Source organism: Uliginosibacterium aquaticum (assembly GCF_012972705.2).
Classification (GTDB): Bacteria; Pseudomonadota; Gammaproteobacteria; order Burkholderiales; family Rhodocyclaceae; genus Uliginosibacterium; species Uliginosibacterium aquaticum.
In genome coordinates, this window is sequence record NZ_JABCSC020000001.1 from 1,304,913 (window position 1) to 1,362,583 (window position 57,671).

Below are 57,671 nucleotides of genomic sequence, written 5' to 3' on the forward strand. Positions count from 1 at the left end.
CCCACGCTGGCAACTGGAGTTGCTCGGTGCGGTGCGCGAGATGGCGCGCAGCCATGGCTTGATCGCTGTGCTGGCCCTGCATGATCTGAATCTAGCGTTGCGCTTCTGCGATCGCGTGCTGGTGCTGGGGGAGGGCCGCGTGTTGGCAGAGGGCCGGCCGGCCGAGTTCATGACCCCGGGGGTATTGCGCGCGGCCTATGGCGTGGAGGGGCGTGTCGAAACCTGTTCCCAAGGCGCGACGGTGGTCTACATCGATCGTGCCTGTCCAAACCCTTCCTTCGGAGCTATCGCGTGATCTACCTGCAAGCGAGCTATCCCTGTTCTCAGCCCGGCCGGTTGATCCTCAAACTGTGCAAGCACTTTCGCCACAAGGTGCCGGCCGAGTTCAGTGCTGAGCGTGGCGAAGTGGACTTTCAGCCCGGCCGCTGCTCGATGCGGGCGGGGGCGGAGAGCCTGCTGATTCTGATTGAGGGTGAGGATGAGCAGGCGATTGGACGCATGCAGTACATCTTGCTCGATCACGTGCGGCGCATGGAGCGTCGGCCGGATCTGGAACTGGCGTGGGCTGCCGGTGCGGTGCCTGTAGCGGCGGGATGAGTGACCGGCAAATAGGCGCGCTCCGGCCGCGCGCATGGAATCAATGGTGTTCTTGTGGTGTGGAGGTGTTGTGGCTTTCCTTTTTCGTCTTGCGGTAATCATGTGTGGCCTCATTGTGTTGAACCCGGTGTCGGCTGCGCTGGAGCCTGTGCCGGTCAGCTGGCAAGCAGCGCAGTTGCCACGCAGCCTGAGCTTTGAACTCGATTCGAAATATACCGGCCAGCGTTACCGCATCGTGCTGGGGCTGCCTCACGCGGCTGCTCCGGCGGAAGGCTATCCGGTGCTGTGGGCACTTGATGGTCTTGCCAGCGTGCCGATCATGGAGTTCGTACGCCCGCGTCCGCTGTTGCCGAGCGATAACGCGGCCTGGCGCGAGAAAATAGGTCATGAGCCGGCCGGCCTCATCGTCGGTGTCGGCTATGCCAGTGGCGACGCCATGGATGTGAATGGTCGTGCGCTCGATTACACGCCGGCCTTGCCGGCGGGTACCCGCACCGGCGATCTGTTGTCGGCACGGCATGGTGGTGAAGCGGCTTTCCTCCAGTTTCTCGTTCTGGAGCTGCGTCCGCTGTTGGCACGTCATTTTCCCCTCGATGCGCAGCGCCATACTCTGTTCGGCTTTTCCTATGGCGGCTTGTTTGCCCTGCAGACACTCAGCACCCAGCCGCAACACTTTCAGCGTTACTGGGCCGCCAGCCCTTCGGTGTGGTTCGGCGAAGGTCATCTGTTGAAGCATTTTCCGGCACGCCTGAAGACCCTGAGTCTGACGCAGCCCACGCGTCTGATGCTGACGGTGGGGCGCGATGAGCAATATCCAGCGAGCTTTGCTTCCGAGGAGACGAAGAAGCGCTTGCAGGTGCGTGCCATGGTCGATAACGCCGAGGCCGTCGCCGCGTTGCTGCGCGCAGCTGAACTGCCTGCGCTGCAGTTCGACGCGATGATCGTGCCCGGTCATGATCACCATGACATGCTCATGCATGGTGCGAGGCGCGTCGTCGAGTTTGCCTTTGCGCCCTGAATGGATCACGCCATGACTGCCACCGCCCAGCGCCTTCCCACCACATCCGCCCAGTACGGCATCTGGGTGGCACAGCAGATGTCGCCCGAAAGCCCGGCCTATCTCACGGCGGAGGTTATCGAATTGCGCGGCCTGCTGGATCAGTCAGCGCTGTCCGCCACGGTGGTCGAGGTGCTGAACCACTGCGCAAGCCTGCATATGCGATTTGAGGCTGATGAGCAGGGCCTGTGGCAATGGCCACGGGTAGCAGCTTGCCCACCGCTCGCTGTGCATGACTTCGGCGCGGAAGCCGACCCGCAGGCTGCTGCACAGGCCTGGATGAAGCAATCCCTGGCCGTGCTGTGCGATCCATCGCGCGATGTGTTGTATCGCACGGTGCTGTTGCGCCTGGGTGAGGCCCAGCACCTGTGGTATCTCCAGGTGCATCACATTGCGCTGGACGGATTCGGCTATAGCCTGCTGTGCCAGAGCGTGGCCGAGCGCTACAGCGCTCGTGTCCGGGGGGAGGTACTCGCCGCGTTGCCGGATTGGTCACTGGGTAAGGTCTTGCAGGCCGAACAAGTCTATCGCGAAACGGGTCAGTTCCTTCGCGACCAGGCTTTCTGGAGCACCCATCTGATGGATGTACCGCCACCGGCGCGCATCGATCCGGCGCAGAATTTCTGTGATGAGGTTCGCCGCTGCGCCACGCGCCTTAGCGGAGCCGAACTCGACGCCTTGCGTGCTGCCGCGCAAGCCTGCGGGCAGGATTGGGGGAGCTGGATGCTAGCTGCCATCGGCTTGTGGCTGGCGCGCCACTCTGGCCAGCGCTCACTTACTTTCGGCATGCCGGTGATGAACCGCCTTGGCACCCCAGCCCTCGGTGTGCCCTGCATGGCCATGAATATCCTGCCGATGAGTCTGGTGCTGGGTGATGCACCCAGCATGTTGGTACTGAGCCGGCAGATCGCACAGCGCATGCGCAGCATCCGGCCGCATCTCTACTACCGCTATGGCTGGATCCGGATGGACCTGGGCCTCATGGCGCAGGGCAAGCACCTGTTCAATCAGGCCGTGAACCTGCTGCCGTTTGACCGTAGTGCGCCCTTCACGGGGCTGCAGGCCACGATCCATCCGGTCACTGCCGGGCCGGTAAAGGATCTCAATATCAGTGTCTTTGTGCTGAATGCCGAATGGCAGTTGCGTACCGAGGCCAACCCGGCCGCCTACGACGAAGGGCGTCTGCAGGCCCTGCATGAGGATTTGCTCGGCTGGCTGCGACAGCTTGCTGTGCTACCGGCGCAGCAGGGGCTGGATGCTTTGTTACCACAAGGGATGGGCGCCAGCGCGGAGGCGCTGCCATGAGGCTGATTTCTCATGGCAGCTTTCTTCAGGACTGGTGTGATGCCGATGCCGCCAGCGGGGCTCTGGCTGCTTCCACGCTACGGTGCCGCTGCAGGCGCCCAAGCAGGATGGGCACCAGCAGGGCACCGAAGAGTGTCAGCGAGGCGAGTTCGGCGGTGTGCTTGAGTGGGCCGCCGGTGTTGCCAAGGACTAGTGCGGCGAAACCGGAGGCCAGCGCCACGCCGAGATCCTGCACGAGTTTCAGCAAGGCCATGAAGCCGGCTCGTTCCGGTGGGGCGGGGATCAGGCTCAATGTGGCAGCGAGGCTTACATTGCGCGCCGCATTGCCGGCCATGAACAGAATGAAACATAGCGTGGCGGGCAGTGCCATCACGTCAAAGAAGGGCAGCAGACCAAGGCTGAAGGCCAGGCTGGCCAGGATGATCGGCAGGCGTGGGCCACGCCGGTCGCAAGCGTGCCCGGCCAGTTGCATGGTGATCAGGGCCACCACGCCCCCGCCAAGGTAGAGCAGGCCGAGGCGCCCACGCGGGAAGTTGAGATTGAGCAGGTAGAAGGCTGCGAAGTTCGGAATCACGAGGAAGGCTGTGAACTGGTTGATCCCCTGCAGCAGGCTGGCTGCGCGTACTGCAGGGCGCATGAGTAAGCGCAGCGGAGCGGGGCGGGCAGGGCCGGCAAGGTGGGCGCGCTGCGCGGGCAGCAGGCCTGCTGCACTCAAGCATAGCGCCAGTGCCAAGCCGGCGATACACAGGAAAGGGGCTTGCCAGCCGAGGCGCGCGGACAGCTCTAGTGATAGCGGAATGCCGGCAATGGTGGCCAGCGCGAAACCGCCCATGACCCGGGCGATGGCGCTGCCGCGCTGCGGTGGTGGTGTGTTATCGATCAGGATGGTCATGCCGCTGGCAATGGCCGGAGCGGCGAAGAGGCCGGCGGCGGTGCGCGCGATCAGTAGGGTGACGAAACTCTGTGAGGCAGCGCAGGCCAGCAGGGCGGTAGTCAGTCCGGTCAGGCTCGCAAGCAGGGCGTGGCGACGATCGAAGCGATCGAGGCGGGTCATGGCTGCGAGGCCGGCGAGCAGCGAAGCCGTGGTGTAGGCCGCTGTCAGCCAGGCTACCTGATTGGCCTGGAAGCCGAGTGCGGCAGCTAGATCCGGACCGAGTGGCAGGACCAGCATGAAGTCGAGGACGTATATGCATTGCAGGGCGCCGATGAGCAGCAGCAGGCGGTGAGGGGGCAGTGCTTGGTGTGTATTTGTCATGGTCTCTGTCGGGAGTGGGCGGGGCGTTCTTGCTGGGATGTTGTTAATGCTTTGGGGGCTCCATTGGGTTGATCTAAGTCTTGATGCTAATGGCCTTAAATACGATTGCGAATAGTTATCAGTTAACGTTAGCATAACCTTGCTGGTTGAACGGGGTATGCATTTATGACGTATGCCCTTTGAGTGAGTGGTGGGGTGCGAAGCGCCCGTGATTCTCAGGAGGGTGTATGAACTATCCGTACCGGGAGCTGGACGCGCAGGAGTTTCCCGCTCCTACCGGGCCACAGGCCTTGTTCAATCACTACGGCAGCGAGGCTTGCATGTTTGCCTCGCCGGGCCAGACCCTGCTGGCCCACGGTGTGGCTGCGTGCCTTCCGATTGGTGAAGCGGGGGATCTTGCCATCCGTGCCATGGGCTTCCTGCGGGAAGCCAGTCAGGCGGGGCATGCTGGCCTTCTGGTCGGTGCCATTCCGTTTCTGCCCGAGGCTCCGCCCTATCTTTTCGTGCCGCAGCATTTCGAGCTGGCGGGTGGGGGACGTCAGATGCTTGCCGCTGAACTGAGCCCGCGCAGCAGCGTCGAGGTCTGGGCCGAGAGCCTGCCGAGCGAGGCACGTTACGAGCAGAACGTAACGGATGCGCTGACGCAGATCGCTGCTGGGAAACTTCAGAAGGTTGTTCTCTCTCGCGCCTTGCGCGTCCAGGCAGAGTTGCAACTGCCGAGCCTGCTGCGTGCGCTGGCCAGTCGGAATCCGCGTGGCTACACCTATGCTGTGCCCTTGCCGGAAGCAACTGAGGGCGGGGCGCGTAGTCTGGTGGGCGCCAGTCCGGAACTGCTGCTGGCACGCAGGGGAGGCCATGTGATCTCGAATCCGCTGGCGGGCTCGATTCCGCGCAGCAATGATGCGGAGGAGGACGAACGTCGTGCTCAGGGCTTGTTGCGTTCGGCCAAGGATCTGCATGAGCATGCGCTGGTTGTTGATGCGGTTGCCGCTGCTTTGAGACCCTACTGTCATGAACTGGTGGTGCCAGCCTCGCCTTCATTGGTGGCGACGCCGACCATGTGGCATCTCTCCAGCGAAGTGTGCGGTGAGCTGCGCGATCTCTCCACCAGCTCGCTGGAATTGGCGCTGGCATTGCATCCGACACCCGCAGTGTGCGGATATCCGCGTGACGTAGCGCGCGATTTCATCTGCGAGAGCGAGGGCTTTGAACGTGGTTTTTTCACCGGCCTAGTCGGCTGGTGCAACGTGCTTGGTGATGGTGAATGGGCTGTGACGATACGTTGCGCCGAAGTCAGCGCGCATGCCGCCACCCTGTATGCCGGGGCAGGCATTGTGGAGGGTTCCGATCCGGCTCTCGAGCTTGCCGAAACGGCGGCCAAGCTGCGCACCATGCTGGGTGCTATGGGGCTGACGCTCGGGACAACACTGGAGGCACGGGCATGAGTGGCTCATCCGCAGCGGAAGGCGCTGATTTCACCCCCTGGCCAGCCGAGTTCGCGGCGCGCTATCGGGAAGCTGGCTACTGGCGTGGGGAGCCGCTGGACCAATTGTTGCGCGATAGCGCACGGCGCCATGGCCCGCGCACGGCGCTGGTCTGCGGTGCACGGCGGTGGACTCATGCCGAGCTTGATGCGCAGGTGGATCGCGTTGCGGCCGGCCTAGTGCGCCTGGGGCTTGCTGCTGGAGACAAAGTGGTGCTGCAACTGCCCAATGTCGCCGAATTCGTACTGGCAGTGTTCGCACTGTTCCGCCTCGGTGCGCTGCCAGTCTTCGCCTTGCCCGCGCATCGACGCAGTGAGATCGCCTATTTCTGCAGCTTCACTGAGGCCAGAGCACTGATCGTGGCAGACCGCCATGGTGGCTTCGACTATCGTTCGCTGGCGCGCGAAGTGTGCGCCGAACTGGGTGACAAGGCAGCGCTGACACACATCATCGTGGTCGGTGAGGCGGAAGAATTTACGTCCTTCGTGGCGCTGGATGCCGAGCCGGTTGCGCTGCCCGCACCGGCGGCCGACGGGCTGGCCTTCCTTCAGCTCTCCGGCGGCAGCACAGGACGGCCCAAGCTGATCCCGCGCACCCATGACGACTATTACTACAGCGTGCGGGCCAGTGCAGAAATCTGCGCGCTCGATGCTGAAAGCACCTATCTGTGCGCGCTGCCGGTGGCGCACAATTTTCCGATGAGTTCCCCTGGCATTCTGGGAGTGCTGCATGCCGGCGGTTGTGTCGTGCTGGCGCCGGACGCCAGCCCGGACACGGCATTCCCGCTGATTGAACGTGAAGGCGTCACGATTACTTCACTGGTGCCGCCGCTGGCGCTGGTGTGGATGGAGGCTGCCGCCACACGGCGTGGCGAGCTGAGCAGTCTGCGCCTGCTGCAGGTTGGGGGCTCGCGGCTCAGCGATGAGGCGGCGCGGCGGGTTCTGCCCGTCCTGGGCTGTCACCTGCAACAGGTGTTCGGCATGGCCGAAGGCCTGGTCAATTACACCCGCGACGATGACGAAGATGCTCTGGTGATCGGCACGCAGGGCCGCGCCATCTCACCTGACGACGAAGTGCGCGTGGTCGACGACGATGACCGGGATTTGCCTGACGGCGAGGCGGGTCATCTTCTTACGCGCGGGCCCTACACCATCCGCGGTTACTTCCGTGCCGATGTTCACAATGCCCGTGCCTTCACCGCCGACGGTTTCTATCGCACCGGGGATATCGTGCGCCGCCTGCCCGGCGGTTATCTGGTCGTTGAGGGACGCGGCAAGGATCAGATCAACCGGGGTGGGGACAAGGTGGCGGCCGAGGAGGTGGAGAACCACTTGCTGGCTCATCCGGCCGTGCTCGATGCCGCCGTGGTGGCGATGCCTGATGCCTATCTTGGCGAGCGCAGCTGCGCCTTCATCGTGCCGCGTGGCGAGATTCCCCGCGCCATGGAGATAGCGCGCTTCATGCGCGAGCGCGGCTTGGCGCAATTCAAGTTGCCGGATCGCATCGAATTCGTGACGCATTTTCCCAAGACCGGCGTTGGCAAGATCGACAAACGCGCCCTGCGCGAACAGGTGGCGCAGAAGCTGTCTGCTGCCCGGGCTGGCTGAAGTCTTTCATCCATTTCTATTCACACACACGAGAGCGCCCGATGGCCATTCCCCGTATTGCGACCTACGCCATGCCAGCTGTGGCTGATTTCCCTGCCAATCGCGTCCAGTGGCATGCCGAGCCCAAGCGCGCAGCGCTGCTGATCCATGACATGCAGCAGTATTTTCTCGATTTCTACGACACGACGGCCGCGCCGATTCCGCAACTGGTCGCCAACGCCCTGCGCTTGCGCGAGAGCTGTGATGCAGCCGGCATTCCTGTCTTCTACACCGCGCAGCCAGCCGTACAGCCCGCTGCGGATCGGGCCCTGCTCAACGAGTTCTGGGGGCCTGGCCTGCCGGCCAGGCCGGAGGGGGCGCCGATCATTGCCGAGCTAGCACCGCACGCGCATCACACGGTGCTCGACAAGTGGCGCTACAGTGCCTTCGTGCGCAGCGACCTGCTCGAGCGCCTGCGCGCGCAAGGTCGCGATCAGCTGATCGTGTGTGGCGTGTATGCCCATATCGGCTGCCAGGTCACGTGCGTAGATGCTTTCATGCGTGACATCCAGCCCATCCTGGTTGGCGATGCGCTGGCCGATTTCGGACCCGAGCGCCATGCGCAGGCGCTGGACTATGTCGCTCAACGCGCTGGCAGCGTGTGGAGCACCGAGCAGGTGCTTGCTGCGCTCGGTACGAGCCTGCCAGCCAGCATTGATGCACTGCACGCCGAAGTGGCGAAGCTGCTGGAGATGCCCCAAGCCGAGCTGGCACCGGAAGACAATCTGCTCGATGCAGGTCTTGATTCGATCCGCCTGATGACTTTGCTGGAGCGCTGGAAGCGTGCTGGGGCGCAGCTCAGCTTCGTGCAGCTGGCTGAGCAGCCAAGCATTGCGCATTGGTGGACCCTGCTGCCCGGGAGCCGCTGAGGTGGGCGTCAGTGAGGCGATCGATGCGCGTTTGCCGCTCAGCCCTGCGCAGCTGGGGATCTGGCTGGGGCAGCAGCTTGATCCACTGAGCCCTGCATACTGGACAGCAGAGGCCGTTGAACTGCAGGGCGCGCTGGATCTTGCGGCCTTCGGACAGGCGCTGACACAGGCCATTTCCGATTGCGAGGCATTGCACATGCGCTATGTGGCCGAGGCTGGCGAGGTGTGGCAGATCCGCACGCCGGCGCATTGGGCTTTGCGACATGTGCTGCTCGATAGCGGCGGGGCCGCCTCTCCGGAGGCGGCCTGGGAGGCGGCCTGGAGCTGGCTGCAGGATGATCTGCAAACTGTGCCGGGTCTGGAGCAGGGGCCTCTGTTCGCAACGGCATTGCTGCGCCTTGGCCCGACGCGCCACCTGTGGGTGCTGCGCGTGCATCACGTAGCGCTGGATGGCTACGGCTATGCCTTGCTGCTGCGCCGAGTTGCAGCCTTGTATTCAATATGGGTCGGTGGCGCTGCTTCGCCTGAGGCAGACCCACCCCGCGCGCGTCTGGCGGCGGTGCTGCAAGAAACGCAGGTCTATCAGCAAGCAGTTGCGGGGGTTGATCGCGCGTTCTGGCTGGAGCGTCTCCGGGATGCCGCGCCACCGGTCACCTTGGCACCGGCTGCGCCGCTGGCGCGCGGTGTGCGTCGCCTGCGCGGTGAGCTGTCGTCAGCACAGCTGGCACAGTGGCAGGCTGCCGCCCGGGTCTGCGGTGTGGACTGGGCTGCCTGGCTGCTGGCCGCGATAGCCGCTTGGCTGGCGCGCAATACCCAGGCAAGCGAGGTGACATTGGGGGTACCAGTCATGACGCGCCTGGGTTCTCAGGCGCTGAGCGTGCCCTGCATGGCCATGAATATCGTGGCCTTGCGCCTGCAGATCGATCACCAGCAAGGCATGGCGGCGCTGGCTGCGCGCGTGGCAGGCGAACTACGCGCCGTGCGTCCGCATCAGCGCTATCGCTATGAATGCTTGCGCCAGGATCTTGCTGCGCAGCGCGATGGCGTCGCACGTACGCAAGCCTTGTTCGGCCCGGTAGTGAATCTGATGCCTTTCGAGCGTCCGGTAGCTTTCGGCCCGCTGCGGGCGCGCCAGCTTCCGGTGTCCGCCGGGCCGGTGGAGGATCTGTCGATCAGCATCGTGCCGCATGAGAGTGGTGTGCGCGTCGATTGCGAGGCCAACCCAATGGCCTATGACGATACGCTGCTGTCGAGCTTGCGAACAGGGCTTGTCGAAGCGCTTGATGTGCTGAGCGCGGCTGCGCAGGGGGCACCGCTGCACGCCCTGCTGGCCGGGCCTCCACTCTCCATTGTCGATGGCACGCCACTTCCGCAGCAGGAGGATGTGCTGGCTGCGCTGCGTGCTCACGCTGCGCAGATGCCTGATGCAGCGGCCATCGAGCATTGCGGCCAGCGCCTTGACTATGGCGAGTTGCTGACCCAAGTGCAACAACTCGCCGCCGAACTTGCATGGCGTGGCGTGGGCCCGGAGAGCCGGGTTGCGGTGTTGTTGCCGCGTGCGCCGCAGACTGTGGTGGCCTTGCTGGCGATCCTATGGGCTGGCGGTGCTTATGTGCCGCTGGACCCGGACAGCCCGACTGAACGCATCGCCATGGTGCTGGAAGATGCCGAGCCAGCCATGCTCCTGACTCATCGAGCGTATGCCGAAACGATCAATGCGAGCATGCCTGTCTTGTTCCTCGATACCTGGCAACCCGCCCCTGACGCACCGGGCCTGCTCGAGCCACAGGGGCTGGCTGCCGATGCGCTGGCTTACATGATCTATACCTCGGGCACGACCGGGCGTCCCAACGGCGTGATGATCCCGCGTGAAGCTCTGGCGCATTTCGTGGCGGGTGCACGCGAGCGCTATGCCATGCGTGCAGCCGATCGTATGCTTCAATTCGCGCCGCTGCATTTCGATGCCAGCGTGGAAGAGATATTCGTGACTCTTTCCAGTGGCGCCTGTCTTGTGCTGCGCACTGAGGCCATGCTGGAGTCCGTGCCCGCCTTCCTGGCGGCCTGTGAGGCGCAGCGCATCAGCGTGCTGGATTTGCCGACCGCCTTCTGGCATGAGCTCGCCTACAGCCTGGGCCCGCAGACCACGCTGCCTGCCAGCTTGCGCCTGACCATCATTGGCGGTGAAGCCGCTCTGGCTGAGCGGGTGTTGCGCTGGAGAGCACAAGCGCCGGCCGCCAGCGTGCTGCTCAATACCTATGGCCCGACCGAGACCACGGTGATCTGTACCACGGCTGAACTGGCCGGCCCGGCTGCCTTGCACTGGGAAGGCGAGTCGGTGCCCATCGGCACCCCCTTGCCGGGCCTGCGCGCGGTAGTGGTGGATGCGGCGCTGCAGCCGGTGCGGCATGGCGAAAGCGGCGAGCTGTGTCTCATCGGCGGCGCACTGGCGCGTGGTTACTACGGTCGCGAAGCCGTGACGGCGGCGCGATTCGTGCGCCTGGAAAGCCTGCCCGGAGCGCCGCGTGCCTACCGCACGGGAGACCGCGTGCGTCTGCGCGAGGACGGCGCGCTGGTCTATCTCGGACGGCTCGACGAAGAGTTCAAGATCAGCGGCTATCGCATTGATCCCAGCGAGATCGAAACGGCGCTGCTAGCGTGTGCAGGGGTGCGCGAAGCGGCTGTGCTCGGACAGGTGCTGGCCGGGGGCAGCAAGCGCCTGGTGGCCTTCATCGTCATGGAAGATGGCGGAGGACTGCGGCCTACCGATCTGCAGGCGCAGCTTGCGCGTACGCTTCCTGCGCCGGCCGTGCCAGGGTGCTACCTCGGTCTTTCCTGTCTGCCGCGCAATGCCAACAACAAGATTGATCGGGCCGCGCTGCGTGTGCTGGCTGAGCAGGATGCGGCAGCCTCTGTCCGGCTGATGGAGGATACAGCCGGGGCTGGCAACGCACTGGAGCAATGCGTGATGGCCGTGTGGCGCGAGGTGCTGGGTGTAAGCGAAATCACTCTTGAGAGTGATTTCTTCGCTCTGGGCGGTAAATCCTTGCAGGCTATCCAGGTTGCCAACCGGCTTGGCATTGCCTTGCAGCGTGAGGTACCTGTCTCCAGTCTGTTCCGTCATCCCGGTGTGGCAGCGCTGGCGGCAGCGCTGGATTTTCCGGTGGGGCATGAACCACCGGCGCGACAGGATCCCTTCGCTCCACTGTTGTGTTTGCAGCCCGGCGAGGGGCCTGCGTTGTTCTGCATCCATCCGGCCGAGGGGCTCTCCTGGTGTTACATGGGCCTGGCTGCCCATCTGCGTCGGATGCCGATCTATGGTCTGCAGGCGGCCAGCCTCAGCGGCCCACAGGCGCCAGACATCTCTCAGGCGCTGACGGCTTATCTGGCCTGCGTACGCAGTGTTCAGCCGCATGGCCCGTATCACTTTCTAGGCTGGTCTTCGGGTGGTGGCATTGCGCATGCGCTGGCCGCCAGGCTGCAGGCAGCGGGCGAACAGGTCAGCTTGCTGGCGATGATGGATGCCTATCCCAGCGACATCTGGGCGGGCAAGCCGCCACCCAGCGAACGCGATGCACTCATTACGCTGCTTGACGTGATTGGGGATGCCGCCGTGGCGCCAGATGGCCGCCCGCTGGAGGTCGATGAAATGCGTGCTCGCCTTGCCAGGCCCGGCAGCAGCCTGGCCGTGGCAGGGGAGGGCAGGCTGGCGCATCTGGCGCAGATGAGCATTGAATCGATGCTGTTGTATCGCCAGCTTCGCCACCCTGTTTTTGTTGGTGAAGTGTTGTTCTTCCTCGCAGCCCAGCGGGCGCTCGATGCGCCGGACTGGCGACTATGGCAGGCCTATGTACAAGGGGAAATCGACAAGGTGGATATCGCCTCCACCCATAACGGCATGAGCCGGCCTTTGCCGCTGGCGCATATCGGCCGCGTGCTGGCGGCCAGACTGGAGCAGGCATGAGTCATCAGGATTTCAGTGGGCAGGTGGCACTGGTCACCGGTGCCGCACAGGGGATTGGCGCTGCGGTGGCAGAGGCGTTGGCGCAGCGCGGTGCGCATCTGGTGTTGCTGGATCGCGATGAGGAGGGGCTGCAGAGGCAGGCAAGCGCTTTGCGGCAACTCGGCGCCGATGTACTGATACGCGCGCTGGACCTGCATGACGCAGGGGCGATTGAGGCGGCGGTGGCGACGGTTCAGGCGCACTTTGGTCGTATCGACCTGCTGGTCAACGTGGCCGGCGTGCTACATGCTGGGGATACCACGGAGCTCAGCGATGAGGCATGGGAGGATAGCTTCGCCATCAATACCACAGCGGTGTTCCGCCTGTGCCGCGCAGTGAGTCGCCACATGCTCGCACGAAGCAGCGGCACCATCGTGACGGTGGGCTCCAATGCTGCGCATGTTCCGCGTCTGGGGATGGCGGCGTATGCCGCCTCGAAGGCTGCTACCGCCCACCTCATGCGTTGCCTGGCACTGGAGCTTGCACCGCACGGCATCCGCTGCAACACAGTGTCGCCGGGCTCTACCGATACCCCCATGCAACGCGCCTTTGCGCCCACATCGGAGCATGTCGAAACGGTCTTGCGCGGCGCCCCGGAGCGCTACCGTGTGGGGATCCCTCTGGGGCGCATCGCGACGCCGCAGGATATTGCTGAGGGGGTGTGCTTCCTTGCATCGCCACAGGCGCGCCATATCACCATGCATGATCTGCTCATCGACGGCGGAGCGACGCTGGGAGCTTAGAGCGCAGGGGCGGGCAGCAAGGGGCCGCGCCACAGGCATAGCGCGGCGGCGTAGCCTGCGGGCACCGCCAGCGGCCACAGACCGCAAGCCTCCAGCGGCTGACCGAGATGGCTCACATGAATGCGTGCTGAAGCGGTTGGGGCAGGGGTGATGCTGAAGTGCACGAGATGCTCCCCGATTCCCCAGCCGAGCGCCTTGCAGATGGCCTCCTTGGCGGTCCAGTAGCGATAGAAATCCGGTGCGCTCAACGATGGTGTGTGGCGGGCGCGTTCGCCTGGCGAAAGCAACTGCAGGGCCAGTGCATCAAGCGGGCGGTTAGGGTCCTGCTGCTCGATGTCTATGCCTAGCGGGCCTTGCTCGGAGATCGCTAGGAGCGCGTAGCGCGAGGCATGCGAGACATTGAAATGTACTTTACCGGCCCCGCTTCCTGGCGCCAGCTCGGGCTTGCCGTGCGAAGCACTCTGCAGGCGTATGGCTTCTGGCGTGATATCCAGGTGGGCCCCCAGCAGTTGTTTCAGACAGGCCCGGCTAAGAGCGAAACGTTGTTGGTCCGCACTGTGCCTGAATCGTTCCAGATACTGATGCTCCTGTAGGGTCAGAAACGGCAGTGCTTGCTCGAGATGGCGAGATGCAATATCCAGATCAAGCAGAAAAATCTGTACGAGGTCAGAGACATCCTGCGGCACGTCGAGGCGGGATAGTCCTGGCGTTGATTCTGAGGGGGGCTGCGTGCCAAACATGCGGAGGGCGCAGCGGTAGCTCGCTGCATGACGAAGTTGAAACTGTCTTGATGCTATCTGGTTTAGTGGTGCACGAACAATCATAGCCCGTGGCTGTAGGCCTAGTTTCCTGCATGGCTTCGCGCTTAATTCGTCCCTTGTTTGAGCACTATGACGTTGTTGGTAACGACTTTCTCGCAGTAGTCTGCCCAATCGACCATCAGATGAATGCGTTTAGGCCAAAGCTTGCGGTTTTGATCCCCCTTTAAGAGCCAACGGAAGCATGCTCTGCCAGAACTATGGCAGAACATCCAAGAGAGAATCCTTGCTATTGCGCTTGCCGATGCGCGTAGTACAACACCTGCTTTTCGGCCAGAACGGTCATTCGACTAGTAGGCCGGCTCGGTCTGCAATGTGTCCCTTAGCAGCCTCCCGCGACCAACATGAATTTTGCGCGAGCTCCTGATGCACGGAGGGTGAGCTGCTGTTGTGCGGAGCTACCTAGATAAACGGGGATCTGCATTTCGGATGAGCTGAAGCGCTCGTTATTTATCTCAATGCAGCCAAATACCGGGATGACAAATGCTGTCGCACCCGCCGAAATCGGCATAGTGAACTCTTCGTCCGGATCAAGAGTTACATCGAGCACGCTTGAGGCCGTCGGTGGGGCGAGCGGAGAGCGAAGCTTCCCGTGTTTCCCCAGTACGAGCCGGATGCGTTTGCCCGGTAGTTCCAACACCGGCACCTCATGTGCCTCAAGATCAAGTGCAATAGAGTGGCACGTGACGGTCTGCTCCAGGTATATGTGCAGCACATGAACCGTCCTGCCTGCCTGGGCGGGTGAACTCTCACGCATGTAAGTGCGGTCTGCCGCCAGCCAGCGCGCGCCACCGGGCTGAATAACAGTCGAATTTCCGCTGGCGTCACGGCTGCGCAGCCCGGTTTCCGAGTCCAGGAACAGGTAGCTCAGAAGGGCAATGCCGGCAGGTGGCTGCGGCTGAGCCGTCGGCGCGCTCAGCCAGCAGTGATCCATACCTATGAATGGCCTCATCAAGGAGGCACAGCCGTGCAGACGGCAGGCCCGCATATGACTTCCGTGGTTTTCGCGCCGCATCGGCAGGAGGCTGTACTGCATTGGCGCGACTACCTGTGTTTCAACTGCGCCCGAACCACACCCGAGTCATCAATCGATCCCGGCGGATAAACTGGTGATAGAGCGCTGCCAGCAGGTGACCCGCGATCAGCATGATCAGCAGCGTGCCAGCCAAACCATGGACTGTGTGCGCATTCAGCTCACTGAAGCTGGCCGGCAAGGCGCCCACGCCATCGAACACGATGCTCGGCAGATTGGTCTGGGCCGCCAGAACGATGCCGCTGACGCACATCAGCCCGGTCAGCAGGTAGAGGCCGTAGTGCGCAGCCGTCGTCAGCAGGCTCATGGCTCCTTGCCCAGCGTAGGCGTGCGTGGGATGCCTGGTTTTCAGGCGGACGATCAGCCGGATGACACTCAGAATCAGGATCAGGTTGCCCGCCATCATGTGGTGACGCAGCAAGTCCAGCTTGGCAGGAGCGTCGTTGGGTGTATTCGCCAGCGCGGTGCTGCCCATGCCGAGCGCCAGCACCATCAGCACGGCGAGCAGCCAGTGTAGGCCCACGAGTGCCTTGTGGTAACGAGCGGGCCTCATGATGCAGTTGCAGCACCGAGCGTGGGGTAATCGGTGTAGCCCGTGGCATCGCCTCCAAAGTAGTGCATGCGCTGAGCTTCGATGAAGGGCGCCTCTGCCTTGAGGCGGGTCACGAAATCGGGGTTGGCGAGCACCATCTGGCCGTAGGCTTCGAGTTCGGCCACGCCACTAGCGATGTCGCTGCCGATCTGCTCGCGCGGTCGCCCCGGGCGATTTAGAACCAGCGTCCCGTGCCAGAGTTGGCGAATATCAGCCAGCAGAGTCTCATCGCCCTGATGCATGACGTGCAGGTAGGCTAGACCCAGCTTATCCAGTTCGGCGACCAGATGGCGATACAGTGCCGGGCCTTCCGCGCCCTCATCAATGCCCCACAGCGTGGTGCCGGGCGAGAGACGGATGGCGGTGCGCTCGGCGCCGATCTCGGCGGCAATCGCGTGGGCGACTTCGATGGCAAAGCGAGCACGGTTCTCAATCGAGCCACCGTATTCATCGCTGCGAGTATTCGAACTGGGCGCGAAGAACTGCTGGATCAGATAGGCGTTTGCACCGTGGATTTCGACGCCGTCCGCGCCCGCTTCAATGGCCTGCCGAGCGGCAAAACGGAAGTCCTTGACGGTTTGGCGCACCTCCGCGGTACTCAGCGCGCGCGGTTCCGGCACTTCCTGCAGGCCGGTAGGCGTGAAGCTCTGCGCCCCCGGAGCGATGGCTGAGGGGGCCACGCCCTGGCGATGGTGTGGGGTGTTATCTGGATGAGACATGCGTCCGGCATGCATGAGCTGAATGAACAGGTGACCACCCTGCGCATGCACGGCGTCGCTGACCTTACGCCAACCCGCAACATGCGCTGCGGTATAAATGCCGGGTGTGGCCATGTAACCTTGGCCATCGTCCGAAGGCTGCGTACCCTCTGTGATGATCAGGCCGATGCTGGCACGCTGAGCGTAGTACTCGGCCGCCAGTTCGCCCGGCGTGCCATCGTACTGAGCGCGGGAGCGGGTCATGGGCGCCATGACCAGTCGGTTGGACAAAGTATTGCTTCCCACGCGGACGGGCTCAAAGAGTTTGCTCATGATGTCTGTCTCCTGAAAGGGTAATCAAGCTTCGTTGTGACGCAGGCCCTTGCGTGCGAGCAAGCTGTCGCAAGCAGAGAGGAAACGTCCGATGTATTCCGGCGTGAGGCCGACGGAGGGGAGAATGGCCTGTCCTTTGCTGTTGAACATTGCGCCGCTATGGGTGTCGATTTCCGGTGCGAGCAACAGGGGAGTGATCCGAGTGGCATAGGCTTCGGCCGTCGGGGTGAACAGGCCGATCAAGCCTTCCATCAGGCGAGACTTGAGCGAGTTCTTGCCGAACAGGTTGTCGCGGATATTGGTCTTGATCAGCCCCGGGTTCAGTCCAAAGAAGGCGGCTTGCGGGTAGCGCCGGGCGGCGTCCAGCACAAGCATTTCGTTACCCACCACGGTATTCATGTGGGCCGCCATGACCTTGTATGAGCGTTCGGCATTCAGGTCCTCCGGTGAGCCGATCTCGCCCGTTCCCGGATAGCCCATGACAAAGACGCGGGGCTTGCGGTCGCCCGACTTGCGCTGGCTGCCAAGGCGCGGCGCCATGGCTTGCAGCATCACGAACCGGTTCAGGAAGCTGACGGCCAGATCGCGCTCGATGCCCTCCGGGGTTTCCTGACGCTGGGGAGCGGCAAAGATGCCCGCCGTGAAGATCAGCAGATCCAGCGTTTCGGCGGGCAAGAGACTGGCGACGCGCTCTGCCTCGCTCATCAGGCTCAGATCGGCCTTGATGAATTGAATGCCGGATACGTCAGCGTCGCGGAAGGTTTGTCCCACCACCGTCACACCAGCACCGCGACGGGCCAGGTGGCGGCTCAGCGCACGACCAATGCCGCCGGTGCCGCCCACGATCACCACCTGCTTGCCAGCCAGGCTGCTATTGGAATCTACCGGGTGAAATCCATTCAGACGCTTGTCTCGCTTCATTTTGCTTACTTCCTTTTGAAACCGTCCATTGCCATTCAATGGTGCCTTGGAAAACATCATCCACTACTGCGCCGATGAGATAAATCCGTCAAAATGGGAATAACTGATCCACCAGTGGAGCACTCATGGAATGGCTGAACGACATGGCTTTGTTCGTCGAGGTAGTGAAAGCCAAGGGTTTCCGGCGAGCGGCTGAAGCGACAGGCGTGCCGAATTCGTCGGTCTCGCGTCGCATCAGCGACCTCGAAAAGAGTGTCGGCTTGCGTCTGCTCCACCGCACCACACGCAAGATTGAGCTGACGGAAGCTGGGCAGATCTACTACGAGCGCTGCCGCCGGATTGTCGACGAGGCGAGGTTGGCGCATGAGCAATTGGGCGAAATGCTGGCGCAACCCAGCGGCGTCTTGCGCGCCTCATTGCCCGTTGATTTTGCGTCGATCTTTCTGGCTCCACTGATTGTGGAATTCGCACGTCTCTACCCGGGCATTAGCTTCGAGTTTGACCTCACGCCCAGAAAGGTGGATCTGGTCACCGAGCCCTACGACGTGGCAATCCGCATGGGAGAGCCAGAGGACTCCGCGCTGATCGCGCGCCGTCTGGCGAGCCTACCCGGTCAGTTATATGCCTCACCACGCTATCTGGCGCAATTCGGTACGCCACAGGACCCCACCGAGCTGAGCCAGCACGAGTGCATCGGCTTTCCGAAGAGTGGCTTGTGGACTCTGCACAAAGATGACGAGACCCGCCAAGTACAGGTGGGAGGACGTTTTGTGCTCAACAGTGTGGGCATGATTCGCCGCCTCGCACTGCTGGACGTGGGCATCATCCTGATGCCACGCGAGGTTGTTGCCGAAGATATTGGCCGGGGGCTGCTTCAGCCTGTCCTGTCAGACTGGCAAGGGTCCGCCGTGCCGGTCTATGCCCTGACCGAAACCCGACTGCTACCTGCCAAGACGCAGAAATTTATCGACTTCCTGCGGGAGCGTTTCGAAGCCCGAGTGAAGGCGTAGCCTGCGTAGGCCAGTGGTCATCGGCCGCGTTGAAACAGTTTTCCGATGCTGGCGAGGCCAGGGCCGATTGTCCGAAATGGCCGACGTGCCGACACCGGGCTGTAGTTCCGGACGACAGCTTCAATGAGGAAGCTGCCGCTTGAGGTACGGAATAGCGAATGTCCGAAGTGGGTTAAGTAGCCAAAACGCCTAGACTACATTCGCTCACACGGCATCTAGTAGTTCTTCATGGCACTTCTGCCAATAGATGCGCCCGCGACCAAGCGCAAACATAGCGCACCAGCCGGACGACTCTTTTACAAAGCTGCCATCTGACCGAGCCCTTCGCAGTTGAACGCCGTCGCATAGTCTATGCGTGCAGATCGGCCACAGAAGCACCGATGGCGTCCGCCCTAGCTGATCGCTCCCACTTAAAGCAGCCATCACGTATCTGGCATTGGGGGGCAAACGGCGTCACAGCGAAACAGTGGCTTGCCATAGTCGCTTGAGCAGTACGGCTCTCCGGGAAGAAGAGGATTGACCTACCGTGCACCATAGCCTTCGCATCGTGGCCAGATCGGGGCAGCCTGTCGGAGTTCGATGGTGTTGTATCCACAACAGCGTTTGATTTGATGCGAAGCGCATTTCCGATCGTCGGATTTTTATGCCGTTTGTCGGCTTGTTCGGTGTGTTGTCCTGCTACTACGATGTGCGTAAGGGATAACCCGGGTTCGCGTTTGGCAGGCTGAGTCCCTTAGCGTGCCTAGTTTGCACGCAAAGCCCCACTACACAAGGGACCTACATCCCATTGGGTGCTGCACAAAAAACACCTCATTGTTGGCTTGGTTTTATATGGAAGCTTGTAAAAAATACCTTTAGCATCATAAGTTGTTAAAAAAAACCAAAAGAAGTCTCTTGTGATGCGTGCTGGGTTATGGAAGTGGGGTTTGGGGGGATGTGCTGTCCTGATGTCGGTTGCAAGCTTCGCGCAGATTCCTGTCGATGTTGATCGGAATGCACGAGAGCAGTTGCTGCGACAGGAGCGCGAGCGTGCGCTTCGGGAGGAGCAGGAACAACGCCCGGATGTTCGTCTGAATCCGCCCAAGCTTGATGCAGGCGGGGTAATACCAGATGAAGTGCCGTGTTTCCCGATCGACCGAATCCGCTTGTCAGGTGAGGGGGCCGAGGGATTCGACTGGGCGTTGAGCAGTGCCTCGGAGCCTGGAGACCTAGCAACAGGCCGTTGTCTTGGAGCGCAGGGCGTCAATGTCGTGATGTCCCGGATCCAGAATGCGATCGTCAAACGCGGGTTCATCACGACGCGTGTTCTGGCTGGCGATCAGGATCTCAAGCGTCGCGAACTTGTGTTGACGATTGTGCCGGGCCGACTGAGTCAGATCCGTTTTGATGGCGCTGAGCTTCCAGTCTCTGCCGAGAATGCAATTCCGCTTGCATCGGGAGATCTGCTGCAACTGCGCGCGATCGAACAGGGGCTTGAAAACTTCAAGCGCGTGCCCACCGTGGATGCGGATATCCAGATAGTCCCAGCCACGGGCAGCCAGGCGCTTGCAGGAGAGAGCGACCTGCTGGTCAGCTGGAAACAGGCGCGCAAGTTCAGACTCAGCCTCACCGCGGACGATGCAGGGAGCCGTGCAACAGGCAAGAACCAGGGCGCGGCGACGCTTTCGCTGGACAATCCGCTCACCCTTAGCGATCTCTTCTACGTTTCCTATAACCACGCATTGGCGCCGTTGAATTCGGACGGACGCAGCACGGATGGTTACAGCGTTCACTACTCGCTGCCGATTGGTTTCTGGACTCTGAGCAGCAACTTCAGCGACAGCAACTATTCGCAGACGGTTGCGGGGGCAAGCCAAGCGTATGTCTACAGCGGAAAGAGCCAGAACGCAGAAATCAAGCTCGGGCGGATACTGCTCCGGAATGCCACCAGTAAAACCTCTGCTGCAATGCGCGGCTGGAGCAGGGCGGCATCAAGCTTTGTTGATGACACGGAAATCCTGGTCCAAAAACGACGTACTGCGGGCTGGGGGGCGGAGCTCAATCACCGAGCCTTTCTCGGTAAAAGCACGCTCGACATGACTTTTGACTATCGCCGAGGGACCGGGGCCATGACCTCCCTTGAAGCGCCAGAAGAGTCATTGGGGCAGGGCACCAGTCGCATGGAGCTGATGGGCTTCAACGCACAGCTGGACATTCCTTTTTCTGTGGCTGAGCAGAGGCTTCGCTACATGGGCTCGTGGCGTCAGCAGTGGAACCGCACCCCCTTGACCTCGCAGGACCGCCTTTCGATCGGCAATCGCTACACCGTTCGTGGGTTTGACGGAGAGCTGACCCTGATGGGCGAGCGCGGTTTCGTTTCCCGAAACGAGTTCGCGCTGAGCCTGGGAGCGCTGGCGAGCGAGGGCTACTGGGCGCTCGACTATGGGCGGGTGATGGGCTTTCCTACTGCAGATCAGCTCGGACGCTCTTTGTTGGGCACGGCGATCGGTTTGCGAGGCGCTTTGAAAGGCGTGTCGTATGACGTTTTTGTGGGTGCGCCAGTCGATAAGCCCAGCCAGTTCAAGACGGCAGGTGTGACGGCTGGTTTCAATCTCGCCTGGTCTTACTGAACCCGCTGCATTTTTTTTGGCCGCCCGATTTTTTGTGGCGGCGTTTTCGTTTTGAGTCGAGTGGCAAATGAACAAGAACATCCATCGCATCATTTTCAACACCGTCCGGGAACAGTGGATGGTTGTTCCAGAAAACGCCACGGCACAAGGCCGATCCAGCTCAGCTTCGGGTGAGCGCCAACATGAAGTGAAAGGCCGTACTTTCTTCGGCAGCCTGTCGATCCTGAAGCTCTCTCTGCTGCTGAGTTTCGGAATGGCCAGTCTGGTCGCCAGTGCTCAGATCACCCCCGATGCGGCCGCACCGGCGCAGCAGCAGCCGGGCGTGGCGAACGCCGCCAATGGCGTACCGGTCGTCAATATCCAGACACCCAGTGCAGCCGGCGTTTCACGCAACACCTACCAGCAGTTCGATGTCAAAGCCAACGGCGTCGTGCTGAACAACTCGGCCGGCAATGTGCAGAGCCAGCTTGGCGGCTGGATTCAGGGGAACCCCCTGCTGGCCGGCGGTAATGCCCGGGTCATCCTCAACGAGGTCAACAGCAGCAATCCCAGTTTGCTGCATGGGTTCATCGAGGTCGCCGGCTCGCGAGCCCAGGTCATCGTTGCCAATCCGGCCGGGATCAGCTGTGACGGCTGCGGGTTCATCAATGCGGAGCGGGCAACCCTGACAACCGGCACGCCGGTTTTCAGTAACGGCAATCTCGAGAGCTTCCGGGTTGAGCGTGGCACGGTGAGTTTCACGGGGGCCGGCATGGATGCCTCCCAAACCGATTACACCCGTGTTCTGGCGCGTGCTGTTCAAGTTAATGCCGGCATCTGGGCCAAGCAGCTGGAAGTCGTCACGGGCGCCAATGAGGTGCGTGCCGAGCCTGCAGGCGAGGGCGCCCAGAGCGCGGAGGTGACGCCGCTTGCCGCCAGCGCCGATCAGCCGCCTGCGTTCTCGATCGACGTTTCCCAGCTGGGCGGGATGTATGCGGGCAAGATCCGGTTGGTCGGAACAGAAGCCGGTCTGGGGGTTCGTAACGCTGGCAAAATCGGCGCAACGGCTGGCAATGTATCTGTCGATAGCCAGGGACGTCTGACCAATTCCGGGTCGATTCAGGCGAGCGAGGATATGGAGCTCGTCGCTGCAGGCGGGCTGAGCAATAGTGGCACCCTCTACGCCGGCCACAGCGCAGATCTGCAATTGGCCGGCAGCAACGACAACGCTGGCCTGATAGGCGCTGCCAACAATGTTTCGATCACGGCGCGTAGTGACGTGGCCGGGCAGGCGGGCAGCTTCACTCAGAGCAACACCGCAACGTTGGCAGCAGGCCTTGCTGCAGAGATGAGTCTGGGCTCGAACGGTGAGCTAGCGGTCAGCGCGGACACCGTTCAGATGGCCGGACAGCTCGCTGCCGGGGCTTCACAGTCCTGGCAGGGGCGGGTGCTGTCCTTGCAGGGAAGCTCGATCCTGACAAAGGATTTTGCGCTCACGGCAGACGCTGCCAATCTTGACTCGGCTGTGCTCACTAGCCAGGGCAGCGTTCGCATTACGGCCCGTGACAGCCTGACGACGCGTGCTGCGAATCTCCAGGCCCAGCGCCTCGCGCTGGCGGCAGCAAGCCTCGACAACACTGGCGGCCAACTCATCCAGAACGGAAATGATGCCTTCTCGTTGAACCTCGCAGGGGCGCTCAATAACACCCGAGGGGTCATCGCCACGGCCGGTGCGTTTGATCTGCGTACGGGCGCGCTGAGCAATACCTCCGGCACCTTGTATGCGGGAGCTTCTCTGACGGTGATGAGTGCCGGGGCGCTCAATAATGACCGGGGCAGCATTCTCTCGGCAGGGAGCGCTCCACTCACCCTCAACACCGCAGGCGATTTCTCGAACGTTGGCGGGCAAGTTTCGGCAAATGGCGGGCTGGTAATTCAGGCACTGAAACTGACCAACACTGAATCTGGCGAACTGAGTGCAGGCGGCGCATCAGCGATCACCGTGCACACGCTGGATAACTCAGGCGGACGCATCCAGTCTGATCAATCCCTGCGTGTGGAGACGCAAGCGACGCTGCTGAACAACAGCGGAAAGTTGCTGGCGGGCACCTCGCTCACGCTGGAGAGCGCTTCGATCCAGAACCAGCGAGGCAGCATCCTCAACTCGGGCTCTGGCAATCTGAGCACGCATGCCTCGGGCGCGCTGGATAACACCGAGGGTGAGATCGCGGGCAATGGCGATACCGATATCGCAGTCGCCGGGCTCGATAACAGCCGTGGCAGGATCAACGCCCAGGGCGCGCTGGCACTGAACAGCAGCGGAGGGCTCAACAATACGGATGGACAGATCACCCAGACGGGCCTTGGCCCTATGGTGGTTTCTGCCTCGCAGGGCTTCATCAATACCCGCGGCACGCTCGCAAGCAATGCAGCGCAGAGCAGGCTCTCCGGCAGTACGCTGAACAATGCTGGCGGCTTCATCAGGCTGGGAGGCGATCTGTCGCTTCAGTTCAGCTCGGTGGTGAATGACAGCGGCCTGCTCAGCGCAAGCGGCACGCTCCAGCTGGTTCAGGCGGATCTTCTTCAGAACCGTTCGGGAAAGATTCTTGCAAGCTCCGATCTCGCACTCGAAGCGACGCAGCTCGACAACCAATCCGGTGAGATCAGCAGTGCCACGGGCGGGCTGAGCGCCCGTTCCTCAGCGCTTTCCAATGCCTCCGGAACCCTCTCAGCCAGTGGCCGCTTGCAACTTCTGGGGGGCGGCGTGAATAACAACGCCGGGGTGATCAGCGCACACGAGGTGACAATCGATACCCAAGGCGCCTCGTTCGATAACGTCGACGGCCGCCTTGTCTCAGCCTCGTCGCTCAGCCTTGTATCTGCCAGGCTTGATAACACGCGCGGCACGCTCCAGGCGGCGGGCAACACTGATATTGATACCCGGGGCGCCGAGCTGATCAACCGCGATTCGGGCTCCCAAAACGGCATCCTCTCTGGCGGAGCTTTGAGCTTGAAAGCGGGGGCGCTGGATAATCGCTCCGGCTTCATCGGCGGCAATCTCGATGCGAGCCTGACACTGACAGGGCTGGACAACACCCGCGGCACGATCAATGCCCAGCGCAACATTGACCTTTCAACGGGCGTACTGACCAACACCACGGGTGGGCAGGTGAATGCGCTGGGTAACATCAGCGTCCGGGCCAGCAGCCTGAACAACGATGACGGGCTATTGCGCTCGAACAACACCCTGGACATCACCACCACAGTCCTGACTAACCGTAATACTCAATCCCAGGAGCGGGGGCTTGCCGGATCAACGCTCATCCTGAACACCGGCTCGCTCGATAACAGCGCTGGCGCGATCCGGGCCGCGCAGCTGCTGAGCTTCACCAGCAGCGGCACGCTACAGAATGCGGGCGGAGTGATCCAGTCCTCCGGGCAAGCCACTCTCACGGATGCGCAAGCGGGCAGAACGCTCGCCATCAGCAACGTCGGCGGCAACATTCTCGCCAGTCAGCGCCTTACGCTGGAGAGTGGCAGTTACAGTGGCGGCGGCACGCTCGCCAGCTATGGCGACCTGAGCTTCTCGGTGCAGGGCGATTACACCCATACCGGCATCATTCAGGGCTTGGGGAACGTCACGATCTCGGTGCAGAACCTGCTCAGCAATCAATCCTTGCTGGAGGCCGGGCAGACTCTGAGCGTTCGTGCCGGGGCAATCGACAACACCCAGAGCGGGGAATTCAACGGCGCAACCACACACCTTTACAGCGCGGGCACGCTCAACAATCGGGGCCTGATTGATGGTGGTCTGACCTGGCTTGAGCAGGCGCAACTGAACAATCTGGGCAGTGGCCGGATCTATGGCGATCAGGTATCCATCAGAACGGGAGGCCTGAGCAATGACGCCGAAACCGGTGGTGACGGACAGACCCGTGCCGCAGTGATTGCTGCGCGTTCGTCCCTGCAGATCGGCGCCGGGAGCCTGGACAACGGAAATCATGCCCTGCTGTTCAGCGCGGGCAATCTTGCCATCGGCGGCGATCTGAATGCCAGCCAGCAAGCGGTGGGGCAGGCCGGCAACCTCAACAACCACAGTGCCACGATCGAAGCGCTGGGCGACATGTCGCTCTCCGTGCAGCAGATCACCAACAGGAACGACCACTTCGCCACCGAGCAGGTCCAGGTCAGCAGCGATTACTTCGATCTCTTCCTTTTGGGCGGCGGCACCTACACCGCGAAGGATAACGGTGCCTATGTCGGGAGCGTCAATGGCCGCGACAACCTGTATGCCAATGGCCAGCGTCTGAGCACCGAATTCGATCGGCGCATGTATACCGAAACGGTGACTGAAACCCGCGTCACCTCGACCGATCCTGCCGTGATTCGTGCCGGAGGCTCGATTGCCCTGGCGTCCGGCAGCATCACCAATGCCCAGAGCAAGCTGCTGGCTGGAGGCGCGCTCACCGGCAGCGTCGATGTGATCACGAATGACGGCGGTGTTGGGCAGCGCACCACCCTCCGCTCCGGCACATTTGTTCAGTACCGCAATGGCGGCGCCTCACAGTACGCGTACAACGAAAACCTCAGCGCAGACATGGATCTCGGCGCGGTGATCGTTGAAGCAGGCAGCAGCCAGGGCGGCAGCGGTACCAGCCTTGCCGCGCGGGAAGTGATTTCCCTCACCGGCAGCATTGCCGCACCGGGCGATCTTGCCCTTGGGCGTGATGGCTCTGGCTCGGCCCAGGGGGCCGACGCTTCCACCGTAGAGGGGGCGGGTGTTGTGGGCGGAGCCACCCAGGCGCCGGGGCGCGGCACCGTGCCGCATCAGATCTATGAAGTCAGCACGGGAAGTACCGGAGCGGTCATTCGCACCACCGCTCCCAATATCCGCTTGCCGGACAACAGCCTCTTCAGGCTCATCCCTGCAGCACAGGCCAATTACCTGATCGAAACAGATCCGCGCTTTGCCAGCTACAAAACCTGGCTCAGCTCCGACGCCATGATCAGTGCCCTGGGCCTGGATCCGGCACTCACCCAGAAACGCCTGGGCGATGGCTTCTACGAGCAGAAACTGGTCCGCGAACAGATCTCCGAGCTTACGGGGCAGCGCTTTCTCGAGGGCTACGCCAGTGACGAAGCCCAGTACCAGGCGCTGATGGATAAGGGCGTCTCCTTCGCGAAGCAATATCAGCTGATCCCCGGTGTTGCACTCAGCGCCGAGCAGATGGCGCTCCTGACCAGTGACATCGTCTGGCTGGTCGAGCAAAGCGTCACGCTGCCGGATGGTTCGACCACCCAGGTGCTGGTGCCGCAGGTCTATGCCCGTGCGCAGAGTGGCGATATCGACGGCAGCGGAGCGCTGATTGCGGCGCGGGAAGTGCAGATCAAGCTGAGTGGTGCGCTGGCAAACAACGGCACCCTGGCCGCCAGCAAATCCCTCGCGATCACCGCAGACAGCATCAGCCAGACAGGCGGCCGCATGAGCGCCAACACGCTTGAGCTGCACGCCGCCAATGACATCCAGCAGACCGGTGGCTTGATCTCGGGCACCCAGTCGGTTGTGCTCGATGCCGGCCGCAATGTGGTGATAGCTTCCACCTCGCGCAGCAGCGCCTCGGGTGAAGTCAGTAACACCTATATCAATCGTCTCTCGGGCATCCAGGTCGGCGTGGCAGGGCAGGAGGGCGGCCAGCTGATCATTTCCGGGCGCCAGGATGTAGCGCTCACCGCCGCCACTCTCATCGATCTGGGCACTGGCGGCAGCACCCTGATCGCGGCCGGGCGCAACCTCACCCTCGATACGCTCACCACCAGCCGTGATGAGCGCCTGGGCAGTGGCGGCAATCATCACTACGAATCCAGCCGCACCGAGCAGGGCACGGTGATCCAGAGTGCAGGCAGTGTGCAGTTGCAGGCCGGCAATGATCTCGCCGCACGTGCAGCAACCGTCAGCGCAGGCGAGGCGCTGACCGTGGTTGCCGGTAACGACATTCGCATCCAGGCTGGCGAAGCCACGCGCGCAGTGGATGACGCTACCGTGCGCACTTCAAAAGGCCTCATCAGCTCCAGCACGCTCGCGCGCCAGAGTCAGACGCTGGAGAGTACCGCCCTGGGAAGCGATTTCCAGGCCGGCGGTGCACTGGCGCTTAGCGCTGGGCGTGACCTCAACATCACCGCCAGCAACCTCGCCGCCCAGGGCGATGCAACGCTGTACGCCGGTCGTGATCTCAGCCTCGGTGCCCAGGCCTACAACCAGAGCAGCGCGCAAACGAGCCAGTCCAGCAAGCGGGGTGTCGACTACGACGTCGCCACTGGCGCCAACTACAACACCCGCAAACTCTCCGAGAATTTCAGCAACCTCACCACACGTCAGACCGGCAGCTCGGTCAGTGGTGACAATGTCAGCCTGAGTGCCGGGCGCGATGCCACCATCACCGCCAGCAACGTGCTGGCCGACCGTAATCTGGCCGTCGAGGCCGGGCGCAATGTCGACATCCTCGCCGCCGTCGAAACCTCCCGCACCCAGACGGCCACCCAAAGCTCCGGTTTCGGGCTCAACGTCTATGCCGGCATGGCACCTCGCCAGACCTTCATCGGCACCAACCGCGCGGCGGACAACGGCACCCAGTACGACACCAATGGCGTCACCAGCATCCTCTCGGCCAATGCCGGCAACCTGAGCATTCGCGCAGGGCTCGACAAGAACGCGACCGATGGCCAGTCCGCGGCTGAGGCCGGCCGTGTGCTCACCCAGGGCGCCAACATCCAGGCGCAAGGCAATGTCGATATCTCCGGCCGCAGCGTGAGCCTGGAAGAAGTGAACACCACCAGCCAGAGCAGCTACCACACCCAGAGCAGCAGCATGACGCTCGGCGCACAACTGGCTGGCTCCGTTGGCAGCATCATTACCGCCGCCTATGACAATGCCCAGGCCGCTCGCAAGACTGATAACGATCGCCTCAAAGGCGCTCTGGTGCTCAAGTCCGTCTATGACATCGCCAAGCTCGGCCAATCCGCAGCGGATGGCAAGCTAGGTTCGGCTGCCGTGGTGACTGACAAGATGGTTGAAGGTGGCGATGGCACTTTGACCAAGGCCGACGTCAATAATGGCAAGGCCGATTCCAGCAGCGGCTCTGCTTTCGGGGTGAGCGTGAACCTCACCTCGGGCAGCAGCAAGAGCGACAGCATCAACAACAGCAGCACCGCCCGGGGCACCAACATCCAGGGCGACAAGATCAGCATCACCGCCAGTGATGGCGATCTGCACGCCAAGGGCGTGAAGATCCAGGGCACGGACGTGAGCCTGGAAGCGAGCCGCAACATCCTGCTCGAAGCGGCCAGCAACACCTCTACGCTGGACAACACCAACAGCGGTGCCAACTACGGCCTGGGCGTCACCGTGGGGCTCGGCTCTCAAAACGGCATCAGCTTCCAGATCTCGGCCAGCCAGAGCCGCGGCATGGCGAGCGGCAGCGAAACGACCTATGACAACAGCCTGATCGAAGCGAGCAACCGCCTCACCCTCAAGAGCGGGGGAGACACCACGCTCTCCGGCGCCCAGCTCAAGGCCAAGGAAGTGAGCGGCAACATCGGTGGCGACCTCAAGGTCGTCACCCTGCAAGACAGCTCGAAATACGACAGCAAGCAAACCAGCGGCGGTTTCAGCATCAGCCTGTGCATTCCGCCGATCTGCTACGGCCAGGTCGTCAGTGGCAGCGTCCAGTACGCACGGGACAGCATCAACCACAACTACCAGAGCGCGGTTGGGCAGAGCGGCATCTTCGCGGGCGATAGTGGCTTCAACCTGATCGTCTCGGGCAACACCCTGCTCAAGGGTGGGGCGCTGGCCACCACGGGGAACCCCAGCGAGAGCCGCCTCAAGACGGCCAGCCTCACCTATGAAGACCTCAGCAACGTCCAGAGCACCAAGAGCAGCTCCGTCTCGGTCAGTGCCAGCTACGGCTCAGGTAACAGCCTCGCCTCCACGCTCGCCAGCAATGCCCAGAGCAACGCTTTGGGCAACGCCAGCAGCCTGCTGGCCGCTGGCAAACGGAACGGCAGTGAAAGCAGCCAGACCCTCGCCTTCATCCAGGGCCAGGTCGACATCACCGGCACAGGGGACGCTGCCACCGACGCCAAGAGCCAGGCCGCTGCGGCCACGCTCACCAGTCGTGACGCGGCAACGGCCAACGGCGCGCTAGCCAACAGCCTCAGCCTGCAAGAGGCCGGCAAGCTCCAGCAAGAACTCCAGACCGAACGCGAAAACGCCCGTGCTGCGCAGTTGGTGGGGCAGGTCATGACCAACAGTATCGGTGACGTCTCCAAAGACAAATGGGCCGAAGGCAGCTGGCAGAAAACCGCCCTGCACGGCATGGCAGGCGCGATCGAAGCCGCGATTGCGGGCGGCAAGATCGAGGTCGGCGCCCTGGCCGGCATGGCCAACGAGCAGTTGATCCCGATGATGGAGGCTTTCCTTGCAAGTGAGTACAAGATCACCGAACGCAGTGACCCCGAGAACTTCAAAGCCCTGATGAAAGCGGGCAGTGCCCTGGCCGGGTTGGCAGTAGGGGCGATTGCCAGCGGCGGGGATGCGCAGAACACCGCGCTGGGCGGCTCGGTGGCGCTGACGGCGACGGAGAATAACTATCTCAAGCACACAGAAGCCAAGGCATTACGAGACAAGCTGCAAGCCTGTAAGCAGCAGCAATGCAGTGCTTCCGAACGAGACAAAATTCTCGCTGAATACGAGTCGATTTCTGGGAAGAACAACATTGAGTTGGCGAATTGCAAAGATGACACGTGCCGTGAGCGCTTGTTGTCTGATGTCGCCAGTACGATGGAAATGAAGGAAGCCTACGATGCCATCAAGGCTGTTAGTGGAAGTGGTACCTTGCTCGCGCTGCAACAGAACACGGCACAAAGCGTGAAAAAGTCTGAGCAGGCACAGGCAGCAAGAGAGGAGCATGCTGCCGGCGTCAAATCGCTCATAGCGCAGACCTGCAGAGGCTTGAGTACGGACCAATGCAGTGCAAAATTCCAGGCGAACCGGCAGCTTCTGGAAGATCTGACGATTGGAATGATTCCGATCATCGGCGACATTAAGAGCTTTAGCGATGCAGAAACGTTTGGTGATTATGGCTGGGCCGTCGTGGGTGCGCTTGGCGGACCTCTGGGCGATACGGCCAAGGCACTGCGCACGGGTGGAAAGGCCGCCGATGCGCTGCATGACGTTGCCAATATTGAGAAGACCGTGGACAAAGCCACGGATGCAGGAGGGTCGGTACATACGGCAGAAAGAACTGCAGACGCAGCTGCAGACAGTACGAAGCTGACGCGTGCGGATGGCTTACCTGTTGTTGAAGTCAAAGCAGGATCGAAGGGGGATTGGGACAAAGCCATCAATGGCAAGCTTGATGCAAGCACAGCCTATAAACTCGACAACGGTCACGTCTATGTCACAGACGCGTCTGGGCGGGTCAAGGCCGTCGAAGGGCAGTTGGACCTGAACAAGATGGACCGCAATACCTACCAGCAATGTGCCACAGGCAAGTGCGGTAATCCTGGCGATGATGGTGGGCATCTGATCGCCAGCTCGCTGGGTGGAGCGGGAGATAGGATCAATATCGTTCCTCAAGCCTCAACGCTGAATCGCGGGGACTGGAAGGCAATGGAAAATGAGTTTAGGGCTGAGCTCAATAGAGGAAAGACGGTGTCAATTAAAATCGAGGTTGGGTATCCTCCCGGGGGTGGGGTGAGGCCGAATGCATTCCAGGTTTCTGTAACGGTCGATGGAAAAGCACTTGCACCATACCGCTTTAATCAGTGAGGAAAAAATGACTGTGGAAGAAGCCTATCAATCATTGGCGAATGAGATTTTAGAGTGCGTCTCTGGGGAACAATGGGATTTCGCACGATCAAGTGTCAAGATTTTTTCTCGAATGACTCAGACGGATATAGAGCGAAAAAATGGGGAGTCCTCGTATGTCAATGAGAAATTTTCGGCATTCGATGTGGGAATGAAGGCTTCGGCTGCTGCCCTTTATCTCCGCGATAACCTTCTCGCCACCACTGGTCAGCGCATCTGGGGCCTGACCTTTACGCTCTACCCGGACGGCAAGTTCAACATCGAATATGACTACAACAAGCCGGAAGACTACGAGGAAACCGATGAAGTGATTTCGGGTGATCAGGCCAACGCATCGCTGGGCAAGCTGGAGTAAATCTGTCAGGACGCAGGCCGTCACCAATAAATTCACGACCAAGCTAAGCAAAGGGCCGGAGGTGAAGTGCAGCGGTCGGGTGAGTGAATCGATAAGGTAATCAATAATCTTCAGAATTCGGATAAGGGGGCTGACGCGATTAAGGCTATCGAACCCGTAACCCGGAGTAGGTCGGAAAAGCCGTAGGCGCCTTCCGACGTTGGGGGGCATGTCCGAGCCACGGACGTGAGCCTGGAAGCGAGCCGCAACATCCTGCTCGAAGCGGCCAGCAACACCTCTACGCTGGACAACACCAACAGCGGTGCCAACTACGGCCTGGGCGTCACCGTGGGGCTCGGCTCTCAAAACGGCATCAGCTTCCAGATCTCGGCCAGCCAGAGCCGCGGCATGGCGAGCGGCAGCGAAACGACCTATGACAACAGCCTGATCGAAGCGAGCAACCGCCTCACCCTCAAGAGCGGGGGAGACACCACGCTCTCCGGCGCCCAGCTCAAGGCCAAGGAAGTGAGCGGCAACATCGGTGGCGACCTCAAGGTCGTCACCCTGCAAGACAGCTCGAAATACGACAGCAAGCAAACCAGCGGCGGTTTCAGCATCAGCCTGTGCATTCCGCCGATCTGCTACGGCCAGGTCGTCAGTGGCAGCGTCCAGTACGCACGGGACAGCATCAACCACAACTACCAGAGCGCGGTTGGGCAGAGCGGCATCTTCGCGGGCGATAGTGGCTTCAACCTGATCGTCTCGGGCAACACCCTGCTCAAGGGTGGGGCGCTGGCCACCACGGGGAACCCCAGCGAGAGCCGCCTCAAGACGGCCAGCCTCACCTATGAAGACCTCAGCAACGTCCAGAGCACCAAGAGCAGCTCCGTCTCGGTCAGTGCCAGCTACGGCTCAGGTAACAGCCTCGCCTCCACGCTCGCCAGCAATGCCCAGAGCAACGCTTTGGGCAACGCCAGCAGCCTGCTGGCCGCTGGCAAACGGAACGGCAGTGAAAGCAGCCAGACCCTCGCCTTCATCCAGGGCCAGGTCGACATCACCGGCACAGGGGACGCTGCCACCGACGCCAAGAGCCAGGCCGCTGCGGCCACGCTCAGCCTTGGCGCGCGGCAATCTGCTTCACGCTGGGCGAAAGTTCGCTTGAAGAAATCGATCGCCAATACCTTGAATTTGCCCTCGGCTTGATGCTTCTGCTGAATGGTGTGGAAACGCGAAACCAACGACTGGATTACCCTAAGCCTGACCGTGAAGCGGCAGAGTACGGCATTGCTTTTCTGAATGAAGCGCTGGTTCCACTCTGGCACAAATGCGGCAGCGAACTGGGTTTGCCAACTCGGAACCTCATTGCGTCAGCCAGGCAGGTGTCGGCTCTGCTTTCGCGTTGGGCCTCTCAGCATTGAAGGCATGTCGGCAAGGCTATCGATAGCACAGTGGCGCCCGCCCAAAGACCACCCCGTAGAACGGGGTGGCCAGAGAAGAAACAACGCGCACGGAGAGCGATCCTCCGTGTGCACCTCAACGTCTACTTCCTTTCTCGCTATCCGACCGGCCAAGGTCAGAATTCGTGTTCCCCGCTGCCAAGCGAGAAGCACGGCACTTCACTGCAATGGGCTGCCAAGCCCTTCCCCGTCAGGGGATACACACAGTTTCCACCGCTGGCAGTTTTCGAGTGCACTGTCGTGCGTTCCGTCTGGCTTGAGTGATGAATTCTCGCCATTCAGTCAGACTCTACTCTCCGCCTCTCCCTCTCTTGTGCCATTCCGGGTGCCACCCCGGTCAATCGGCCGTCAGAGATTCCCACGTTAGCCCACTACGTCAAACCCACGATTTGAGAGATGGAGTCTCAAGGTCAAGGCATCGCATACGCTTCATGGCTTGCGCCACTTTCGGCCTACGATGTTCCAGAGCATCGGCTTACCCGCCCGACCTCTCACCGACTCATCACGCCCGTAGGCGCATCTCCAAGGGTTTTTACTCGGATGGGGGACTCACACCCCCAGTTACAGGCTTAAGCTATCCAGAGACCCACGCATTTCCGCGTGGTGCCGGGCAGTCCAGGTTTCCCCTCGTGCCCCTGTAGGATTTCTCCCCGCTTGCGCGGTTCGCGTCAGTTCGCGACTACCTCATCAGCCCACCTGCCAAGCCCGGGTTGCGCCATTCGTTTTTCGAACGCCCCCCGGGACGGATTTTCACCGTTTCGTAGTGAACAGGGTTTGTGCGCGTTGCCGCGCGTCCCGTGTCCGTGTCGCCCAACTTCACGATCCGGACTATCCGGATCGTGGATTGGGTCGAAAGCAGGCTGTCGCCCGCTAGCGCCCGTTTCAGCCGCACCAGCCAGTATTACCCGGCATGCAGCTAAGGCGGTGTGCGAGAGGTTGGCGACCTCTCGCGTGTCTTTCGACATGTGTGTTTTTGCAGTTGGCAGCCTGCCCGCTGAGTCCTCTGGCGTAGCCCGAAGGCTCACCAGGCAGGCTGCCGCACATGCAAGTCACCCCGGCTTTCGCCGGGTCCATCTCCTCGTTTGGTGACTGTCCTGTTTGTGTATAGGTCCAGGACGGCCGTGCTTCGCACGGAACATCATTACATTCGGTGCTTCCGCACCGAATCACATGACAAACACAAGCCTTGCTCGCCGTCATGCCGCACTCATCGGCCTATACATCTGTGTCTCCACTACAGATGTATCACGTCATGACAAATGCAAATCCACCATCACTCCCACTCTCTCGCTCGAAGTCGGCGGCGCTCTCGCGCGTCATTGGCCTGGTATCCAAGGGCTACGAACTGGTGCGCCACTCGGTGCGCGAGCGAGCAGCCTGGACATTCCGCCGGACGCACGAAGAGATGGCTGATTGGTTTGCGCTGCTTGAAGCGCAACTCAAGCGCCGCCGCAGCGACGAAGTGGCGCTGAGCTTGCAGCGGATCGCCCGCCAACCCGGCTTTGCGGGCGTGCGGGAACAGAGCTGGCGTTTGTGCCAGTTCGCGCGCCAGAACGGCTATGCGGAGGAGCTGCCGTTTCTGTATTTCGTCTCGAAGGTGTCACAGGGCGAGCGCGTTCTCATTTAAGCGTTCTACGGTTGAACGTGCGAGCTTCGGCCGGGATGCGCGCTCACATTCGGGCCTCCCAGCGTTCTTGGCGGCCGAGCCTTTACGGCTTGGACGGGCGGATGAAGCTCACCTCGGGGAAGGTGATGCGCGTGAGAATCTCCAGCTTCTTGTCGACCGGCAATTCGCCGCGGTACTTCTTGACCACCGCTGAGGCATCCCGCTCGACCTGTCCGTCCTGCACCTTTTCAAGGCTGGTGACGTTGCTGACGTGGCCGGTGATGGCTTCGGCGTTGACCACGCCCAGCACCATGGCGCGGTTCAACAAGGTGGAGCGGAAGGCGTGCATGCCGACGATGCGGGCGTTCGGGGTTTCATCGCGCAGGTCGATCTCGCCCAGGAACTTGCGGAACCAATCTGCGGCTTTTGGCGAGGCTCTGCCGGCCGAAGCAGGGAAGGCCTGGAAGAGCAAGGTGTCGCCCCGCGCCTTGGCGGCCGCCACATAGTCCAGAAAGCCCAGTTCTATCAGTTTGGGGTGAAGAGGCAGTTTCCGTTTGGACCCTGCGGTTTTGACGGACTTGTCGATATTGGCGTGCCCTTCGGATTCGGGGGTGATATCCAGATACCACGTGCCGGTACGGGCGTCTTGCAGGATGTCGATTTGGGGGTTCAACTGGCACAGTTCATTGACCCGGGCGCCCGTAAACAATCCCAGATGCGGCAGCCAGTACTGGTGGGCCGAAGCAGGGTCGCGCGCGAATGCGGCCATTTCCTTGCCCTCAAATAGCCGCTTGAGCTCTTCGGGCGCGAAGGCACGTTGTCCGCCTTCGGCGTCGCGCCGCTTGCCGATGTACTGAACGCCTTCCGAGGTCAGGGTCATGGGCCAGCCATGGTCCTGCCACTTGCGCCGGCAATAGCGGATGAAGGGGGTCATCACCGCCAGGTAGGTGCCGTCGAAAGTGCCTTTGCTCATTTCGCCGCGCCCCTGGGTTGCCAGTTCGCGCGGGCTCAGTTTTTCCTGTCGGCAGATATCTTTCCAGCGGGGCGGCAGGGTTTGCACCGCCTCGAAGTAGGCTTCGAGGTCTGTCTGCGTAAGCGAGCCGATGGGCTTGTCGCCCACGATGTCGACCAGCAGCGGCATGACGGCGCTGACTTTGCGCAGCATGGCCGTCTTGCCGAGCTTTTTGTAGTACTCCAGATAGTTCTGGGTCACCTCGGAGAGCATGGGCGTATCCAGACGCCGTGCCAGTTGAGGCGTGGGCTCGTCCTTGCCTTCGTACCGGCTGAGCAGCTTGTCGTTGGTGCGGATCGCCATCCGTCCGTAGGCCAGAGACAGGCGCCGCATTTCTGCGTCAGAGGCTTTGAGCTGGTAGCGGTAGAGCTGCAGAAATTGCTCGAGGGGTCGGCGAAGCAGTTCGTAGTCCCCGATGGCCACCGCGCTCTTGAGGACGCGATTGGCTTCAGCGTAGCCAGACTGGTAGTCCTCGATTTCTTCGAGGGTGTAGGTGCCGCTTTCTCGCCGGGCTTCGTCGCCGGCGAGGCTGGCGGCCTCGGCATGCAGGCAGATGGCGTCGATGGTCTCAGGCGTCAGTGCATCAATGCGCGTGATGACCTGGAGGTGCTGGCGGGCAAGGCGGCTGGCCTGCGCTTGTCGTTTCGCGCTCCACTCAGCGGTCAGGCGCGCTTCTTCTTCCCGATGACGCTCAACGGCGGTTCGGTAGTCCTTGGTGCGCAGGGAAAACGTGATTTCCTTCTTGCCAGGGTAGCAAGCGAGGATGTCGGTAGGGATGCGCCGGCGAAGGTAGTAGCTGCCGGATTTGGGATGGCGCTGAAGGCCGGTGGGAAGCATTGGCATCGTTCGTAAAGTCCTGGAACCGAGTATAGGAAGCCAGGAACTTCATGAATTTCTTCGCTGCCAATGTGTCTACCTGTTGTGTAGAAATCGGCCTCAAAACCACCTGAGACAGCAACGAGTTTCTATGAAATCAACAAGTTAGAGCAAATTGGCGGAGAGGGTGGGATTCGAACCCACGGTAGGCTTACACCTACGCCTGATTTCGAGTCAGGTACATTCGACCACTCTGCCACCTCTCCGCGAGCCGCGCATTATATAGGGCTTGGCGGGTTTGTCCAGCTTTTACGTCGGCTTTCAGCCTTTGTGGAGAATCGCCTTGCCGTCGACCAGTGCGTCGACCTGAGCCAGGGTGACTACGGGGACTCCGGCGGCTTCGAGCATCTTATGGCCTTGCTTGAAACTCTTGGCGACGAGGAAGGCTGCTGCGACGGGGGTGCAGTTGGCTTCCTTGGCGATTTCGACCAGGGCGGTGGCGGTACGGCCGTTGGAGAGGAAGTCGTCGACGATGGCAACGCGCAGTCCCGGCGTGAGGTATTTCTGGCTGACGACCATCTTGACCTGTCCGCCCTTGGTGGGTGAAGGGATAACACGCGAAATGGAGGGGATCTCGACATCCGGATGGTATTTTTTGCCATAAACCATCGGGATATCGAGTTCCAATGCCACCATCAGGCCTGGGGCGATGCCGCTGGCTTCGGCGGTGAGGATCATGTCCGGCTTGAACTGACGCAGGCGGGCGGCGATCTCACGGGCCATGCGCTGCATGAAGCCTGGCTCGATGCGGTGATTCAGAAAGTGGTCGATCTTGAGAATTTCGTTGCCCTGAACAATGCCTTCGCGTTCGATACGGTCAGCGAGTTCTGGCATCGGGCTGTTCAATGAGATGGTCATGGTGGCGTACGTTTGGATGAGGATTTGGGCGCTAAATGGACAAACCGGGCTCGTGTTGCCGCGAGCCCGGTTTGTCTGCTGAGTGTGCGTGGGCTTACTCCGGACGCATCTGCGGGAAGAGGATGACATCCCGGATCGCCGGGCTGTCGGTCAGCAGCATGACCAGACGGTCGATGCCGATGCCGCAGCCGCCGGTGGGCGGCAGACCGGATTCGAGCGTGCGGATGTAGTCGGCGTCGTAGTACATGGCTTCTTCGTCACCGGCGTCCTTGGCCTTGGCTTGCGAAAGGAAACGCTCGGCCTGGTCTTCCGGGTCGTTCAGCTCGGAGAAGGCGTTGGCGATCTCGCGGCCGACGATGAAGAGTTCGAAACGCTCGGTGATGCCGGGGTTGGCATCCGAGGCGCGGGCCAGCGGGCTGACTTCTACCGGGTAGTCGATGATGAAGGTGGGGTTCCACAGCAGCGATTCGGCGGTTTCTTCGAAGAACGCGAGTTGCAGTGCACCGATGCCGACTTCGCCCTTGGGCAGCGCCTTGCGCTGGGCCAACTCGGCACGCAGCCAGGCTTCGTCGGTGAGTTGGGCTTCGGTGAATTCCGGGCAGTACTTCATCACGGCCTGAATCACGGTGAGGCGGTCGAAGGGCTTGCCCAGATCGAGGTCGCGGCCCTGATACTGGAACTGCTCGGTGCCCAGTGCTTCGCGCGCGGCATGGCGCAGCAGGCCTTCGACGAAGTCCATCAGCGTGCGGTAGTCCGCATACGCTTCGTAGAACTCGATCATCGTGAATTCAGGATTGTGGCGCGGGCTGAGGCCTTCATTGCGGAAGTTGCGGTTGATCTCGTAGACCTTTTCCATGCCGCCGACGACCAGACGCTTCAGGTAGAGCTCCGGTGCGATACGCAGGAACATCTGCTGATCCAGCGCGTTGTGATGCGTAATGAAGGGTTTGGCCGAAGCACCGCCGGGGATCGGGTGCATCATCGGGGTCTCAACTTCGAGGAAGCCGTGATTGTCCATGTAGCGGCGGATCGCGGAGATCAGCTTGCTGCGGGCGATGAAGGTGGCGCGCGAATCGTCGTTGGTGATGAGATCAAGATGGCGCTGACGGTAGCGCATTTCCAGATTCGACATGCCGTGGAACTTGTCCGGCAGCGGGCGCAGACACTTGGAGAGCAGGCGGATGGTTTCGGACTTGACCGAGAGCTCGCCGGTCTTTGTCTTGAACAGGCTGCCGGTGGTGCCGACGATGTCGCCGATGTCCCAGGCCTTGAAGGCGGCATAGACTTCTTCGCCCACGCCATCACGGGTGACGTAGAGCTGGATGCGGCCGGACATGTCCTGAATGGTGATGAAGCTGGCCTTGCCCATCACGCGCTTGAGCATGATGCGGCCAGCGACCGTGACCGATACCGGGGTGGCCTCGAGCTCTTCCGGGCTCTTCTCGCTGTAGCCGGCATGCAGCTTGTCGGCGAGGTTTTCGCGACGGAAGTCGTTCGGATAGGCTTTGCCCGTTTCGCGCCAGGCAGCAAGTTTGGCGCGGCGCTCGGCGATGATGTGGTTCTCGTCCTGCGCGGGTTGTTCGACGGGCGGGGTGGTCTGTTCGGACATGATCGGTGTCTTGGGCAAGGTGATGCCGGCAGCGTGCTGGCGAAAGTCCGCTATTTTGACCGATCGGGGGGCACCTCGCCAGTCGCGTGCAGCCTTGGAGACGGCTATTTGAATAGCTCGTCGATATCCGCCTGCAGATCCAGCATGGGGGCAGGGGCTTGTTTGAGTGCGCCGAGCTTGAGCAACTCTTCGAACTGCTGCACCTGATTGCGCCCATTTTCCTTGCCGTAGTACAGCGCGTCGTCGGCGTGGCCAAGGATTTCGGCCGGCGAGAGGGTGGGGTCAATGCGTGCGTAGCCTACCGAACAGGTGACCTGGCCAACCTGCGGGAATTCATGCTTTTCCACGGTTTCGCGGAAGCGTTCGAGGATGTGGGCTGTGTTGGTCGCCGAAACATGGCGCAGCAGGATCACGAATTCTTCGCCGCCGAAGCGAAACAGCTTGTCACTGCCGCGAAAGCTCTTGCGTAGCAGATCGGCCACGCGGATCAGCACTTCATCGCCAAAAAGGTGGCCAAAACTGTCGTTGATACGCTTGAACTTGTCGATATCCACGACGGCCAGCCAGCAGTGACGGTCTTCCTCATGCTCACTGGTTTGGTGCTCTTCGCGGCGATGGGCGGCTTGCTGGGCAAGGTCTATGAAACGATCGAAATTCTCGTCGAAGGTCTTGCGATTGTTCAGGCGGGTGAGGGTGTCGAGCTCGGCGTAGTCAAGCAGGCCGACGTGTTCGGCGTAGATCGCCAGTAATTCATGCACACAGGCACACAATTCGTCGACCGGGCGCTCATTGCAATGGACTTCTGCCACGGCGACCGGGCAGCCTTGCGGGCCGACAGCAAAACCCAGCACGAAGCCGCCTTCTTCCTTATGGGTCGTGACGCCCGAGGGGGCGAGCGCACATTCTTCGAGCAGGGGTTCGGCTGCGAGGTGGGTTTCGTCAACGTCGAGGTGATCGAAGTTGGTCGTGGCTGATTCACCGCCGGCGACTGCCCAGGCCAGCGGTGCCGTGAGATAGCCGCTGGGCGTGGCACGGAAAACGTGGAGCAGGGCGAAGCGTGCATCGAGGATCTCCAGCGTAGCCACCACCAGTGATTCGGCAATGGCAAGGCGATCCCGCGAGGCTTCGAGGGACTGGAGCTTCTTCAGCAGACGCAGGAGGGCAACTTCGGTTCGCATCAGCGGGGGTCCGGAAACGGGCAGGGCTTCGTGTCATTTACGACGCGAAGGCCCCGGGCTTGATCCTGTACCCCCGGGTAGATCGCAAAAAAACTGTTTCAGTCGATCTGGCGGCGCAAAACCCCGATTGGCGGGGCCCAGGCGTCCGCTGGTTTCTTCTTGCGGGTGACCAGGGTGAGCTGGGCCGGCTGGAAGACGTTGGCGTTGTGGGTGACCGGGGTAGTGATCAGGTATTGCGCGCGGGTGGCGCGCAAAAACGCCCCGACACGGTCGATATTGGCGACGTCGAGGTGGGCGAAGGGCTCGTCGATGAACACGAAGCCGCCGGGGCGGGCATCGTCCATCAGGAGGCCAATCAGCAGGATCAGGGATTTCATGACCTGCTGGCCGCCTGAGGCCTCGCCGTCGTTGAGCGTCTGGGCGCCTTTCTGGTCGAAGTCGAAAGCTACTTCGAGGCCGGCGGCGGCGAGCGTGCTGTCGTCGTTATCCAGTACTGGTACTGGGCATTCGACGTTGATGCCGGCGAGCTCACCGAGCGCGCGCAGGTTCTTGCCGTACTGGCGCACGGTGGCGCGCAGGCGGGCGATGTAGGCGGCGCGGGCTTCGTCCACCATCTGCTTGGTGCGCTCGGAGTAGGCCATGCGCTGGCCGTAGTCGCCCTCGCGCTGATGGAGCTCCAGCCCGAGTTTTTCCTTGATGACCAGCACGTTCTCGTCGGTAGGCCATTCGCCGTCGACGATGCGGCGCTTGAGGCGCGAGAGTTCGTTGCGTGCGCCCGAAAGACCGCCGTAGTGCTCAGCAAGCTCTTCCTGAGCGGCGGGTGAGAGCCAGTCGGCCGGCATGCCGCGACGCTTACTGCGCAATTTCAGGAGTCGGGCGGCCTGCTCCAGGCGCTGCGGCCGTGATTCGGTGGCCATGCGCGCGAGCACCTCGCGGGCAGCAGCCAGATCACGCGAGCGGCGGTCGGTTTCGATGGCAATGCCGGAGAGGCGCTCCTTGCACTGGTCGACCTTGCTACGGGCCTCGTTGAGCGTGGCTTCGGCCTGCTGCTGGGCGGCCTGCAAACTGGCCTTGTCCTGCTCGGCGGCTTCGAATTCGGCGGCGCGGGCCAGCATCAGTTCGGCGGCCTGCATGCCGAGGAGCTTCTGGCGTGCGGTCTGCATTGCAGCCTCGCTCTCGTCCTGCTTCTTGCGGGCCCAGGCGAGTTGCTTGTCGAGCTCACCAACTTCCTGCTGCAGGGCTTCGAGGCGGGCGGTGCGGGCCAGTTCGCCGAACCAGAAATCGTGCGGCACGCCCAGATGACGGGCGCCACGGCGCTCGCGGTGATAGCCCTCGCGGGTGATCCAGTCTTGCTCGCGCGGCAGTTTTGAAGCGGCCTGAGCGTTGTCGACGCGGCGGATACGGTTCAGGAGTTCGGAGAGCCACTTCGGAGGCTCGCCGGCAAAACGCACCACTTCGAGCAGGCTGCCGGGATGGGCGTCGGGGCACGGGGCGCGGTCTGACACCACAAAGTGGCGGAAGCGCTCGCGCTCGCCCAGCGCCCAGGCGTCATGGCGATCGCCTTCGTTTTCAAGCAGGATCAGCGAGCGGTAGGGGCGCAGGATGGCCTCGATGGCGCCTTGCCAGCTCACATCCGTGACTTCGGTGATCTCGGCGAGCAGCTTGTGCTCTATGCCGGCATCATTGAGCGCACTGCGGAAACGCTGCACTTCGCTGTCGTGTGGCGTGCCACCCTTGCCCTGTGCTTCACGCAGGCGGGCGGTGACGTCCTCGAAGCGGGCGGTAAGTTCGCGCACCTTCGTGCGCACAGCCTGCCACTCGTTGTAGGCATTGGCGGCGGCGTCTTCGGAATCCAGTGCAGCAGCACCATGCTCCTTGGCCACGCGTTCGCGCAAGGCATCCCGCTCGGCGAGCTTTTTCTCTACGTCGCGCAGGGCGTCACGGGCGGTGAGCCACTGGCTGTCGATCTCTTTCTGGCGTTTGCTGGCTTCTGTGAGCCAGGCTTCGGCCTGGGCCTTTTCACCGGCCAGCGCGGCGACGCGTTCTTCCGAGGCGGCACGGGTTTCGATGGCGGTAATCACTTCATGGCGGGCGCGCTTGAGCTTGTCGCGCCAGCTGGCGATTTCGCTCTGCAATTCGGCGATTTCCAGACGTGGAATGGCCTCGGCCTCCAGTGCGGTGGCCTCGGCTTGCAATTCACGGCCTTCGAGGAAGCGATCCGCCTCGATGCGGCGGGCTTCGGCTTGCGCCTTGAGCTTTTCCAGGTCCAGCGCCAGCGCTTCCAGCTCGCGCTGGGCGGTCTTCTGCTCTTCGCGAGCGGCTTGATAGTTGTCCAGTACTTCCTTGTCGCCGAACACGTCGAAGACCAGATCGAGGAGCGCCCGCGGCGAGTATTCGCAAAGCTTGTCGGTGTCGCCCTGCTCGAGCGACAGCACTTTGGCGATGGCCGGTGTCAGACCGGCGTAAGCCAGGCGCGACTGGTAATCGCGCAGGCCCACGAACTGGGCTGTTTCCTCCAGCTGCTCGACCGTGACATTGCCATCCTCGATGCAGTACTCACGGCTCCAGTCGCCACCGGCGCGCTTGACGCGGCAGGCCAGGGTGACCTGATCCTTGAGGCAGGGGAAGAAGGGGCGCTTGCCGGTGTTGCCGGGTTGATTCGACACCGTGGCGCGGATCCACGCGAAGCCGTGGTTCGAGCGGCGCACATAGCGGCGGAAATCGCGCTTGCCCGAGCACTTGAGCGCGAAGAGGGTGCGCATGGCGTCGAGCAGGGTGGTCTTGCCGGAGCCATTCGGGCCGACGATGGTGATGATGTGGGCATCCAGCGGCAGCGTGAAACGGCGCCAGAAATCCCAGTGAACGAGTTCGATATCGCGGATGTGGAACATCGGGTGTCCTGTAAGGGATTAGCGGCGGGCTTCGACTTCGTCGTCAAGCTCGTCGAACAGTTCTTCTTCGTCTTCGCCCATCCCGGCGGGCAGTGCGCGGCCGGCGGCGGCGAGCACGTCGGCGAGGGTGCCGTTGATGATGCGGTCGGCCAGCACGCGGTAGTCCAGCAGTACGTCGAGCAGCGGACCTTCATGCAGATAGCCGTTGCTGCGTACGATGAAACCGAGGCGGGCGAGCTTGCCCAGTGCGAAGTTGCGGATCTTGGTACGGCCGCCGAGCTGGGCGCCAAAGTCGGCCAGCAGTGAGGCTTCAGAGATCGCGCCGGAGACGGTGTCGCCATGCTCGATGGGTTTTTCCTGGCCAAACATGTCGTTCTGACCGTCGTCACCGAGTTGGCGGCGGCCGAGTTGGCGCTCGCGCTTGGGCAGGATGATCAGCGCCCAGATCACGATTAGCAGCGCGATCTCGTCGCGCGTGAGGCCCATGGTGCTGGCTTGATAATCGCGGCCGCCAAATACGGCGTCCATGACTTCATCCTTGAGACCTACGGCAACATGTTCGGCGAAGGGGTTGTCGAGCAGTTGCAAGCCCACTGCCGCGAGGTTGGTTTCCAGCTCGAGACGGAAGGCTTCATCGACCAGAGCGCGGCGCACCTGGGTATCTGCGCGTGGTAGCCAGCGGTGGGCCAGCAGGCGGGCGGTGAGTTCGGTGATTTCGATGTTCATGGCTTGGGTTCCACGACAGTGGCGTCACGCCGCACGACATTACCGGCGGACATGTGCGAGATTTCGTCTTCCATGACTTCGACCAGCCAGTCTTCAAGCTGCAGGTCGTAGGGCATCTGGGTGAGGTCGGCCACCGGGCCGGAGGCACCGGCTTCCTCGTTGCCCAGCAGCGAGAGCAGCGAGAGGCGATAGCTGGCCGGGCCAAAGCCGCCGCCCAGAATGAGCTTGCTGGCCGGCACAGCCGTCGGGATGCCGGCGAGTTTGTCGGAGAGCTTGATCAGCAGGCCAAGGTCTTCGGACGGGGCGACTTCGTCCTGCGGCGCATCTTCGGCCGGTGGCAGGGTGGCATCGGCTTCCATCTGGCGCACTTCTTCGGAGAGCGAGCTTTCCGCGCGGTCGAGCAGCTCATGGCCGCCGGCAATGAACTGCATCTGTGGCCCGGCGCCTAGCGCGCCATCGGCCAGCGCGGCGATGCGGCGCACATCCAGGCTACGCAGCCAGGCAGCGGCGTCCGAGGACGACACGCCGGAGGCGCCGAGCGTGACGCGCTGTGATTCGATCTTGTTGAGGGCGCGCTGGAAGGCCGCGTCGACCCGTGCCAGGCGGCTTTGGGCCAGGCCGATGGCGTGCGCGACACGGCTGGTCTCGGGGCTGATTTCGTCTTCCGCGAGCAGACCACGCAGGATGGTGGTGCCTTTTTCCAGCCAGCGCACATTGCCGGTGAGGCGCGAGCGGGCGTCGAGAATGCGGAATTCGGAGCCTGAGGCGATGGCGTCTTCAAAGGAAGCGGTCAGCGCATTGAGCTTGGCCAGCAGATGCTGCAGCACTTCCGGCGTGATCGTGCCGGTGGCCTGCATGCCGGCGAGCTGGGTGGTGAGGAAGCCCAGCTCGGAATCTTCGTTGTCGCCGAATCTGAGCAGCATGGCCATCGCAGCCACGGCGTTTCGGCCACTGTCGGAGAACTGGTAGCTGCCGTCTTCGCCGTACACCAGCAGACCGTTGCCACGCAGGCGGCCGAGCACGGTTTCGAGCTTGATCGGATCGATGTAGGCGAAGTGCCGGCGCAGCTCGTCTGGCTCCCAGCGCGGGTGATCGGCGCGGGCGCTGATCTCGCGCAGCACATGCAGGCGGACGAACACCTCTTCCTCGCCGCCACGGAACAGCGTGATGAAGGTGTTGATCAGCTCGCGCGAGCGCACCAGCGACCACAACGCCGGGACGTCGTCGGGCTCGACGCCAGGGGTGAGGAAGCCGGCGAGGTCGAAGTCTGGAATCGGGGCGGACTGTTCGATCATGCGTGGGCCGGAGAGACGGAAGCCGGCCGGCCGGCTTCCGGGGTTGAGCGCAGCAGGCCTTACACGCCCTGCTTGAGGCTGGCTTCGATGAAGCCATCCAGGTCGCCATCGAGCACGCCCTGGGTGTTGCCCACTTCGTAGTTGGTGCGCAGATCCTTGATGCGGGACTGGTCCAGCACATACGAGCGGATCTGATGGCCCCAGCCGATGTCGCTCTTGGTGTCTTCCAGTTTCTGCTGCTCGGCCTGGCGCTTGCGCAGTTCCAGCTCATACAGGCGGGCGCGCAGCATCTTCCAGGCTTCGTCCTTGTTCTTGTGCTGGGAACGGTCGTTCTGGCATTGCACAACGGTATTCGTCGGCACGTGGGTCAGACGCACAGCGGAGTCGGTCTTGTTGATGTGCTGACCACCGGCGCCCGAGGCGCGGTAGGTATCGGTACGCACGTCGGCGGGGTTGATCTCGATCTCGATCGAATCATCCACTTCCGGGTAGACGAAAACCGACACGAAGCTGGTGTGGCGACGCGCGTTCGAGTCAAACGGGCTCTTGCGCACCAGGCGATGCACGCCGGTTTCGGTGCGCAGCAGGCCGTAGGCGTATTCGCCCGTGATCTTGATGGTGGCGCTCTTGATGCCGGCCACTTCGCCTTCGGATTCTTCCATCAGCTCAACATTGAAACCCTTGCGCTCGCAATAGCGCAGGTACATGCGCTCGAGCATCTGGGCCCAGTCCTGCGACTCGGTGCCACCGGCGCCAGACTGGATTTCGATGAAGGCCGGGTTCGGGTCCATCGGGTTGTTGAACATGCGGCGGAATTCGAGGCCGGAGACGCGTTTTTCCACGTCGGCCACGTCGGCTTCAACGGCCACGAAGGTGTCTTCGTCGTCCTCGCCCACGGCTAGTTCATACAGATCGGCACAGTCGACGAGGCTCGCGGCCACGCCGTCGAGCACCATCACCACGCCTTCGAGTTCTTTTTTCTCGCGGCCAAGGTCCTGGGCGCGCTTGGGATCGTTCCAGATCGCCGGATCTTCGAGCTGCTTGCTGACTTCGATCAGTTTTTCCGACTTGTTGTCGTAGTCAAAGATACCTCCGCAGCTCATCTGCCCGGCTCTTGAGCTCGGACATCTTGTTGGCGACGGCGTTGAGGCGTTCTGCTTCCATTGTTGGCTTTCCGTGACAATTGCATTCGTTGAGGGCGCGGATTATACCCCTTTGCCTGCGTTTGCCCGGCCGCTCGCGCTATGCTGGGCCCCACGTCCGTATGGGCGGCCGGAGGCCTCTGGAAATGATCAAGATTCCTGCCCTGCGCCTGCGTGCCAAGCTGGTGCTGATCTTTGTGGCGATCAAGGTGCTGCCGCTGGTGCTGCTGGCTGCCCTGGCCTGGTCGGCTGCGCATCGCCTGGGGCACGCGCTGGGGCAGCGCGCCGCCGTGATGGCTGACAATATGGCCGGCTCGATCCGCGAAGTGGGCGATAAGGCCACCCAGGATGCCATCGTGGCGCTGGACGACCGCTCACGTGAGGCTATCGAGCGCCTCACCACTGACACGGCCCTGGCCGTGGCCGCCTTCCTGCACGAGCGCGACCGGGATCTGCAGGCTGCTGCCCTGCTGGAGCCGAATGAGGCCGGCTACCGGAATTTTCTCAGGCATCGCACGCGCGACTATTACCGCCATGGCGAGTGGAGGCTGAAAGCCGATGGCAGTGGCTGGGAGCCGGCTGTGCCACATTCGCCGGACCCGGCCAGCATCGCCCGGGCTGGCGAGGCCCTGCCGGACAATGCCAAATCCTTCCACGCGCGTCCGCCCGAGTACCGGGGCGAGCGCAGCGAACGGCCGCTCTACCTTGAAATGAGCTTCATCGGGCTGGATGGGCAGGAGAAGCTGCGCATCGTGGATGGTGAAGTGATGCGGCCGGGCCTGCGCAATGTGAGCCGGCGTGAAAACACCTTTGTGCGTGCCGAAACCTTCTGGCCCGAGTTGCGCCGCCTGCGTCCGGGCGAGATCTATGTTTCCGAAGTGATCGGCGCCTATGTTGGCAGCCATGTGATCGGGCCCTACACGCCGCAGGCCGCAGAGAAGGCCGGGATCGCCTTCGAACCGCAGAAATCGGCCTATGCCGGTACCGAGAACCCGCTTGGCCAGCGTTTTCGCGGCATCGTGCGCTGGGCCATGCCGGTCGTGCGCAGTGGCCGCATCACGGGCTATGTGAGCCTGGCGCTCGATCACGATCACCTGCGCCAGTTTACCGAACGCATCCTGCCGACCGAGGCGCGCTATACCCCGATCATCGATGCCATCGGTGGCAACTATGCTTTCATGTGGGATCACAAGAGCCGCGCCATTGCTCACCCGCGTGACTACATGATCGTTGGCTACGATCCGGCCAGCGGTGAGCAGGTGCCGCCGTGGATGGACGAAGAGCTCTACGTGGAGTGGAAGGGCTCAGGCAAATCTTGGGCGGAGTTTTCGGCGGACATTCCGCCTTTCCGGGACCAGAGCCTCAAGCGCAAACCGGCCGCAGCCCTGCTGGCGGCCGGCACCCTCGGGCTGGACTGCCGCTATCTGAATTTCTCGCCGCAATGCGCCGGCTGGAACCAGCTTACCGCGCAGGGCGGCTCGGGCTCCTTTGAGATCTTCTTCACCGGCTTGCAGAAGCTCACCACGGCGGCGGCGATTCCCTATTACACCGGTCAGTACGGCGATTCAGCGCGCGGCTTCGGTTTCATCACCATCGGCGCCAATGTGGACGACTTCCACCGCGCCGCGACCGATTCGGCGCGCCAGATCGGCCTCACCATCGAGCAGAAGAACGAGGCCTTCCGCCAGGAGCGGCAGGACATGCTGCAGATGGTGGAGAACAGCATGCAGCGCATGACGGTGGAGCTGGCTGGCTCCACCTTCGTGATGGTGGTGCTGGTGATCGGCATTGCCTTCTGGATGGCGAGTTTCCTGGCCGGCCACATCGGTGCGCTGGTGGAAGGCATCCGCCGCTTTGCTTCGGGGGATCGCAAGCAGCGCTTCGATGTGCGCTCGCGAGATGAGATGGGGGATCTGGCCCGTGCCCTCAACAGTATGGCCGAGACGGTGGATGATTCCTTCCTGCGCTCGGAGGAGGCGCGCCAGCGTGCGGAAGACGCCAGCCGGATGAAGAGTGATTTTCTCGCCAGCGTGTCGCACGAATTGCGCACTCCGCTCAATGGCATCCTCGGTTTCGCCGATCTGCTGGCGATGGATCTGAAGGATGTGGAGCAGCGCGAGCAGGCGCTCACCATTCGCAACTCCGGCAAGCATCTGCTGGGCGTGGTGAATGATCTGCTTGATCTGGCCAAGATCGAATCGGGCAAGATGACGGTACATGCCGAGCCGATCGATCTGCCGGCCTTCGTGGCTGACGTGGTGCGCGGCCATCGTGCCCATGCCGCAGGCAAGGGCCTTGAACTCCTGCTTGAGATGGCGCGTCAGGGGCCGTTGCCGGTACTCGAATCGGATGCGCTGCGCCTGCGCCAGATCCTCAACAACCTGATCAACAACGCCATCAAGTACACCGACCATGGTCAGGTCAGCGTGCAACTGGAGGCGGAAGGTACAGACCTGGTCTTTCAGGTGCGGGACACCGGCTGCGGTATCGCGGCCGAGGATCAGGAGGCGATCTTCGATCGTTTTGGTGGGGTAGGCAGCAAGGTGCAGCGCGACAAGGGCGGCAGCGGCCTGGGCTTGTCGCTGGTGCGCAAACTGGCCGGCCTGCTGGGGGGCCGGGTGAGCCTGGCGTCCGAGCCAGGTCGAGGCTCGCTATTTACTCTGCGGATTCCCCAGCAGCCGCGCGCTGACGAAGGAATACCGGGTGACGGGGCTGGCCCTGAACCGTCAGGCTCTGATAGCGATAAGTAACCAGGGCGCCCGGCGCGGGGGGCGCCTCCCGTTGGGCATCACTGAAGCCGCTGCCGAGGCTGAAACGCCGGCCATCCGGCGCTTCCACCAGCAGGGCACCGAGACGCCCGCGGTGCTTGCCCCGGCCCGGTACATGTCCGACGACTCTGGCTTCGGCATCCTGCCAGGGCTTGAGCTTCAACAGCACATCACTGCGCCCAGTGACATAGGGCGCGTCGGCCCGGTGCAGCATCAGGCCCTCGCCACCCGCCTTGAGAACGGCCGCCATGCGTTGCCTGAGTGCGGCGGCATCCGCCGCGCGGAATTGCTCGACGGCTTGCAGCCAGGGAATGCCTGCCGCAGCAGTCAGGCGCCGGATGGCGTCGGCGCGGGCGCTGAAATCGCCTGGGGCGCCCGGTAGTTCAAAAATCATGTAGCGCAGCTCGCGCCATTCGGCATCCACCGGCTGCGCCTTGCGCACGATGCCCGAGAGGCGCTCGAATGTGCCGCGGCCGGCCCACAGTTCGCCATCGAGCGGGGTGGCGGGCAGCGCCTGGATGAACCAGTCCGGCGCATTCACCGGATGGCCGCTGCGAAAGCTCAGGCGCTGGCCATCCCAGATGGCGCGAACGCCATCGAGCTTTTCGCTGACCAGATAAGCGCCGGGGTCAATGCCGTCCCGATAGAGCTCGGCCAGCAGGATTTCCGGCGCGGCAAGCGTGTGGAGCGAGAAAAGGCTCAGTAGCAGGCTGAGCAGTAGGCAGGGCAGATGGCGCATTGAAAGGCTCCCGGGCGATGCCGCGAGCTTAGCCGCCAGGGCTGGTTGCCCCATTCTGTCCGGAAGGGCTGGAGCCGGTTGAGCGCGCCACTCAGCTGGCTGGCGTGAGGACGCTGTGGGCGATTTCCAGCAGGGTCTCGCGCATGAAGCCGGTCAGCGGGTCGGAGGTGTCACGGCGGTGAATTACCACCGAGATCGGCAGGCGCAGGTCTTCTTCGTGCAGCGGCAGGATGGTCAGATCGCGATGGGTCGTGAAAAGGCGTGTGACCAGCTCGGGCAGCACCGCCACCAGCGGGCTCTGCTTGACCACGAACGGGATCGACAGCGGGGTGGCGGCGTGTGCTACCACCTGGCGGCGCAGGCCGCGCCGGTGCAGGGCTCGGTCGATCATGCCGGGGCCGTCGCCGGTATAGCTGGTGTGGATGTGGGGCAGGCCGGTGAGATCGGCGAGGCTGGGCTGATCCTTCAGCGTGATCAGGGCCGGGTTGAAGACGCAGCAGAAACCGGCTTCATACAGCGCCGTCTGCTCATGCACGGCGCGCACGCGGGGAAAGTGGCCGACCGCCAGGCGGATGGTACCGGCATCGAGTTCTTCGAGCTGACGTGAAGCGGGAATCGGCCGCACCGAGAGCTGCAGGCCGGGTGCTCGGGCGCGCAGCCGTGCCATCAGCGCCGGCAGCAGCAGAGCTTCGAGGGGATCGTTGAGGGCGATCTGGAACTGCTCGTTGATCCGGGCTGGATCGAAGCTGGCCTCTCCCAGCGCCAGGCTGCGGGCCGAAAGCAGGAGTTCGCGCACCGCCGGCGCCAGGCTGCGGGCACGACCGGTTGGCAGCATGGCGCTGCCTTCGCGGTAGAGGATGTCATCGTTGAAAAGCTCACGCAGACGGGCCAGGGCATGACTCATGGCTGGCTGGCCGATACACAGCCGGGCGGCGGCGCGGGTGACGCTGGCTTCGCTCACCAACGCATCGAAGGCGACGAGCAGGTTGAGGTCCAGACGCCGGAAGAGGCTGTGGTCAATATCGTTCATGTCGATACTGTAGATCAGACCAATCAATTTTTACGATTGTATGGTGATGTTTAAACTGGTTTTTTACCTGGATTTTCACTTCATGCCAGCTTCTGCCGCATCCGGTCCGTCGTCTCTGCGCCCACGCCTTCTGGCACTGGCGGCGGTCACCAGCGTCGAATTCATCGAAAACGGCATGGTGATGTTTTCGGCCAGCCAGATCATGGCTGGCCTGCAGTTTTCGGCGGCTGATTTTGCCTTCGCCTACACGCTCTATGGCATGGCGGCGATCTTCATGCTCTACAAGCATCAGTGGATGGTCGAGCGGCTGGGCTATGAGCGTTTCGTGATGTTGTCACTGGCCGTCTTCGGCGCCGGCTCACTGCTGTGCGCCAGTGCCTCCGGCCTGAGTCTGTTTGCCGCCGGGCGACTGTTGCAAGGCCTCGGTGGGGCGACTTTCTTCACAGCCGGGCGCCTGGCCATCAATGAGATGCCTGCAGAATCGCGCTTTGCCGGCTTGCTGGTCTTCATCGCCAGCCTGCTCGGCGGCTCGGCGCTGGCCCCCTTGCTCTCGGCCAGCCTGATGGCACTGGGCGGCTGGCGCGCGATTTTTGCCTTCGGACTGCCGCAGGTGCTCATCGTGGCCTGGCTGGCACGGGGGCAGTTGGCGCGCACGGTGACGCCGCCCGAGCTGCGTTCAGAGGAGCACTGGGGCTGGTTGTTGTGGCTGTGCCTGGGTGTGTTCTGCCTGCAATATGCGATCCAGTCGCTGAGCCTCGCAGGCAGCCCGCTGACCCGCGTGCTGGTGACGGCGCTGGTATCGATCGCGATGCTGAGCGTGTTTGCCTGGCGCCAGTGGCGCAAGGATCGACCGCTGATCAACTACCGCGGCCTCTTTCAACTGCGTTATCTGTTCGGGCTGGCGATGTATTTTTTCGGTTACTTCCTGATCGGAGTGGCCGGGCTGATGCTGCCGATCCTGCTGCACGGCGTGCTGGGGCTCTCGTTGCTGGCCACGGCGCTGGTCTCCAGCTGCGGGCTGGCCGGCACGGTTGCCATGGCGCTGACCCATGTTGCCCTGGCGCGGCGCTGGCCCTGGCATCGTTGCTACATGCTCGGCGGCCTTGCGTTGTATGCCACGGGTTGCCTGCTGCTGGCGATGATGGAGCTGCCGCGAGGCTGGGTCGAGCTATTGCCGGCCACCCTGGCCATTTATCTGGCCATTCCCTGGTTCCTCGGGCCAGTGGCCTTCGGCACATTCTCTGGGCTGGAGGCGAAGGTGTTCTCGCATGGCTATCAGGTGAAAAACATCGTGCGCCAGCTGGGCCTGTCATCGAGCATCGCGCTGACGACCCTGCTGCTGCACCGGCTGGAGCATTCGCCAGCGTCTTCCGGGCTGTTGCAGACGCTGGCTGGCGTGTTCGTCGACCAGGCCGCAGGCACGCCAATGTTGCAGGCGAGCCAGCAGGTGTTTGGCTTGACCTTGCTGGCCATCCTGCCGGTCGGGCTGGTGGTGATGCTGCAGCGGGTTTTTCGTTGATCCGTCTAGATCAGGGCTTGAAAGCGCCGTCGTCATACGCCACGCAGTAACGCTGCCAATCCGCTTCGACCTGCTCGGCGCAGTGTTCGGCCAGCGCCAGCAGGCGGCTGCGCCATTTGTGCTTGGTGCCGAACTCGATCAGCTCGTCGGCTATTGCCGAGCCTTTGCGGCCGCTGCTGCGTAGCTGCGCCCAGGCCACAAGCTCGCCCATCTGGCCCAGCATCTCGCGGAAGCTGCGGTTCTTGCCGGCAGCTTCGCGCAGATCGATGCGATCCTGGGCCGGCTGCAATTCGCGCAGCACGCCGCTGCGGCGGCCCAGTTCCAGCGGGTGCAGGAAAGCCACCGGGATGGCCTGCATCATCTGCTGCACACCGATCACCCGGTGCGCTTCCGAGGCCCAGCGCGGCTCCGCAGTGCGCAAATGGGGCGTGAGCGTGGAGGGCTGTGCTTCCTTCAGATCCAGCAGATAGTGATCGTCCGGCCCGCCCTTGCCGCGAACCAGGATCACGTAGCGCTCCAGCCCGAGACTGGCGTTGCCGCTGATCCGGCGGGCCACATCCAGCACCTCGAAGAACTCCGGCTCGGCCTGTTCGCTGGCAAAGCTGGTCATCAGTTCGCGCACTTTGTGCTGTTGCTTGTCGCTCGCAGGGAGGGCTTTCTTGCCATCGATCTTCAGGCTGCGGCGCTTGCCACGGCGGGTGCTGCGGCTATCGAGCAGATCCTTGCGGCTGCGGCAGCGAAGCGCTTCCAGATGATCGCGGATCAGTCCATCGGCAGTATCGCGTTCCAGCCAGCGCGCGCGGCCGGCGCTGAGAGCGCTGGCGTAGGCTTCGATAAAGGCGCCGGCGTGGGCCAGGGCTTCGTCCCGGTCAAAATCCAGTGCCGGGGCTGCCACCAGCACGCTGCTCACGAAGCGCGTCAGGGCCCAGCTGGCCGGGGCCAGGGTGGCTTCATCGAAATCATTCAGATCGAAATACACCAGCCGGTTGTCGCCCTTGTAGCTGCCGAAGTTCTCCAGATGCAGATCGCCACAAGTCCAGGCCAGTGGAGCCTTGTAGAGCAGCTTGTCGTTGGGCATGCGGGCATGGAAGAGGGCGCTTGTGCCGCGCAGGAAGGCAAACGGGTCGCGGCGCAGCAGCGCGTACTTGAGTGCCAGCCGCTCGGGATCACGGCCGGCATGGCTGCGCTTCAGCAACTCAACGGCGTCGTCTATGGTGTGGCTCATCTCTCATGTTCCTGCCTGACTGTGGGTTGGCCAAGGGTAGTCAGCCCGTGTGAGGCGAAGATGACGGGCAGACTTCAGGGCGAGAATCAGTGGGCGAGCTTGAGCCCGACGATGCCGGCAAAGATCAGCGCAAGGCTCACCAGACGCAGCGTGGCCGCCGACTCTCCGAGCACGAAGATGCCGAAGAGCGCAGTGCCGATGGCGCCGATGCCAGTCCATACCGCGTAGGCCGTGCCCAGTGGAAGCGAGCGCATGGCCACGCCCAGCAGCACCACGCTACCGAGCATGGCGGCGACGGTGCCGACCGAGGGCCACAGGCGGCTGAAGCCCTCGGTGTACTTGAGGCCGACAGCCCAACCTACTTCCATGAGGCCGGCAATGATCAGGATGAACCAGGGCATGATGATTTGAGGTCCAAGGTTTGTTTAGCAGGGTGCTGAATGATGGCGGATGCGAAGCCCTGGCCAGCGTGAGCGATAGGAGGCTGCTTTACGCTCGAATAGCTCATGGTAGGGAGTTAGCGGATTGGGACTGAGGATGCCATCGTAGAGGCGTCGCAGGCCGTTGGGCGCGTAGACTTCCCCGGGCCGGATGCCGACGCAGGTGGCGGGAATCAGGAAACGGTCGATGCCTTCGCGCGAACTGCGCAACGGGGCATAGGGCTGGCCGAAGTGGGATTCGTACCAGAGGTGGACGCGTGCCTGGTTGGCGACTTCGATCGTGATGCCCAGCACGCCCAGCACTTCGTCCGCATGGGCCTGAACCCTAAGTTCGCCTGCTTCGCTGAGGTCTGAGGGGTCGAAGTAGAAAAGGTCGTAGTCCTTGATGTTGGACTCCGGTACGTGTCCGGCCTGCAGGTTCCACACCGTCTGGAAAAGACAGCCGGCTACGAGCCAGGCATCGGGCAGGGCCAGCGTATTCCATCGGTCGAGAATTGCGCGGTTGTGGCGGTTGCTCAGCACATCGCGCAGAAAACGGGCGTTCAGATCGCCCGGATGGACAGGCTCGGCCGCTTCCACGTTGCACAGTCAGGCAAGGTTGATTTTTGCAACACGGCTTGCGTGCCGCCCGCCTTCGAAGGCGGCCTCGAGAAATGCTTCAAGGATATCAATCGCTGTGCCTGCGCCGATGACTCGTGCGCCGAGACACAGGATGTTGGCGTCGTTGTGCTGGCGTGACATGCGCGCACTCAGGGGCTCACTGCACACCACCGCGCGGACGGCCGGGTGGCGGTTGGCCGCGATGGACATCCCGACGCCCGTACCGCAGACCAGGATGGCCTGGTCGATCTCGCCGTTTTCAATGGCTTTCCCTACCGCGTGGGCGAAGTCGGGATAGTCACAGGAGTCATTTGTGGTGGTGCCAAACTCGCGGACGGACAGGTTGCGTTTCTCGAGCTCTGCCACGAGGACCTTTTTCAACTCCAGACCCGCGTGATCGGAGGCGATTCCCAGTCGGTTTGTCATGAGCGCTTCCTTGAAGTATTTGAAGGACGCAGCCGGACTCAGGGGGCAGCGCCAATGTCGTGTTTTGCAGGAGCGGCCAGCGATCGCTCCTGCAGAGATCAATAGATTTCGCGGGTTTCCAGGAACTTCACATTCGGGTGTCGCTCCTGTGCCATCTGCAGGTTGACGCGGTTCGGCGCCAGATACACATAGTCGCCCGCACCATCTAGCGCCATGTTGGCCGGCGCCTTGTCGAGCAGGGCCTTGATGTCGTCGTCCTTGCCGCGCAGCCAGCGGGCGGTGGCCCAGTTGCAGCCTTCGAACACGCACTCCACGCCGTATTCGTGTTCCAGACGGTGCGCCACTACCTCGAACTGCAGCATGCCGACCGCGCCCAGGATCAGGTCGTTGGAGGCGAGCGGCTTGAAGAGCTGGGTCTGGCCTTCTTCGGCGAGTTGCTGCAGGCCTTTCTGCAACTGCTTCATCTTCAGCGGATTCTTGATCTGGGCGCGGCGGAAGAGATCCGGCGCGAAGGAGGGGATGCCGGTGAATTTGAGGTCTTCCCCCTCGGTGAAGGTGTCGCCGAGGCGGATCGTGCCGTGGTTGGGGATGCCGATGATGTCACCCGAATAGGCCACGTCGGTGGTGTTGCGATCCTGCGCCATGAAGGTGATGGCGTTGTTGATCGCCATGCTCTTGCCTTGCGAGACCTGCTTGATCTTCATGCCGCGCTCGAAGCGGCCCGAGCAGACGCGCAGGAAGGCGATGCGGTCGCGGTGCTTGGGGTCCATGTTGGCCTGGATCTTGAACACGAAGCCCGAGAACTTGGCTTCGTCCGGCGCCACGACGCGGTGTTCGGTGGCACGGGCGAGCGGGCGCGGCGAAAGATCGACAATAGCGTCCAGCACCGATTGCACGCCGAAGTTGTTGACGCCGGAGCCGAAGAAGACCGGCGTCTGTTTGCCGGCCAAGTAGGCTTCGCGATCGAAAGTGTGGGAGGCGCCACGCACCAGTTCCACTTCAATGCGCAACTCGTCGGCCTGATCGCCGATCACTTCGTCCAGACGCGGGTTGTCCAGGCCCTGGATGATTTCGGAGGTGCCTTTTTCGGCATGCGGGTCGAAGAAGGCGATGCTGTCGTTATAGAGGTGATACACGCCGCGGAAGCGCTTGCCCATGCCGATCGGCCAGGTCATCGGCGCGCACTGCATGCCCAGCACGGATTCGATTTCATCGAGCAGCTCGATCGGCTCACGGCCTTCGCGGTCGAGCTTGTTGATGAAGGTGAGGATCGGGGTGTCGCGCAGGCGGCACACGTTGAGCAGCTTGATGGTCTGCGATTCCACACCGTTCACCGAGTCGATCACCATCACGGCCGAGTCCACGGCGGTGAGCGTGCGGTAGGTGTCTTCCGAGAAGTCTTCGTGGCCCGGGGTGTCGAGCAGGTTGATGATCGCATCGCGATACGGGAACTGCATCACCGAGGAGGTGACCGAGATGCCGCGCTGCTTTTCGAGCTCCATCCAGTCGGAGGTGGCATGGCGGGCGGCCTTGCGGGCGCGCACTTCGCCGGCGACCTGGATCGCGCCGCCGAACCACAGCAGTTTTTCGGTCAGCGTGGTTTTACCCGCGTCAGGGTGGGAAATGATCGCAAAAGTGCGGCGGCGGGCGAGTTCTTGCTGGAGTTCGGTCATGGCGTGCGGCTTTCAATCAAGGCGCGGATTATACAGAGGCCGCCTGCCGGGCATGCCGGAATTCCGGTAAGGTCGGCTTCCCGCTGCCCTGGCCGCCTTTCCGTCTCCGCTCCTGCATGTCTTCGCCTATCCGGCTTTCCCGCAATGCCTGGTTGATGCTGCTGATCTGCATCTTCGGCTGGGGTTTTTCCTGGACCGTGATCAAGTACGCCCTGGCCGAAATTCCGCCGCTGTCTTTCCGTGGCGTGTCGGCTTTCGCGGCCGGCATGCTGACCTTGCTGCTGGTCCGCGCCAGTGGTGCTTCGGTGGCGGTGGCGCGTGCGCATTGGCCCAAGCTGGGCATGCTGGCCTTTTTCAACGTGCTGAGCTGGAACGTGCTGTCTACCTATGGTGTGCTCTACCTGCCCTCGGGCCGGGCGGCGCTGCTGGCCTACACCATGCCGCTGTGGTGCGTACCGCTCTCTGTCTGGCTGCTGAACGAGCGCCTCGATCCTCGGCGCTGCGTGGCCTTGCTGCTGGGCGGGGCCGGCGTGGCGGTGTTGATGGGGCAGGATGTGCTGGAGCTGATGCAGGCGCCGCTGGGGGCGATCCTGATGGTGAGTGCGGCGCTGTGCTGGGCGTGCGGCATGGTGCTGATGAAGCGTTGGGCCCTGCCGCTCGAAACCATGCCGCTGACCGGCTGGCAACTGCTCTTGGGCAGCCTGCCGATGCTGCCGGCAGCGGTCTGGGTGGATGGCATTCCGCCACAGCTACCCGGTGCGGGGGCACTGGCTGCGCTGGCTTTCAGCGCGCTGGTGACTTTCATGCTGTGTTACTGGGCCTGGAATCGGTTGGTGTTGATGGTGCCAGTGGCGGTGTCCTCGCTTTCCTCGTTGCTGACGCCGCTGGTGGGTGTGACATCCGGCGCGCTGTTTCTCGGTGAGCAACCCGGCTGGGCTGAAGCCTTGGCCGTATTGCTGATTCTGGGCGCGGTCGCGGTGATCAATCTGGGAGGCCGGCGTGCGCCTGCAGCCTGAGCGAGTCAGCTTGGCGGCCTTTGCCTGGGGATTGGCGGAGGCCACGCTGTTTTTCATCGTGCCGGATGTGTTGCTCTCCGGCCTGGCCCTCAAGCAGCCGATGCGTCGGGTGGTGCATGCGTGCGTGTGGGCGCTGGCCGGCGCCTTGCTCGGTGGGGTGCTGATGTATTTTTGGGGCCGTTTTTCGCCGATGACTGCGCTGGGTGTGCTGCGCGAAATTCCGGCCATTGATCTCGCGATGTGCGAAGAGGTGACGCGGCAGTTGCGTGAAGACGGGCTCCTCGCGCTCTTCATCGGCCCGCTCACCGGCACGCCTTACAAGATCTATGCAGCGATGGCTGGCGCACTGGCGCTCAATCCACTGCTTTTCTTTGCGATCAGCATTGCGGCGCGTCTGCTGCGTTTTCTGGTCGTGGCCGGAATGGTGCGGCTGA

At 62.4% G+C, this 57,671-nt stretch carries 39 protein-coding genes, 1 tRNA gene and 1 pseudogene (2 of these 41 cut by a window edge); 19 read left to right on the forward strand and 22 right to left on the reverse strand.

Translation table 11 applies throughout. The features are described from left to right. The 4 genes from HJ583_RS05865 to HJ583_RS05880 form a co-directional block, all read left to right on the forward strand. A protein-coding gene (locus HJ583_RS05865) for an ABC transporter ATP-binding protein (protein WP_170021024.1) crosses the window boundary here: on the forward strand, positions 1–295 show its 3' portion. 509 nt of this gene lie to the left of the window's left edge; the window shows 295 of its 804 coding nt (coding positions 510–804); its start codon lies off the left edge, out of view; the stop codon is at positions 293–295. Then, entirely contained in the window at positions 292–597 is a 306-nt protein-coding gene (locus tag HJ583_RS05870) for a DUF2218 domain-containing protein (protein WP_170021025.1), read from the forward strand. Before HJ583_RS05865 ends, HJ583_RS05870 begins: the two co-directional genes overlap by 4 nt. A gap of 100 nt (positions 598–697) precedes the next feature. Further along, positions 698–1,615 carry an alpha/beta hydrolase gene (locus HJ583_RS05875; RefSeq protein ID WP_217423270.1) on the forward strand — a complete coding sequence of 306 codons (918 nt, stop codon included), beginning with the start codon at positions 698–700 and terminating at the stop codon, positions 1,613–1,615. A 12-nt stretch (positions 1,616–1,627) separates the two neighbouring features. Beyond that, complete coding sequence (locus HJ583_RS05880) at positions 1,628–2,959, forward strand: condensation domain-containing protein (protein ID WP_170021027.1); 1,332 nt, start codon at positions 1,628–1,630, stop codon at positions 2,957–2,959. A 25-nt stretch (positions 2,960–2,984) separates the two neighbouring features. Here HJ583_RS05880 and HJ583_RS05885 read toward each other — a convergent pair whose 3' ends face one another. Then, positions 2,985–4,214 carry an MFS transporter gene (locus HJ583_RS05885; RefSeq protein WP_170021028.1) on the reverse strand — a complete coding sequence of 410 codons (1,230 nt, stop codon included), beginning with the start codon at positions 4,212–4,214 and terminating at the stop codon, positions 2,985–2,987. A 227-nt stretch (positions 4,215–4,441) separates the two neighbouring features. On the opposite strand from HJ583_RS05885, the gene HJ583_RS05890 reads away from it, so the two are divergent. The 5 genes from HJ583_RS05890 to HJ583_RS05910 are packed head-to-tail and all read left to right on the forward strand — an operon-like array spanning position 4,442 to position 12,956. After that, entirely contained in the window at positions 4,442–5,659 is a 1,218-nt protein-coding gene (locus HJ583_RS05890; protein WP_170021029.1) for an isochorismate synthase, read from the forward strand. Beyond that, a complete protein-coding gene (locus tag HJ583_RS05895) occupies positions 5,656–7,305 on the forward strand; it encodes a (2,3-dihydroxybenzoyl)adenylate synthase (protein ID WP_170021030.1) in 1,650 nt (549 codons plus the stop codon). The genes HJ583_RS05890 and HJ583_RS05895 overlap by 4 nt, the downstream gene beginning before the upstream one ends. Before the next feature lie 41 nt (positions 7,306–7,346). Continuing rightward, the gene (locus HJ583_RS05900) at positions 7,347–8,213 is read left to right on the forward strand and encodes an isochorismatase family protein (protein WP_170021031.1); all 867 of its coding nucleotides are present in this window, start codon (positions 7,347–7,349) and stop codon (positions 8,211–8,213) included. A gap of 1 nt (position 8,214) precedes the next feature. Further along, complete coding sequence (locus HJ583_RS05905; protein WP_217423271.1) at positions 8,215–12,174, forward strand: non-ribosomal peptide synthetase; 3,960 nt, start codon at positions 8,215–8,217, stop codon at positions 12,172–12,174. Next, the gene (locus HJ583_RS05910; protein ID WP_170021032.1) at positions 12,171–12,956 is read left to right on the forward strand and encodes a 2,3-dihydro-2,3-dihydroxybenzoate dehydrogenase; all 786 of its coding nucleotides are present in this window, start codon (positions 12,171–12,173) and stop codon (positions 12,954–12,956) included. Before HJ583_RS05905 ends, HJ583_RS05910 begins: the two co-directional genes overlap by 4 nt. Here the strand turns inward: HJ583_RS05910 and HJ583_RS05915 are convergent. The 5 genes from HJ583_RS05915 to HJ583_RS05935 all read right to left on the reverse strand — a co-directional run bounded on the left by HJ583_RS05915 (position 12,953) and on the right by HJ583_RS05935 (position 17,351). After that, positions 12,953–13,696 (reverse strand): 4'-phosphopantetheinyl transferase family protein, encoded by a 744-nt coding sequence (locus HJ583_RS05915; RefSeq protein WP_170021033.1) that lies wholly within the window; start codon positions 13,694–13,696, stop codon positions 12,953–12,955. The genes HJ583_RS05910 and HJ583_RS05915 overlap by 4 nt on opposite strands. Before the next feature lie 400 nt (positions 13,697–14,096). After that, a complete protein-coding gene (locus HJ583_RS05920) occupies positions 14,097–14,810 on the reverse strand; it encodes a pirin-like C-terminal cupin domain-containing protein (protein ID WP_170021034.1) in 714 nt (237 codons plus the stop codon). Between the two features lie 19 nt (positions 14,811–14,829). Continuing rightward, positions 14,830–15,360 (reverse strand): cytochrome b, encoded by a 531-nt coding sequence (locus tag HJ583_RS05925; protein WP_170021035.1) that lies wholly within the window; start codon positions 15,358–15,360, stop codon positions 14,830–14,832. Beyond that, positions 15,357–16,430: an alkene reductase gene (locus HJ583_RS05930; protein ID WP_170021036.1), complete on the reverse strand. Its 1,074-nt coding sequence runs from the start codon at positions 16,428–16,430 to the stop codon at positions 15,357–15,359. The genes HJ583_RS05925 and HJ583_RS05930 overlap by 4 nt, the downstream gene beginning before the upstream one ends. Positions 16,431–16,454: 24 nt before the next feature. Beyond that, positions 16,455–17,351, reverse strand: a complete 897-nt coding sequence (locus HJ583_RS05935; protein WP_170021037.1) for an SDR family NAD(P)-dependent oxidoreductase — start codon at positions 17,349–17,351, stop codon at positions 16,455–16,457. A gap of 125 nt (positions 17,352–17,476) precedes the next feature. On the opposite strand from HJ583_RS05935, the gene HJ583_RS05940 reads away from it, so the two are divergent. From HJ583_RS05940 to HJ583_RS05965, 6 genes and pseudogenes are all read left to right on the forward strand, one after another. Next, positions 17,477–18,361 (forward strand): LysR family transcriptional regulator, encoded by an 885-nt coding sequence (locus HJ583_RS05940; RefSeq protein WP_170021038.1) that lies wholly within the window; start codon positions 17,477–17,479, stop codon positions 18,359–18,361. A 947-nt stretch (positions 18,362–19,308) separates the two neighbouring features. After that, positions 19,309–20,970: a ShlB/FhaC/HecB family hemolysin secretion/activation protein gene (locus HJ583_RS05945; RefSeq protein WP_170021039.1), complete on the forward strand. Its 1,662-nt coding sequence runs from the start codon at positions 19,309–19,311 to the stop codon at positions 20,968–20,970. A gap of 67 nt (positions 20,971–21,037) precedes the next feature. Next, positions 21,038–30,778, forward strand: coding sequence for a two-partner secretion domain-containing protein (locus HJ583_RS05950; protein WP_170021040.1), 9,741 nt, complete (start codon positions 21,038–21,040; stop codon positions 30,776–30,778). Next, positions 30,753–31,172, forward strand: a complete 420-nt coding sequence (locus HJ583_RS05955) for an antitoxin YezG family protein (RefSeq protein WP_170021041.1) — start codon at positions 30,753–30,755, stop codon at positions 31,170–31,172. The genes HJ583_RS05950 and HJ583_RS05955 overlap by 26 nt, the downstream gene beginning before the upstream one ends. A gap of 210 nt (positions 31,173–31,382) precedes the next feature. After that, positions 31,383–32,354: pseudogene (locus HJ583_RS05960) on the forward strand (hemagglutinin repeat-containing protein); the annotation flags it as partial. A gap of 1,506 nt (positions 32,355–33,860) precedes the next feature. Continuing rightward, positions 33,861–34,235 (forward strand): hypothetical protein, encoded by a 375-nt coding sequence (locus HJ583_RS05965; protein ID WP_170021043.1) that lies wholly within the window; start codon positions 33,861–33,863, stop codon positions 34,233–34,235. Between the two features lie 82 nt (positions 34,236–34,317). Here the strand turns inward: HJ583_RS05965 and HJ583_RS05970 are convergent, their stop codons facing one another. From HJ583_RS05970 to prfB, 9 genes are all read right to left on the reverse strand, one after another. Further along, positions 34,318–36,069 carry a site-specific integrase gene (locus HJ583_RS05970; RefSeq protein ID WP_170021044.1) on the reverse strand — a complete coding sequence of 584 codons (1,752 nt, stop codon included), beginning with the start codon at positions 36,067–36,069 and terminating at the stop codon, positions 34,318–34,320. Positions 36,070–36,218: 149 nt separating this feature from the next. Beyond that, a tRNA-Ser gene (locus HJ583_RS05975) sits at positions 36,219–36,308 on the reverse strand. A 55-nt stretch (positions 36,309–36,363) separates the two neighbouring features. After that, entirely contained in the window at positions 36,364–36,960 is a 597-nt protein-coding gene (gene xpt / locus HJ583_RS05980) for a xanthine phosphoribosyltransferase (protein ID WP_170021045.1), read from the reverse strand. Between the two features lie 94 nt (positions 36,961–37,054). Beyond that, positions 37,055–38,569 (reverse strand): lysine--tRNA ligase, encoded by a 1,515-nt coding sequence (gene lysS / locus HJ583_RS05985; protein WP_170021046.1) that lies wholly within the window; start codon positions 38,567–38,569, stop codon positions 37,055–37,057. A 104-nt stretch (positions 38,570–38,673) separates the two neighbouring features. Next, positions 38,674–39,747, reverse strand: a complete 1,074-nt coding sequence (locus HJ583_RS05990; protein WP_170021047.1) for a GGDEF domain-containing protein — start codon at positions 39,745–39,747, stop codon at positions 38,674–38,676. Positions 39,748–39,845: 98 nt separating this feature from the next. Next, positions 39,846–42,638 (reverse strand): ATP-binding protein, encoded by a 2,793-nt coding sequence (locus HJ583_RS05995; RefSeq protein WP_170021048.1) that lies wholly within the window; start codon positions 42,636–42,638, stop codon positions 39,846–39,848. A gap of 18 nt (positions 42,639–42,656) precedes the next feature. Next, positions 42,657–43,364: a hypothetical protein gene (locus HJ583_RS06000; protein ID WP_170021049.1), complete on the reverse strand. Its 708-nt coding sequence runs from the start codon at positions 43,362–43,364 to the stop codon at positions 42,657–42,659. Then, a complete protein-coding gene (locus HJ583_RS06005) occupies positions 43,361–44,659 on the reverse strand; it encodes a hypothetical protein (RefSeq protein ID WP_170021050.1) in 1,299 nt (432 codons plus the stop codon). The genes HJ583_RS06000 and HJ583_RS06005 overlap by 4 nt, the downstream gene beginning before the upstream one ends. Before the next feature lie 59 nt (positions 44,660–44,718). Then, a protein-coding gene (prfB, locus tag HJ583_RS06010; RefSeq protein ID WP_216821651.1) for a peptide chain release factor 2 occupies positions 44,719–45,823 on the reverse strand; the annotation gives its coding sequence in 2 pieces (ribosomal slippage) (positions 44,719–45,741 and positions 45,743–45,823; 1,104 coding nt in all). A gap of 124 nt (positions 45,824–45,947) precedes the next feature. On the opposite strand from prfB, the gene HJ583_RS06015 reads away from it, so the two are divergent. Next, positions 45,948–48,551, forward strand: coding sequence for a sensor histidine kinase (locus tag HJ583_RS06015; RefSeq protein WP_170021051.1), 2,604 nt, complete (start codon positions 45,948–45,950; stop codon positions 48,549–48,551). Here HJ583_RS06015 and HJ583_RS06020 read toward each other — a convergent pair. Beyond that, the gene (locus tag HJ583_RS06020; protein WP_170021052.1) at positions 48,457–49,308 is read right to left on the reverse strand and encodes a DNA ligase; all 852 of its coding nucleotides are present in this window, start codon (positions 49,306–49,308) and stop codon (positions 48,457–48,459) included. The genes HJ583_RS06015 and HJ583_RS06020 overlap by 95 nt on opposite strands. A gap of 91 nt (positions 49,309–49,399) precedes the next feature. Then, a complete protein-coding gene (locus tag HJ583_RS06025; protein WP_170021053.1) occupies positions 49,400–50,338 on the reverse strand; it encodes a LysR family transcriptional regulator in 939 nt (312 codons plus the stop codon). Positions 50,339–50,420: 82 nt separating this feature from the next. Here HJ583_RS06025 and HJ583_RS06030 point away from each other — a divergent pair, with 82 nt between their 5' ends. Further along, complete coding sequence (locus HJ583_RS06030) at positions 50,421–51,857, forward strand: MFS transporter (protein WP_170021054.1); 1,437 nt, start codon at positions 50,421–50,423, stop codon at positions 51,855–51,857. Positions 51,858–51,867: 10 nt separating this feature from the next. Here HJ583_RS06030 and HJ583_RS06035 read toward each other — a convergent pair whose 3' ends face one another. From HJ583_RS06035 to HJ583_RS06055, 5 genes are all read right to left on the reverse strand, one after another. After that, complete coding sequence (locus HJ583_RS06035; RefSeq protein WP_217423272.1) at positions 51,868–53,082, reverse strand: DUF2252 domain-containing protein; 1,215 nt, start codon at positions 53,080–53,082, stop codon at positions 51,868–51,870. Positions 53,083–53,168: 86 nt separating this feature from the next. Next, positions 53,169–53,483: a quaternary ammonium compound efflux SMR transporter SugE gene (gene sugE, locus HJ583_RS06040; RefSeq protein ID WP_170021055.1), complete on the reverse strand. Its 315-nt coding sequence runs from the start codon at positions 53,481–53,483 to the stop codon at positions 53,169–53,171. Positions 53,484–53,507: 24 nt separating this feature from the next. Then, positions 53,508–54,101 (reverse strand): nucleotidyltransferase family protein, encoded by a 594-nt coding sequence (locus tag HJ583_RS06045; RefSeq protein WP_217423273.1) that lies wholly within the window; start codon positions 54,099–54,101, stop codon positions 53,508–53,510. Positions 54,102–54,110: 9 nt separating this feature from the next. Beyond that, complete coding sequence (rpiB, locus tag HJ583_RS06050; protein WP_170021056.1) at positions 54,111–54,548, reverse strand: ribose 5-phosphate isomerase B; 438 nt, start codon at positions 54,546–54,548, stop codon at positions 54,111–54,113. A gap of 98 nt (positions 54,549–54,646) precedes the next feature. Continuing rightward, on the reverse strand, positions 54,647–56,221 hold the full coding sequence (locus tag HJ583_RS06055; RefSeq protein ID WP_170021057.1) for a peptide chain release factor 3: 1,575 nt from the start codon (positions 56,219–56,221) through the stop codon (positions 54,647–54,649). 116 nt (positions 56,222–56,337) lie between these two features. Between HJ583_RS06055 and HJ583_RS06060 the strand changes: the two genes are divergently transcribed. Further along, entirely contained in the window at positions 56,338–57,237 is a 900-nt protein-coding gene (locus HJ583_RS06060; protein WP_170021058.1) for a DMT family transporter, read from the forward strand. Continuing rightward, on the forward strand, positions 57,221–57,671 hold the 5' portion of the coding sequence (locus HJ583_RS06065) for a YqaA family protein (protein WP_170021059.1). It continues 104 nt past the right edge of the window; only the first 451 of its 555 coding nucleotides appear in the window; it begins with the start codon at positions 57,221–57,223; its stop codon lies off the right edge, out of view. The genes HJ583_RS06060 and HJ583_RS06065 overlap by 17 nt, the downstream gene beginning before the upstream one ends.

What these genes read in the sequence shown, in the direction of transcription:
- HJ583_RS05875 (WP_217423270.1), top strand. Translation starts at nt 698, where the DNA reads ATGTGTGGCCTCATTGTGTTGAACCCGGTGTCGGCTGCGCTGGAGCCT.
- HJ583_RS05880 (WP_170021027.1), top strand. Translation starts at nt 1,628, where the DNA reads ATGACTGCCACCGCCCAGCGCCTTCCCACCACATCCGCCCAGTACGGC.
- HJ583_RS05885 (WP_170021028.1), bottom strand. Translation starts at nt 4,214, where the DNA reads ATGACAAATACACACCAAGCACTGCCCCCTCACCGCCTGCTGCTGCTC.
- HJ583_RS05890 (WP_170021029.1), top strand. Translation starts at nt 4,442, where the DNA reads ATGAACTATCCGTACCGGGAGCTGGACGCGCAGGAGTTTCCCGCTCCT.
- HJ583_RS05895 (WP_170021030.1), top strand. Translation starts at nt 5,656, where the DNA reads ATGAGTGGCTCATCCGCAGCGGAAGGCGCTGATTTCACCCCCTGGCCA.
- HJ583_RS05900 (WP_170021031.1), top strand. Translation starts at nt 7,347, where the DNA reads ATGGCCATTCCCCGTATTGCGACCTACGCCATGCCAGCTGTGGCTGAT.
- HJ583_RS05910 (WP_170021032.1), top strand. Translation starts at nt 12,171, where the DNA reads ATGAGTCATCAGGATTTCAGTGGGCAGGTGGCACTGGTCACCGGTGCC.
- HJ583_RS05915 (WP_170021033.1), bottom strand. Translation starts at nt 13,696, where the DNA reads ATGTTTGGCACGCAGCCCCCCTCAGAATCAACGCCAGGACTATCCCGC.
- HJ583_RS05920 (WP_170021034.1), bottom strand. Translation starts at nt 14,810, where the DNA reads ATGCAGTACAGCCTCCTGCCGATGCGGCGCGAAAACCACGGAAGTCAT.
- HJ583_RS05925 (WP_170021035.1), bottom strand. Translation starts at nt 15,360, where the DNA reads ATGAGGCCCGCTCGTTACCACAAGGCACTCGTGGGCCTACACTGGCTG.
- HJ583_RS05930 (WP_170021036.1), bottom strand. Translation starts at nt 16,430, where the DNA reads ATGAGCAAACTCTTTGAGCCCGTCCGCGTGGGAAGCAATACTTTGTCC.
- HJ583_RS05935 (WP_170021037.1), bottom strand. Translation starts at nt 17,351, where the DNA reads ATGAAGCGAGACAAGCGTCTGAATGGATTTCACCCGGTAGATTCCAAT.
- HJ583_RS05940 (WP_170021038.1), top strand. Translation starts at nt 17,477, where the DNA reads ATGGAATGGCTGAACGACATGGCTTTGTTCGTCGAGGTAGTGAAAGCC.
- HJ583_RS05945 (WP_170021039.1), top strand. Translation starts at nt 19,309, where the DNA reads ATGTCGGTTGCAAGCTTCGCGCAGATTCCTGTCGATGTTGATCGGAAT.
- HJ583_RS05950 (WP_170021040.1), top strand. Translation starts at nt 21,038, where the DNA reads ATGAACAAGAACATCCATCGCATCATTTTCAACACCGTCCGGGAACAG.
- HJ583_RS05965 (WP_170021043.1), top strand. Translation starts at nt 33,861, where the DNA reads ATGACAAATGCAAATCCACCATCACTCCCACTCTCTCGCTCGAAGTCG.
- HJ583_RS05970 (WP_170021044.1), bottom strand. Translation starts at nt 36,069, where the DNA reads ATGCCAATGCTTCCCACCGGCCTTCAGCGCCATCCCAAATCCGGCAGC.
- xpt (WP_170021045.1), bottom strand. Translation starts at nt 36,960, where the DNA reads ATGACCATCTCATTGAACAGCCCGATGCCAGAACTCGCTGACCGTATC.
- lysS (WP_170021046.1), bottom strand. Translation starts at nt 38,569, where the DNA reads ATGTCCGAACAGACCACCCCGCCCGTCGAACAACCCGCGCAGGACGAG.
- HJ583_RS05990 (WP_170021047.1), bottom strand. Translation starts at nt 39,747, where the DNA reads ATGCGAACCGAAGTTGCCCTCCTGCGTCTGCTGAAGAAGCTCCAGTCC.
- HJ583_RS05995 (WP_170021048.1), bottom strand. Translation starts at nt 42,638, where the DNA reads ATGTTCCACATCCGCGATATCGAACTCGTTCACTGGGATTTCTGGCGC.
- HJ583_RS06000 (WP_170021049.1), bottom strand. Translation starts at nt 43,364, where the DNA reads ATGAACATCGAAATCACCGAACTCACCGCCCGCCTGCTGGCCCACCGC.
- HJ583_RS06005 (WP_170021050.1), bottom strand. Translation starts at nt 44,659, where the DNA reads ATGATCGAACAGTCCGCCCCGATTCCAGACTTCGACCTCGCCGGCTTC.
- HJ583_RS06015 (WP_170021051.1), top strand. Translation starts at nt 45,948, where the DNA reads ATGATCAAGATTCCTGCCCTGCGCCTGCGTGCCAAGCTGGTGCTGATC.
- HJ583_RS06020 (WP_170021052.1), bottom strand. Translation starts at nt 49,308, where the DNA reads ATGCGCCATCTGCCCTGCCTACTGCTCAGCCTGCTACTGAGCCTTTTC.
- HJ583_RS06025 (WP_170021053.1), bottom strand. Translation starts at nt 50,338, where the DNA reads ATGAACGATATTGACCACAGCCTCTTCCGGCGTCTGGACCTCAACCTG.
- HJ583_RS06030 (WP_170021054.1), top strand. Translation starts at nt 50,421, where the DNA reads ATGCCAGCTTCTGCCGCATCCGGTCCGTCGTCTCTGCGCCCACGCCTT.
- HJ583_RS06035 (WP_217423272.1), bottom strand. Translation starts at nt 53,082, where the DNA reads ATGAGCCACACCATAGACGACGCCGTTGAGTTGCTGAAGCGCAGCCAT.
- sugE (WP_170021055.1), bottom strand. Translation starts at nt 53,483, where the DNA reads ATGCCCTGGTTCATCCTGATCATTGCCGGCCTCATGGAAGTAGGTTGG.
- rpiB (WP_170021056.1), bottom strand. Translation starts at nt 54,548, where the DNA reads ATGACAAACCGACTGGGAATCGCCTCCGATCACGCGGGTCTGGAGTTG.
- HJ583_RS06055 (WP_170021057.1), bottom strand. Translation starts at nt 56,221, where the DNA reads ATGACCGAACTCCAGCAAGAACTCGCCCGCCGCCGCACTTTTGCGATC.
- HJ583_RS06060 (WP_170021058.1), top strand. Translation starts at nt 56,338, where the DNA reads ATGTCTTCGCCTATCCGGCTTTCCCGCAATGCCTGGTTGATGCTGCTG.